Here is a 57282-nt window from a genome sequence, read left to right as displayed (position 1 = left end):
AATGGCGCGCGATCGCATCGATCGTCACATCGCGCTGCACGCGCAGTTGCTCGCGAAACCGGTGCAGGTGGCGATCGAACGCGCCCGAGCCGACGAATTCGGCCGCAGCAACGTCACCCAGCTACCGCCCCTTCCGCGCGCGCTCGATCCACTCGAACAACGCCATCCCGATCAGCATCGCGACGACGAACGCGATGCCCTTGGCCGACCCGAGTCCGATCGACACGATCGCCGGCCCCGGGCAGAACCCGGCAAGCCCCCAGCCGATGCCGAACACGGCACTCCCTGCGACGAGGCGCACGGTAATCGTCCGCACGGCCGGCCACTGGATCGGCAGGCCGAGCAACGACCGCGTCCGACGCCTCGCCCAGGCGAACGCGAACACGGCAACGCCGATCGCGCCGGCCATCACGAACGCGAGCGACGGGTCCCAGCGGCCTGCCAGGTCGAGAAAGCCGAGCACCTTCTGCGGGTTGGCCATCCCCGACACGATGAGGCCGGCGCCGAACAGCAGCCCCGCCAGAAACGCGAATCCTGCCTGCATGTCAGCCTCCGATCACGTGCCGTCGCACGAATACGGTCGCAAATCCCGCGACCATGAACACCGTCGTCGCGACGATCGATCGCGCCGCACCGCGCGACAGCCCGCAAACGCCGTGACCGCTCGTGCATCCGCCCGCATAGCGCGTACCGATCCCGACCAGCAGGCCGGCCGCCAGCAACTCGCCCCAGCCCGCATCGACCTGCGGCGCCGCAGCGACACCGGCGATACGCATCATCAGCGGCGCGGCAATCAGCCCGGCGACGAATGCGGCGCGCCAGTCGCGCTCGGCGGCACCAGCCGTGAACAAGCCGCCGACGATGCCGCTGATCCCGGCGAGCCGCCCGTTGAACGCAACGAGCCACGCGGCCGCGAGCCCGATCAGCACACCGCCTGCCAGCGACAGCCACGGCGTGAAATGAAGCACATCAAGCTGCATGGCGGGTCCCCTTTGCGGCCGTGCCGCAGAACTGTTCGTACAGCACGCCCATCACCGCGATCACGGCCGGGCTGTCGAGCGAATAGTGGATGTTCTTGCCTTCACGGCGCGTGCGGACCAATGCGTTGTCCCGCAACACGCCGAGCTGTTGCGACAGCGTCGGCTGGCGGATGTCCAGCCGCGCCTCGAGATCGCTCACGCAGCGTTCGCCCTGCGACAGCTCGCAGAGCAGCAGCAACCGGTCGGGATTGGACAGCACCTTGAGCAGCGCGCATGCCGATTCGGCGGCGGCGCGCATCTGGTCGGGCTCGGGCAGCCCGGTGGAAGGGTCGGCGTTCATGAGGGGGGACGGCAAACGATTAAGGAATCTACATTATATACATTTATATAATGTAGATTCCTGCTTTCGTTCGGTGCCGTCGGAAGACGGCGCCATCGGCAATGATCGCCCCTGCCTCCGCTACGCCTGCTCGCCGGCAATCGCCTCGGCCGCCACCGCGCGCTTCGCGCCGGCACGCACCGCGCCAAGCACCAGCACCGCGCCCCCGGCAATTACGCACGGCGCCGCGACGAATACGAACGCGGTCGACAACGGCAGCCCCATCGCGAGCATCGCGCCGCCCGCCATCGAGCCGACGACGGACCCGCCGCGGCCGATCCCGTTCGCCCAGCTCACGCCCGTGGTTCGGCATTCGGTCGGATAGAACGCGGCCGACAGCGCGTTCGCGCCGACCTGCGAGCCGGACACGCAGAAGCCGGCCGCGAACACGGCCAGTGCCGCGCCCGTCGGCGACGCGGCCAGCACCCCGATCGCCGCGACGAACACGCCCGCCGCCGCATAGCTGCACGCGAGCACGCGATGCGGATCGAAGCGGTCCATCAGCCAGCCGAGCACGATCGCGCCGAGCGTGCCGCCGACCTGGAACATCGCGGTCACGCGCGCGGCCGTCTGCAGCGTCGCGCCGGTCGTGCGCAACAACGTCGGCAGCCAGCTCGACAGCAGGTAGATGACGAGCAGGCTCATGAAGAACGTCAGCCACAGCAGCAGCGTGCCGCGCAGCAGGTCGGCAGCGAACAGGCGGCCGAGCGGCGACCCGACCGGCTTGCCGCGCGGCGCGACGAACGACGCGTGCGCGAGATCCGGGTCCGGTGCGATACGCGCGAGCATCGCCGCGATCCGCTCGCGCGATGCGCCGGTGTTGACGAGGTAGCGCACCGATTCCGGCAATCGCCACGCCAGCACCGGCAGGAGCAGCAGCGGCGCGGCCCCGCCGACGACGAGCACCGCGCGCCAGCCGTCGCGTTCGATCAGCGACGCGGCCGCGAGCCCGCCGAGCGCCGAGCCGATCGTGAAGCCGCAGAACATCGTCGTGACGAGCAGCGAGCGCCGCCGCGCGGGGCAATACTCGGACGTCAGCGTGATCGCGTTCGGCATCGCGCCGCCGAGCCCGAGGCCCGTCACGAAGCGCCACGCGATCAGTTCGGTCAAGCCGCCCGCAGTCGCCGACGCCGCACTCGCGATGCCGAAGCACGCGACACAGGCGAGCAGCAGGCGCTTGCGGCCGAACCGGTCGCCGAACGGCCCGAACACGAGCGCGCCGGCCATCAGCCCGGCGAGCCCCGCGCCGAATACCGGCGCGAGCTGCGCGGGCGACAGCCCCCATTCCGCGCGAATGACGGGAGCGATGAATCCGATCGATGCCGTGTCGAAACCGTCGATCGCGACGATCAGGAAGCACAGCACGACGATCGCGGCCTGAAACGGCGCAACGCGATGCCGGTCGATCCATGCGCTGACGTCGATGGACAGCGTATCGGCCATGATGATGTCTCCTCCATGAAGGCGGTCGCGCGCGATGTCGTTGGAACGCGCGCCGCCGGATTCGGGCTGAAGCGCGTCAGTCGACGGTCTTCAGGCAATCCTCCGCGCGCCAGCCGTGCAGCCAGTCGAGCGCGTCGTAGAACTGCGCCTGCGTGCGTCCGACCCACAGCGCGTTGCGCACCTGCCGCTCGACGCCCTTCGCGTGATAGATCCGCCCCATCTCGCGCGCCGAATACAGCACGCGCGCGGTGCGCGGAATCCGCACGCGTTCGTACAGCGCGAACGCAGCCTCGAAGTCACCGTCGGTCCGCGCGACGGCCGCGCCGAGCGTCACCGCATCTTCGAGCGCCTGGCACGCGCCCTGCGCGAGGTATTGCGTCATCGGGTGGGCGGCGTCGCCGAGCACCGTCGCGCGGCCCGCGCTCCAGCGCTCGACCGGGTCGCGATCGGCGGTCGCCCAGCGCTTCCACGACGTCGGCCGGTCGAGCATCTGTTTCGGCAGCGGATGAATGCCGTCGAAGTACGACAGCACTTCCTCCTTGCTGCCGTCGCGCACGCCCCAGGTTTCCTGCTCGCGGCTGTGAAACGTGACGACGAGGTTGTATTGCCGTCCGCCGCGCAGCGGATAGTGGACGAGATGGCAATGCGGGCCGGCCCACACGACCGGCGCATTGATCTGCAGGTTCTTCGGCATGTTGTCGACGTCGACGACCGCGCGGTACACGACGTGCCCCGTCACGCGATGCGCATCGCCGATCAGCGCCTGCCGGATCGCCGACTTCACGCCGTCGCAGCCGATTACCGCGTCGGCGCGATAACGTTCGCCGTGCTGATCGATCGCGGTCACGCCGTTGCCGTCCTGCTCGAACCCGCACACTTGCGTGCTGGTCCGGAATTCGATCAGCGGATGATCCTTGACCGCCTCGTAGATCGACAGATGGATGTCCGCGCGATGGATCACCGCATACGGGTTGCCGAAGCGTTCGCGATACGCGGCGCCCGTATCGATGCACGCGACTTCCCGCGCATCGACCGCATCCATCAGCTGCAGCCGGTCGGTGAACACCGCGCGGCCGCGCGCGGCCTCGCCGACGCCCAGCGCGTCGAGCGCATTGAACGCGTTCGCGGCGAGCTGGATGCCCGCGCCGATCTCGCCGATTTGCGCGGCCTGTTCGAGCAGCTTCACGCGAATGCCCTGGCGCGCAAGCGCCAGCGCCGTCGCGAGCCCGCCGATGCCGCCGCCGATCACGAGTACGCGTCGGCCTGTATTGTTTGTCTCGCCCATGTCCGTCTCCTCCTTCGTGTTACGCGACGTAGTCCGGTTGCCGCTGCGGCTGCGCCGCCTCGAACGCCGGCTCGCGTCGCGCGTGTTCATGAATCGCGAGGCTGCGCGGATATGCGCTCAGGTCGCAATCCATCCGCAACGCGTTCGCGACCTGCGGCACGAGGCACACGTCGGCGAGCGTCGGCGCCTCGCCGAAACACCACGGGCCCGTATCCGCGCGCGCGAGCAGACGCTCAACACCGGCCATGCCTTCCGCGATCCAGTGCCGGTACCACGCACTCTTCTGCTGCGGCGTGACCTGCAGTTCGCTGTCGAGGTAGCGCAGCACGCGCAGGTTGTTGACCGGATGGATGTCGCACGCGATCAGCGTCGCGAGTTCCAGCACGCGTGCGCGCTGCCGCGGTTCCAGCGGAATCAGCCGCGGCGCCGGATGAATCTGGTCGAGGTAATCGATGATCGCGAGCGACTGGCCGAGACGGAAATCGCCATCGACCAGCGCCGGCACCGACGCCGACGGATTCACCCGCGCGACGTAGCCGGCCTCGCGGTGTTCGCCCGTGCGGATGTTCACGGGCAGCGTATCGAACGGCAGCCCTTTCAGCGCGAGCGCGATGCGCACCCGATAGGATGTCGAACTGTTGAAGAAGCTATGCAGTTGCACGATGTGACCTTTCGAGGAAATCGAGGAACGCGCGTCAGACCACGCGCACGGCCAGTTCGCCGAGACGCTCGACGCCGACCTTCATCACGTCGCCCTTGACCACCGCGCCGACACCTTCCGGCGTGCCGGTGAAGATCACGTCGCCCGGTTCGAGGCGGAAGAACTTCGACAGGTCGGCCACCGTTTCCGCGACCGACCAGATCAGGTGCGACACGTCGCTCTTCTGCTTCGTCGCGCCGTTGACGGTCAGCCACAGGCCGGCCTGCTCGACATGACCGACCTCGCTCGCCGGATGCACCGGGCCGATCGGCGCGGAACGGTCGAACGCCTTGCCGATTTCCCACGGCCGGCCCATCTCGCGCATCTTCATCTGCAAGTCGCGGCGCGTCATGTCGAGTCCGACGGCATAACCCCACACGTGCTCGAGCGCGCGCTCGAGCGGAATGTCGGAACCGCCCTTGCCGATCACCGCGACGAGTTCGGCTTCGTAGTGATAGTTCTGCGTCTGCGACGGATACGCCAGATCGAGCGTTTCTCCGTAGGCGACCGGCACGATCGAGTCGGCCGGCTTGCAGAAGAAGAACGGCGGTTCGCGATCGGGATCGAAGCCCATCTCGCGCGCATGGGCCGCGTAGTTGCGGCCGACGCAGTACACGCGACGAACCGCAAAGCGGGCGTCGCTGCCGGCGACGGGAAGCGCCACCGGCGCTTCGGGCGGGAAAACGTAAGTCATGAACGGCTCCAGCACAGGCATGAAGGAAGGAACGCGCGCCGCCTCGGCGGCGCACTTGGACGAATCGGGAAAATCGGGCCGACCGGCGGCGTCAGTCGCGCGCTTCGCGCAGCAGGTTCAGCGCGGACAGCACCGGCCGGTCGGAATAGCTGAACAGCACGCTGTCGGTCGACGCCGACAGCCGCACCGACGCCCACGACGGCGCGACGAAGATGTCATGCGGCTCGAACGCGAACGCGTCGCCGCCGATGTGCGCGGTGCCGCTGCCTTCGACGACGCAGTAGATCGTCGCGTCGGTGCTGCGATACGTGCGGCCGTCGAAGCCGGCCGGCAGGAACTGCATGAAGGTGGCGATCGTCGGCATCGGCCAGCCACCCGTCGCGGGATTCACGTAGCGCAGCTTCACGCCGTCCCACGCGTCGAGCTCGCCGTTGCGGTACAGCGCGTCGAGGGCCTCGCGGGTGCGCGCGTACGGATAGCTGAACACCGGCGACGTCGGATCGCTCGCGCGATGGCGCACCGGCACCATGTTGTGGCCGAAGCGCGCGAAGCTGTCGCCTTCCGCGCGGCTGACGGGCTGCTCGGCTTCCGGATAGTTCTCCGCGAAGCCCGCGTCGAGGTACCCGACGAGCGGGATGTCGAGCCCGTCGAGCCACACGACCGGCTCGCCGCCGTCTTCCGCCGACGGGTTGCCGTGGTCGTGCCACGCCCACGACGGCGTGATGATGAAGTCGCCCGGATGCATCGTCGTGCGCTCGCCGTTCACCGCGGTCCACGCACCCTTGCCCTCGACGATGAAGCGCAATGCCGACTGCGTATGCCGATGGCTCGGCGCGATCTCGCCGGGCAGGATCAGTTGCAGGCCCGCGTACAGGCTCGGCGTCATGCTCGACTTGCCGGGCAGCCCCGGGTTCTCCAGCACCAGCACGCGGCGCACGGCTTCTTCCGCGCTGATCACGCCGCCGGCCTGCATCACCAGGTCGCGCACCTGCGCGTACTTCCAGATCGCGGCCTGCGCGGCCGGCTGCGGCGCTTTCGGCACGAGGTTGTGCAGCGATTCCCACAACGGCGCGAGGCGCTGTTCGGCGATCCGTGCGTAGTAGTCGGCGCGCGACGTATCCGGGTGTCGGCTGGTCATGATGTCTCCTTGGGGCGGCCGATCGCGGTCGGCGCTGTGTCGGGTCGGGGACCGCGTGCTTCAGTCCGTTAGCGCATTTATATTCGACGCAGACATACCCGGTAAAATGGCGAAATCATCTAATCCATATGATTTCGGATATACCTTCCGACACGGAGCACGCGATGGACTGGACCTACCGGCTGCGATTGCGGCACCTCCAGGTGCTGCTGAGCCTGGCCAGCACGGGCAACCTGAGCCAGTCCGCGATGGCGCTGGCGACCACCCAGCCCGCGCTGTCGAAGTGGCTGAAGGAACTGGAAGAGGATGTCGGGCTGCCGCTGTTCGAGCGGCACGCGCGCGGCCTGCGGCCGACGGCCTACGGCGATGCGCTGATCGAGCACGCGCGCCGTGTGGAGGCCCAGCTCGACGTCGCGCGCGACGACATGGCCGCGCTGCGCGAAGGCGGCAGCGGCCTGGTCACGATCGGCACGTCGGGCGTCGCGGCGGCCGATACCGTGCCGCTCGCGGTGTCGCAGTTGCTGAAGCGGATGCCGCGCGCACAGGTGCGGCTCACCGAGAGCACGATGAACCAGCTGATGCCGCAACTCGCGCGCGGCGAACTCGACATCGTCGTCGGCCGCTCGGGCTCCGCGTCCGTCGATCCGCACCTGCACGCCGAAGCGCTGTACGTCGATCCTGTGGTGTTCGTCGCGCGGCCCGATCATCCGCTCGTCGGCGCGGCCTCCGTCGGCTGGGACGAGGTGCTGGCCCACTCGTGGATCGTCTGGCCGTCCGGCACACCCGTGCACAATGCGCTGCAGGTCGCATTGACGGCCGCCGGCCACGTGCAGCCGCCGCATTGCGTCGAATCGAATTCGTCGATCCTGAACCTCACGCTGCTGAACAACACCGACCTGCTCGGCGTTGCCTCGCATCGTGCCGCGCGGCGCTTCGAGCAATTGAACGCGATCCGCATCCTGCCGATGCGGCTCGAGGGCCAGGGCGCGGTGTCGATGTACTGGCATCCGGACAGCGCGAATCGCGCGGCCGTGGCCGCCGCGATCGAGTGCCTGCGTGCCTGTGCGGCCCCGCAGGTGGGCGGATGGGAGAAAGTGAAGACGGAATGAACGGCGAGGCGGCCCGCTGCGAACCGGGCCGCCTCGCGCTGGCGCGTCAGGCGCCGTCGCAGGACGCCGTGTCGTCCAGCATCAGCGTGCCGACCCGCGCGGGCACGAGCGGCGTGCGCGGCACCGGCGGCGTCCAGCCGAACAGCGCCTGCGCGGCCGCACCGCACACGCGGCCCTGGCATGCCCCCATCCCGCAGCGCGTCTGCAGCTTCGCGGCCGTCCAGCCGGGCGCCGGCGCGACCGCGTCGACGCGCACGTCCTCACAACGGCACAGCAGCGTATCGGGCCGCGCGAGCCGGCGGATCGGCTCGCGGATCGCGAAGCGTTCGCGCACCGCGTCCGCGAATGCCTGCCAGCGCGCGCGCTGCGCAATCAGCCCGGCCAGCGGCGCCGTCTGCCCGGTGGCCGCGCAGCCGGCAATCTCGCCTTCGACCATCGCCAGTTCGCTGCCGCCGACACCCGTGCACTCGCCCGCCGCGAAACAGCCCTCGCGGCTCGTGCGCTGATGCGCGTCGACCACGACCGCGCCGTTCTCGATCCGGCAGCCGAGATGGCTCGGCAGCACGGTGTTCGGCACGAGGCCGAAGCCGCATGCGAGCCGGTCGCAGTCGACCTCGAATTCACGCTCGCCCTGCCGGATCCGCACGCGTTCGAGCCGCTTGTCGCCGAACGCTTCGACGACGTGTGCGCCGGGCCGATAAGCGGCCGTGACGAGCTTCGCGGCCTGCGCGAGTTTCGACGGCCAGCGCCACAGCCCCGCGCCGAAACCGGCAACATCGCTCCACGCGGCCTGTTCGAGCACGTGCGACACTTGCGCGCCGGCCTGCCGGGCCGTCGCCGCGCTCGCGAGCAGCAGCGGGCCGCTGCCGGCGATCACGGTGCGCTGCCCGCGCACGTCGAGACCGTACTTGATCAGCGCCTGCAGGCCGCCCGCGCCGGTGACGCCCGGCAGCGTCCAGCCGGGAAACGGCAGCAGCAGCTCGCGCGCGCCGCAGCACACGATCAGCGTGCGGAATTCCAGCAGGAACCCGCGCTCGTCGTCCTCCAGCAGCAACGTGCCCGGCTGCGTCTCGGCGACGATGCGCGTGGCCGCCAGATGCGTGACGTTCGGCCGACGCAGCACGGCAAGGCGTTCCGCCGCGGCCGGCACCGGCGTCGCGGCCGCCGCCTGGCGCCAGATCTGCCCACCCGCGCGCGGGTTGTCGTCGACGATCGCGATCGTCGCGCCGCTTCGTGCGGCGGCCCGCGCGGCCGACAATCCGGCCGGGCCCGCGCCGACGATGGCGACGTCGACGCTCAGTCGTTCCTGTTTCATCGCGTGCGCTCCACCCGCATCCCGTCGCGGCACAGCGTCTGGCAAGCCAGACGACGGCGGCCGTCGATCGTCATCCTGCACTCCTGGCAGATGCCCATACCGCAAAACGGCGCGCGCGCCGCACCCGTGCACGACACGCGCGTCGTGTCGTCGCCGCTCGCCGCGACGGCGGCCGCGACGGTCGCGCCGTCGGCCACCGTCAGCGCGCGGCCGTCCAGATGAATGATCATGTCAGCGCTCCGGCTACGGGGGACGTCGTCAGAAAACGTCCCGGCAAATACGGTTCGATGTCGATGGGCGGCCGTTCGCCGGTCATCAGCGCGGCGAGGAGCCGCGCGCTGCCCGGCGCAGTCGTCACGCCGAGCCCTTCGTGCCCGACCGCGAGCCATACGCCCGGCCGCGCCGGATGCTCGCCGAGCAGCGGCAGACCGTCGGGGCTCGCGGAACGGAAGCCCGTCCATGCGCGAATTCCGTTCAGGTCGGCCAGATCCGGCAGGTAGCCGGCCGCGCGGCGCAGCATGCGCGCGAGGACCGGCGGCTCGACGCGCGCGTCCTCGGTATCGAACTGGCGCGACGAGCCGATCAGCAGCTGGCCGGTGGGCCGCGGCTGCACGTTGAACGCGACCGACGTGCCGTCGCTCGCGTGCGCGCTCGCCGCATAGCCGAGCTCGACGAGCTGGTGCGACACCTGGCCCGGGTAACGATCGGTGATCAGCAGATGGCCCTTCTTCGGGCGCAATGGCAATTCAGGCAACAGCGTGCGCGCGGCGACGCCGTTCGCGACGACCACGCGCGCCGCACGCAGCGTGTCGCCGCTCGCGAGCGTCACGCTCGGACCGTCGACCGCCACCGCGCGATCGCGCCGCAACGTGATGCCCGGCGCGCGCTGCAACAGCCAGCTCGCGGCGACGGGCGCATAGAGAATCGCGTCGCCGGGGATCTTCAGCGCGCCGCCGAGGCCCGCGCGCAGCATCGGCTCCAGCCGCGCGAGCGTCGCCGCGTCGATCAGCTCGCCCGCCACGCCGTGCGCGGCGAGCGTCGCCTGCTTGGTGCGCGCGAGGTCCATTTCGTGCGCGTCGGCCGCGAGCCACAGCGTGCCGCAGTTGCGGTACGCGCAGCCGTCCGGCATCTCGCCGGCGAGCGCGCGCCACAATTCGATCGAGTAATGGCTCAGCGCGAGCTCCGCCGCGTTGTCGTCCATCGCGACGAGGTGCCCCATGCCGGCGCCGGTCGCGCCGCCGCTCGCGTCGTCGACGACGAGCACGCGCAGCCCGCGCTGCGCGAGTTCATGCGCGCACGCCGCGCCGACGATGCCGGCGCCGATCACGACGACGTCGGTCCGGGTCTCGCTCACGACACGATGCCCCAGCCGAACGGGTCGTCTTCCTCGATCAGCAGCGTCGCTTCCGCGCTCAGGTGCGCGCTGCCGCGAATCGTCGGCACGATGCCGCCGTCGGCCTGCGCGAAGCTCGCCTGGAACACGCTGCCGATCACGCTCGCCTGACGCCACACGACGCCCGGTTCGAGCTTGCCGTCGGCCGCGAGGCACGCGAGCTTCGCGCTCGTGCCGGTGCCGCACGGGGAACGGTCGTACGCATGGCCCGGGCACAGCACGAAGCTGCGGCTGTCGTGCTCGGGATCGTCCGCGAACAGTTCGATATGGTCGATCTCGCCGCCGTTCGCGCCGGTGATGCCCGCGCGTTCGAGCCCGGCACGCACCGCGGACGCGTAGGCGGTCAGCGCCGCCACGTTGTCGCCGGCCACGCGCTGGCCGTGATCGCTGATCAGGAAGAACCAGTTGCCGCCCCACGCGATGTCGCCCTTCACGGGGCCGTAACCGGGCACATCGACGTCGACGGCCTTCGCATGGCGGTACGCGAGCACGTTGCGCACGCTGACCGACAGGTCGTCGTGCAGCGTCGCCTCGACGGTCCCGACCGGCGTTTCGATCCGGTGCACGCCCGGCTCGATGCGGCCCATGTGATGCAGCGTGCGCACCACGCCGATCGTGCCGTGCCCGCACATGCCGAGGTAACCGCTGTTGTTGAAGAAGATCACGCCGGCCGCCGCCTCCGGCGACACGGGTTCGCACAGCAGCGCGCCGACCAGCACGTCGCTGCCGCGCGGCTCGAGAATGCACGCGGTGCGATAGCGATCGTGCTCGCGCGCGAGCACGTCGCGGCGCTCGGCCATCGTGCCGTTGCCGAGCGAGGGGAAACCCGACACGACGAGCCGCGTGGGTTCGCCGCCCGTGTGCGAATCGATGATCTGGATGCGCTTCATCATGAGCCGTTCGAAGTGGGGAAAGGAGCATAGCTTCCTCCGTCGCGCGTCCGTCCGCTTGTGGCTTTTCGATGAGGACGGCGACGAAATCGGCATAGTGCGGAACGCGTTTCGCGGCCCTTGCGGCCACTGTGCCGATTTCGTCATTTTGCTCCGCGATACGGCTCAAGCGTGATGGGTGTTTGCACGGCGATACTGGTTGCACGTCGACGCGCCTGTCGTCGACCGATACGAAGCAGGAGATTGCAGTGAGCCGAAACGCCATCCAGCGGACCGGAGTTTTCCCCGCCCTCAGCCACCGGTTCGTACCGGACGCTTCCATCGCTTTCGACGCCGCGCACCGCGCCGAACGGAACCGCGCGAACCGCTGACCGGTTTCCCCCCGGCGGTGCGGCGGCCTCCCCCCGTCGCATCGCCACTTCCGTGTCCGGCATGGCCGGCACGGGCCCGTTCGCCGTGGCGCCTGCCCGCGCCGCACTCGAGCGGGCCCCGGCCCTCGCGGTCGTTCGAACCGGTCGCACGCCGGCCGGCAGGTGTTGCGCCGCTGCTCCGTCGGAGCGCGGCGCAGGCCGCACCTGCCCCGATATTTCCCAGGAGACAAACCTATGCCAGGTCAAGGCAACACACACCCGTCCGTCCCGCTTTCCCGTTCCGTGCCCGCCGACGGCGGTCACGGCAAGTTCAAGAAGCAGCTGTCGCTGACCGACCTGACGTTCATCGGCCTCGGTGCGATCTTCGGTTCGGGGTGGCTGTTCGCCGCGAGTCACGTGTCGACGATCGCCGGCCCGGCCGGCATCTTCTCGTGGCTGCTCGGCGGCTTCGCGGTGCTGCTGCTCGGCATCGTCTACTGCGAGCTCGGCGCCGCGCTGCCGCGCGCGGGCGGCGTGGTCCGCTACCCGGTGTTCTCGCACGGCCCGTTGCTCGGCTACCTGATGGGCTTCATCACGCTGATCGCGTTCTCGAGCCTGATCGCGATCGAAGTGGTCGCCGCGCGCCAGTACGCGGCCGCATGGTTTCCCGGTCTCACCAAGGCCGGATCGAGCGACCCGACGACGATCGGCTGGCTCGTGCAGGCCGCGCTGCTGTGCTTCTTCTTTTACCTGAACTATTCGAGCGTGAAGACGTTCGCGAAGGCGAACAACATCATCAGCATCTTCAAGTTCATCGTGCCGCTGTCGGTGATCGCGGTGCTGTTCACGTTCTTCAAGCCCGCCAACCTCACCGCGCACGGTTTCGCGCCGTTCGGCATGCCGGGCATCGAGATGGCCGTGTCGGCCGGCGGCATCATCTTCGCGTATCTCGGCCTCACGCCGATCGTGTCGGTCGCGAGCGAAGTGCGCAATCCGCAGCGCACGATCCCGATCGCGCTGATCCTGTCGATCCTGCTGTCCACGTTGATCTACGTGCTGCTGCAGCTCGCGTTCATCGGCAGCATCCCGACCGACATGCTGGCCGCCGGCTGGCACGACGTGAGCAAGGCCTTCTCGCTGCCGTACCGCGACATCGCGCTCGCGCTCGGCGTGGGCTGGCTCGCGGTGATGGTGGTCGCCGACGCGATGATCTCCCCGAGCGGCTGCGGCAACATCTACATGAACGCGACGCCGCGCGTCGTCTACGGCTGGGCGAAGACGGGCACGTTCTTCAAGGTGTTCACGCGCGTCGACGAGGCATCGGGCATCCCGCGCGCGGGCCTGTGGCTCACGTTCGGCCTCGCGATCTTCTGGACCATGCCGTTCCCGTCGTGGGAGGCGCTGATCAACATCGTGTCGGCCGCGCTGGTGCTGAGCTATGCGGTCGCGCCCGTGTCGGTCGCCGCGCTGCGCCGCACCGCGCCCGACCTGCCGCGGCCGTTCCGCGCGGTGGCGTTCGGCATCACCGGCCCCGCGTCGTTCGTGATCGCCGCGCTGATCGTCTACTGGTCGGGCTGGGGCACGGTGTCCTGGCTGCTCGGCCTGCAGATCGTCATGTTCGTGATCTATCTCGCGTGCCGCCGCTGGGTGCCGACCGCGCACCTGAGCCTCGCCGAGCAGGTGCGTTCGTCCGCGTGGCTGATCGCGTTCTACGCGGCCATGATCGTGCTGTCCTACTTCGGCGGCTTCGGCGGCACGGGCCAGCTCGCGCATCCGTACGACACGGTCGTCGTCGCGGCCGTCGCGCTCGTCATCTACTACTGGGGCGCCAATACCGGCATCCGTTCCGACAAGCTGCAACTCGACGACGACGAAGACTGACACACCCGCTTTCCCCTTTTCACTCCGGCCGGGCGCCTCACGCCCGGCCCCGCATTTTCCGAGGAAAACCCATGCAACTCACAGGTCAGCTCCTGATCGGCCAGTCGGCCATCGCCGGACAGAACGGCACCCTTCACGCGATCGCCGCCGCGACCGGCGAACCGCTCGAGCCCGCATTCGGCGGCGCGAGCCTGCACGACCTGGAGACGGCCTGTGCGCTCGCCGACGAAGCCTTCGACACGTATCGCGAGACGAGCCCCGAGCAACGTGCGGCGTTTCTCGATGCGATCGGCCGCAACATCCTGGCGCTCGGCGACGACCTGATCGAGCGCTGCGTCACCGAAACGGGCCTGCCGCGCGCACGCATCGAAGGCGAACGCGGCCGCACGGTCGGCCAGCTCGCGCTGTTCGCGTCGCTCGTGCGCGACGGCGGTTACGTCGATGCGCGCATCGATCCGGCCCGCCCGGACCGCAAGCCGCTGCCGCGCGTCGACCTGCGCCTGCGCAACGTCGCGATCGGGCCGGTCGCCGTATTCGGCGCGTCGAACTTCCCGCTCGCGTTCTCGGTCGCGGGCGGCGATACCGCGTCGGCACTCGCCGCCGGCTGCCCGGTGATCGTCAAGGCGCACTCCGCGCATCCGGGCACGTCCGAGCTCGTCGGCCGCGCGATCCAGCAGGCCGTGCGCGAATGCGGGCTGCCGGCCGGCGTGTTCTCGCTGCTGTTCGACGCGTCGCGCGAAATCGGCCAGGCGCTCGTCGCCGATCCGCGCATCAAGGCCGTCGGCTTCACCGGCTCGCGCCGCGGCGGCGTCGCGCTGATGAACATCGCGGCCGCGCGCCACGAGCCGATTCCGGTCTATGCGGAAATGAGCTCGATCAACCCGGTGCTGCTGTTCCCGGCCGCGCTCGACGCGCGCCACGATGCGATCGCGCCGCAGTTCGTCGCATCGCTCGCCCTCGGCGCCGGCCAGTTCTGCACCAACCCGGGCCTCGTGCTCGCCGTCGACGGCCCCGCGCTGCGCGCGTTCGAAGCCGCGGCGGCCACCGCCGTGCAGGCGACCGCCGCGCAGACGATGCTGACGCCGCACATCCACGCGAGCTATGCGCAAGGCGTGGCCACCCTGCGCGCGCACGACGCGGTCGAACTGCTGGCGCAAGGCGTGGAAGGCGGTCGCTTCCAGGCGCGCGCGGCGCTGTTCGCGACCTCGGCCGACGCATTCATCGCCCATCCCGAACTGCGTGACGAAGTGTTCGGTCCGGCATCGCTGATCGTGCGCTGCCCGGATGCCGACACGCTGCACCGCGTGCTGAAGTCGCTCGAAGGCCAATTGACGATCGCCGCGCATCTCGCCGACGGCGACGCCGCGCTGTTCGCCGCGCTGCGCCCGACGCTCGAGCGCAAGGCCGGCCGCATTCTCGTCAACGGCTTCGGCACGGGCGTCGAGGTCGGTCATGCGATGGTGCACGGCGGTCCGTTCCCGGCCACGTCCGACACGCGCACGACGTCGGTCGGCGCACGCGCGATCGAGCGTTTCCTGCGCCCCGTGTCGTACCAGGACGTGCCGGACGCGCTGCTGCCCGACGCCATCCGCAACGGCAACCCGCTGAACGTGCCGCAACGCATCGACGGCGTGCCGGCGCCCCGGGACGCGCGCGATGTCTGAGCCGCTCGCCGAAGTCGTCCTGTCGCTCGATGAGGTCCATGCGCTCGCGCTGCGGGTGCTGACGCACCACGGGCTGTCCGATGCGCACGCGCGGGCGATCGCGGGCGTGATCACGCAGGGCCAGCGCGACGAGTGCCACTCGCACGGCGTGTATCGGCTGCTCGTGTGCGTGCGCTCGCTGAAGAAGGGCAAGGTCGACCCGCAAGCCGTGCCGACGCTGCGCCGGCTGTCGTCGTCGATCGTCGCGGTCGACGCCCATCGCGGCTTCTCGCTGCTGAGCTTCGAGACCGGCCTGCCGGTGCTCGTCGAGATGGCGAAGCAGCACGGGATCGCCGCGATGGCGATCAACCACTGCTACCACTTTTCGGCGCTGTGGCCCGAGGTCGAGGCGATCGCCGCCGAGGGGCTGGTCGGCATCGCGATGAATCCGAGCCACAGCTGGGTCGCGCCGGAAGGCGGCCGCGAGCCGGTGTTCGGCACGAACCCGATCGCGTTCGCGTGGCCGCGCCCGGACGGCGTGCCGTTCGTGTTCGATTTCGCGACCAGCGCGATCGCGCGCGGCGACATCGAGCTGCACGCGAAACAGGGAAAGGCGATTCCGCCGCACTGGGCGATCGACGCCGACGGCCAGCCGACCACCGATCCGAAGGCCGCGCTGCAGGGCGCGATGCGCACGTTCGGCGGGCACAAGGGCTCGGCGCTCGCGGCGATGGTCGAACTGCTCGGCGGCGCGCTGATCGGCGACATGACGAGCCAGGAGTCGATGGACTTCGACGAAGGCGTCGGCGCGACGCCGTGCCACGGCGAGCTCGTGATCGCATTCGACCCGAAGGTGTTCCTCGGCGACGATCTCGACGCGGGCCTCGCGCGCGGCGAGCGGATGTTCGCGTCGATCACCGGGCAAGGCGCGCGGCTGCCGTCGCAGCGGCGCTTCGACGCTCGTGCGCGCAGCATTGCGCACGGCGTGCGGATTCCGAAGGCGCTGTACGACGAAATCCTGACGCTGCTCAACTGACGCGCGATCGCCGGGCGCGGCTTCATCGCCGGCAGGACGGGCGATGAAGCCGCCGTCCGGTTCGACCGGCGTGTCCCGCGCCTGCATCCAGGCGTCCAATCCGGCGCCCGCTCGCCCGCGCCCGCCGGCGGCCGCATGCCCGGCGGCTGTGGGATAATCGACGGGTTTGCCCAGGGCGCAGCTCAAGAGGTTGTTCGCACGGGCGCGCGAGAGGCCTCCATTCCCGTGCCTCCACCCTTTTTCGCGATAATTCTTCAGCCATCACCATGCCCACATACCGTTCCAAAACCTCCACCGCCGGCCGCAACATGGCAGGTGCGCGCTCGCTGTGGCGCGCCACCGGCATGAAAGACGACGATTTCTCGAAGCCGATCATCGCGGTCGTCAACTCGTTCACGCAGTTCGTGCCCGGGCACGTGCACCTGAAGGATCTCGGCCAGCTCGTCGCGCGCGAGATCGAGGCCGCCGGCGGCGTCGCGAAGGAATTCAACACGATCGCGGTCGACGACGGCATCGCGATGGGCCATGACGGCATGCTCTATTCGCTGCCGAGCCGCGACATCATCGCCGACTCGGTGGAGTACATGGTGAACGCGCACTGCGCGGACGCGATGGTGTGCATCTCGAACTGCGACAAGATCACGCCGGGGATGCTGATGGCCGCGATGCGCCTCAACATTCCGGTGATCTTCGTGTCGGGCGGCCCGATGGAAGCCGGCAAGACGCGCCTTGCGAACCCGGTCACCAAGACCGTCGAACTGAAGAAGCTCGACCTCGTCGACGCGATGGTGATCGCGGCCGACCAGTCGTATTCGGATGCCGACGTCGCCGAAGTCGAGCGCTCGGCCTGCCCGACCTGCGGTTCGTGCTCGGGCATGTTCACCGCGAACTCGATGAACTGCCTGACCGAGGCGCTCGGCCTGTCGCTGCCCGGCAACGGCACGGTCGTCGCGACGCACGCGGATCGCGAGCAGCTGTTCAAGCGCGCCGGCCGCCGCATCGTCGAGCTGACCCGCCAGCACTACGAGCAGGACGACATGCGCGTGCTGCCGCGCTCGGTCGGCTTCAAGGCGTTCGAAAACGCGATGACGCTCGACATCGCGATGGGCGGTTCGACCAACACGATCCTGCACCTGCTGGCGATCGCGCAGGAAGCCGGCATCGACTTCACGATGAAGGACATCGATCGCCTGTCGCGCATCGTGCCGCAGCTGTGCAAGGTCGCGCCGAACACGAACAAGTACCACATCGAGGACGTGCACCGCGCGGGCGGCATCATGGCGATCCTCGGCGAGCTGGACCGCGCCGGCAAGCTGCACACCGACGTGCCGACCGTGCACGCGCCGACGCTGAAGGATGCGCTCGACCAGTGGGACATCGTCCGCACGGAAGACGAAGCGGTCCGCACGTTCTACCTGGCCGGCCCGGCCGGGATCCCGACGCAGGTCGCGTTCAGCCAGGACACGCGCTGGCCGAGCCTCGACCTCGACCGCGCCGAAGGCTGCATCCGCTCGTACGAGCATGCATTCTCGAAGGAAGGCGGCCTGGCCGTGCTGACCGGCAACATCGCGCTCGACGGCTGCGTGGTGAAGACGGCCGGCGTCGACGAAAGCATCCTCGTGTTCGAGGGCTCGGCGCACGTGACCGAATCGCAGGACGAAGCGGTCGAGAACATCCTGAACGACAAGGTCAAGGCCGGCGACGTGGTGATCGTGCGCTACGAAGGCCCGAAGGGCGGCCCCGGCATGCAGGAAATGCTGTACCCGACGAGCTACATCAAGTCGAAGGGCCTCGGCAAGGCATGCGCGCTGCTGACGGACGGCCGCTTCTCGGGCGGCACGTCGGGCCTGTCGATCGGTCACTGCTCGCCGGAAGCGGCAGCGGGCGGCGCGATCGGCCTCGTGCGCGACGGCGACCGGATCCGCATCGACATCCCGAACCGCACGATCGACGTGCTGGTGTCGGACGAGGAACTCGCGCGTCGCCGCGAAGAGCAGAACGCGAAGGGCTGGAAGCCGGCGCAACCGCGCCCGCGCAAGGTGTCCGCGGCGCTGAAGGCCTATGCGAAGCTGGTGATGTCGGCCGACAAGGGCGCCGTGCGCGATCTGTCGCTGCTCGACGACTGACACCGGGCGACGGGCCGCGCGAACGGCCCGCCTGCGTGATTCGGAAGCCGCTCCTCGGAGCGGCTTTTTTTCGTCCGGCGCCGGCCCGAAGCCGCGGCACCGGCGCCGTCAGTCGATCAATGACGGAACTCGTCGGTGCCCCATCCGCCTCCACCGCCGCCGTGGTTCCCACCACCGCGGTTCCCGCCGCTGTTTCCACCGCCTTGCGGCCGTGCGCCGTAACCGCCGCCGCCCTGATACGTCGGCGGCGCCATCATCCGGGCCGCGCCACCGTTAGGTGCGGGCTGCTGCGCCGGCTGCTGCGGCTGCGGCTGCGGCTGCGGCTGCGGCTGCGGCTGACGGCCGGGCATCGGCGCAGGCGCGGGTGCGGCCTGTTGTGGCGCCGGCGCGCGGTTCGGGCCGTTCCAGCCACCGCGCGTGGCCGACGGCCGTGCATCATGCCGCTCGGGCGCCCCGCCGCCCGGCGCGCGCTGGTTCGGGCCGCCCGGCTGCGGGTGTCCGTAAGCGGGCGGCATCCCGCCGGGGCCGATGCGCGGCTCGGCACGCCGCTCCCAGCGGTCGCGATCGTGAAACCACGGCCGATGGCGGTAGTAGCGGTCCCAGTACGCGCCGATCGCGAAGCCGGTCACCGGCACGCCGATGATCGCGCCGTATTCGAGCAACGGCACGTAATTGCCTTGATACGGATAGTCGAGCTGCTCCGCGTCGATCCAGCCGCGCACGCCCGGCAGCGCGACGTCGCACCACGAGTAGTCGCTCAGGCAGCCGAACACGTCCAGCGCGGTGCCGGGCGGAACCTGCGCGACGACCGGATAATCGGGCGCCGGCCCCGCATAGATTTCGGCCGGCGAGTTCGTGTAGGCGCTGCTTTGCGCGTCGGCGATGCCCGGCACCGCGGCGATGCCGAACAGGACGACGCACAAACTTCGGATGATCGTGTTGCTCATGATGCTCTCCCGCGCGGTGCCACCGCGCGTCGGTCAGTGTCGATGGCCCCCGCCCCCATGCCCGCCTCCCCAGTGACCGCCGCCCCATGGACGGTGCCAGTATCCGCCCCGGTAGCCGCCGCCCCAATGCCCCCAGAAACCGAGGCCGATCGTGACGGGCGGCCCATACCAGCCCGGGTAGTACGCGGGATAGTAGGCCGGGTAAGGCACATAAGCCGGCGCGACATATACCGGGGCCGGTACGTAGACGTAATCGTCTGCCGGCGGCGGCACCGCGGGCGTCGACGGCGCGACCGGTGCGGCGGTTGCCGGCGCCACCGGGATCTCTCGCTGCGACACCGTGGCAGGCACGGGTGCGTAATACGGCGCATAGCCGTATGGGCTGGTGTAATAACAGCCGCTCAGCGCGAACATGGCCAGCGCCATGACGGCAGGCCGCGCGGCGGGAATCGGGTTCATTCGAGGCTCCGCAGGGAATCGGTGCGTCGCCGCGTGGCGCGCGCCTGACTCTAGCTTACGTCCCCCGCATATTTCTGCGGGTTTGATCCGTTACTTTTTGTTTCGCGGCAACAAGAACGGGGCGCGACCGCGCGGGCATGCCGCATGCTCGCGCGTCAGCCACGCCGGCGTTGAAGTTGGCGCAAATGCCCTCAAGTTGAATATCGAATCAGGCTGGCCGGCGCGGACGGGTGTTCGCGGCCCCCGGGAGCCTGAAACCCGCGGACTTCGGCCCGCCCAGACAGGAGCGCGGCTCGCGCCGCCATCGACATGACTACGCCACGCCCCACGCTTCGGGCGGACACGCCCCTCGATCCGATCATCCAGCTGCTGGCGCTCGCCGGCGAACAGGGTTATCTGACGCACGCCGACCTCGTCGACGCGCTGCCGCCGGAAAGCGACAGCCCCGACGCGCTGGACGTCGTGCGCGCCGCGCTCGCGGACATCGGCATCGCCGTGCTCGACGAGCCCGTCGCGCCGGCGCCGTTCACGGGCGCGGCACCGGTCGACGTCGATCGCGACGCCCTCGACGAGGGCCGCGCGCTGCTAGGCGATCTCGCGCGCGGCACCGGTGCATCGACCGATCCGCTCGCCCTCTACATGCGGCGCATCCACGCGGTGCCGCTGCTCAAGCGCGAGGACGAAATCGTGCTTGCCCGCGAGATCGAAACGGGCCGCCATCAGATCCTGCACGCGCTCGCCGGCTGTCCGGCGGCCGTCGAGGCGCTGCTCGCGCGCCATGCCGCAACGCGTGCAACCGCCGCGGCCACCGACGAAGGCGACGACGGCGATGACGCACCGGCGCCTGCGCGCTACGACACGCTTCAAGGCGCGGTTGCGGCCGTGCGCGACGCATTGCACGCGCAGGGCTGCCGCTCGGCCGAGTATCGCGACGCGCGCAACCGCCTGGCCGCGCTGCTCGGTTCGCTCGCATGGGTTGCACCGGCCGTCGACGAAGCGAGCCGCGTCGTGCGCGCGCTCGCCACTGCCCCGGTCGATGCCGGAGCGGGCACCACCGCGGGCGCCGATGCCGCGTGCTTCGATCCGGTCGCGCGGCGCGCGCTCGGCGCCGCGCTGAGCGACGGCCAGCAAAAAGTGCGCGACGGTACGCGCGCGATGCTCGAGGCGAACCTGCGCCTCGTGCTGTCGATCGCGCGCAAGTACATGAACCGCGGCGTCGACCTGCCCGATCTCGTGCAGGACGGCTGCCTCGGCCTGATGCGCGCGATCGAGAAGTTCGAATACCGGCGCGGCTTCAAGTTCTCGACCTACGCGACCTGGTGGATCCGGCAGGCGGTCGCGCGCGCGGTGGCCGACCGCTCGCGCACGATCCGCGTGCCCGTGCACGTCGGCGACCAGTACCAGCGCGTGCAGCGCCATGCGCTGCGCTTTCGCCAGCGCACGGGCCGCCGCGCGACGCCGGCCGAACTCGCGGCCGAGACCGGGCTCGCCGAGGACAAGCTGCGCGCGGTGCTCGCGCTGCCTGCCGAGCCGCTGTCGCTCGACACGCCGCTGCCCGACGCGGATACCGGCCTCGTCGACCTGCTCGAGGACCAGGCATCGGCGAGCCCGTTCGAGCGTCTGGCCGACACGCGCATGCGCGAATGCGTGACGTCGCTGCTGCGCTCGGTCACGCCGGCCGAGGCCGACGTGCTGCGCCGGCGGTTCGGCCTCGGCGGCGCCGAGCCCGACACCTACGATGCGATCGCGCAGGACGCGGGGATGTCACGCGAACGCGTGCGGCAGATCGAGAAGCGCGCGCTCGCCACGCTGCGCATGGCCGCGGAGGCCGAGGGCGCGCAGTCGTTCCTCGACGCGTAACGGGTCGCGCGCTCGTGCTGCACGCCGGCACGAACGCGCGCGGGACCGGTCCCGCCCGTGCAACGTTTGCCGTTGACGCACATCAATTTTTGCTCGTCGCTTGCCGTGACAATGTGCTGAAATAAGAGGTGGGCCGGGGCGTTGCGCGCCGTGTCCATTCCGTTTGCACATCTCCAGGTTCCGCACATGCAAACGACCATCGGCCAAACACACGAGGAAAACCGGCAGATCGCGGCCTGCCTGCGCGAGGCCGCGCAGTTGCTTGCCGACCAGGGCGCGAATCCTTATCGGGTTGCCGCCTACCGTGCATCGGCCGATACGATCGAGTCGCTCGAAGACGGTATCCGCACGCGGTTCGACGCGGGCGGCGTCGATGCGCTCGACGCACTGCCCGAGGTCGGCACGGGCGTCGCAGAGGCGATCGCCGAACTGCTGGTGACCGGACGCTGGCGGCTGCTCGATCGGCTGCGCGGCGACGCGGAGCGCGCGTCCGCATTCGAAGCCGTGCCGGGCATCGGCCATGCGCTCGCGCTGCGGATTCACGACCAATTGCACATCGATACGCTCGAGGATCTCGAACGCGCGGCCCGCAGCGGCCAGCTCGAAGCGATTCCGGGCGTCGGCCCGCGGCGCGCGGCCGGCATCCGCGCGGCGCTCGACGACGTGCTGAGCCGGCGCCGCCGCTGGCAAGGCCACGCGCGCGACGCCAGCCTCGGCACCGAGCCGCCCGTCGAACTGCTGCTGTACATCGACCGCCTGTACCGCAGCAAGGCCGCCGCCGGCATCCTGCCCACGCTCGTGTCGCGCCGGCTGAACGCGGATGTGAGCATTCAGCCGCCCGTGATGCACATGACGAAAGGCGGCTGGCATTTCACCGCGCTGTGCCCGTATCCCGTGCGCCCGCAAGAGTCGGGGCGCACCGCGGACTGGGTCGCGCTCTACTTCTATGATGCGTTGCAATGCGAGAGCCAGCGGACCGTCGTCACCGAAACGCTCGGCTCGCTCGTCGGCAAGCGCATCGTGCGCGGACGCGAGATGGAATGCCGCGTGTATTACGCGGGATGAGGCGCTCGGGACGCCAGCCGTGGCGATGCGGCCGCCCCGTGGCACGCTCGAGCGCCCACGCTCCGGCAAACCGGACCGCCTGACCGCTTACGCGCCTTCCGTCTTCGTGCGGCGCGCCGGATGCCGATGCGCCGCGATGCGCAGCAGCTTGCGGAACGACGGACACTCGAGATGACTCGGCGCCGGGCAGACGGCCGCGTGCCGCAACGCGTCGCGCACCGCGCCGAGACGGCGGATCGTCCGGTCGAGCTCGTCGGCCTTGTCGTCGAGCTTCGCGCGATCGATCGCGGGCCGGCCGTCCGCGCCGAACATCGCGAGGATGTCGTCCAGCGAAAAGCCGGCCTCACGGCCGAGCGCGATCAGCGCAAGACGCTCCAGCACCGACTCGTCGTACTGACGCCGCAGCCCGTGACGGCCGTTCGGCACGATCAATCCCTTTTCCTCGTAGTAGCGCAGCGTCGACGCGGGCAAGCCCGAGCGGCGCGCGACTTCGGCGATGTCCAGACGGCTCATGCTCGATCTCAAGTGAACTTGAAGTCGCAAGATAGCCGCTCGACTCCTTCGATACAAGCCTGGACCGCCATGAACCGCCGGCGCCGGGTCGTCGGGCGCCGCGCACCGCGTTCATTCGCCGCCGCTGTCGATCAGGTTGTGGCGCACGCGCCCGAGCAGACGCACGAGCGTGTCGCGCTCGTCGCGCGTGAAGCCGCGCAACCCGTCGTCGGTGACCGTGTCGCCCACCTCCAGCATCTGCGGAAAGATGGTCAGGCCTTCATCGTCCCGGTGCGCACGTAACGCTCGTGCCACGACAGCGCCTCGGCGAGCAGGTGCGGCGTGTGCTTGCCGAAGCTCTCGCGCGACGCGCGCTCGAAGTAGTCCTCGAGCATCGGCCGGTAGTCGGGATGCGCGCAGGTCGCGATGATCTTACGCGCGCGCTGCTTCGGCGACAGGCCGCGCAGGTCGGCGAGCCCCTGCTCGGTGACGACCACCGCGACGTCGTGCTCGGTATGGTCGACGTGGCTCGCCATCGGCACGATCCGCGAGATCGCGCCGCCCTTCGCGGTGCTGGCCGACATGAAGCACGACAGGTAGCCGTTGCGCGCGAAGTCGCCCGAGCCGCCGATGCCGTTCTGGATCTTCGTGCCCATCACGTGCGTCGAGTTCACGTTGCCGTAGATGTCGGCCTCGATCATCCCGTTCATCGCGATGCAGCCGAGGCGGCGCACGAGTTCCGGGTGGTTGCTGATCTCCTGCGGGCGCAGCAGGATCTTTTCGCGGAACGTCGCGATCTCGTCGGCGAAACGCTGCACGGCGGCCGGGCTCAGCGACAGCGCCGTGGCCGACGCGAAGCTCAGCGTGCCGTCGTCGAGCAGGTCGAGCATGCCGTCCTGGATCACTTCGGTGTAAGCAGTCAGGTTCGAGAAGCCGGCCGAGCTCAGTTCCGCGAGCACCGCGTTCGTGATGTTGCCGACGCCCGACTGCAGCGGCAGCAGGTTTTCCGGCAGGCGGCCGCGCTTCACTTCATGGCGCAGGAAGTCGATCAGTTGCAGCGCGATCTGCTTCGACGTGGCGTCCGGCGCGGAGAACGCGTTGCTGCGATCCGGCGCGTCGGTCTCGACGATCGCGACGATCTTCTCCGCCGGGCAGCGCAGGTACGGCTCGCCGATCCGGTCGTCGCTTTTCGTCAGCGGAATCGGCTTGCGGTGCGGCGGCAGCGCGGTGCCGTAATAGACGTCGTGCATCCCGTCGAGACCAAGCGGCTGGCGCGCGTTGACTTCGAGGATCACGTGCTTCGCCTGCTCAAGCCACGTCTTGTTGTTGCCGATCGACGCGGACGGAATCAGCAGCCCGTCCTCGCGGATGCCCGCGACTTCGACGATCGCGACGTCGAGCTCGCCGTACAGCCCGAACCACGCATATTGCGCGACGTGGCTCAGGTGGACGTCCTGGTAGTCGACTTCACCGGCGTTGATCTTGTCGCGCAGCGTCGGGTCGGACTGGTACGGCAGGCGCATCGAGATGCCGTCGGTGCGGGCGAGCGCGCCGTCGAGTTCCGGCGCGGTCGACGCGCCCGTCAGCACGTTGATCCGGAAGTCCTCGCCGCGCGCATGGGCCGCGTCGATGTGGGCGGCGAGCGCGGCGGGCACGGCCTTCGGATAGCCGGATCCGGTGAAGCCGCTCATGGCGACGGTCATGCCGGGGCGGATCAGCGCGGCGGCTTCGTCGGCGGTGCGGACGAGCGAACGCAGGGCGGGAGCGAGGATGCGTGAAGAAGACATGGCTGTATATCTGACGCTTTGGTCTGTCGTTGACGTCGCGGGGGGTGTCTCCTGAGCGACGCGAAGCCCTTGGGGCCGCGAGGGGCGGCCCGGCACCACGGGCACGGTCGGAGTATCGCAGAGGCCATTGCCGCGAAATGTCCGCTGGATGCAAAAGATACTTGCTGAATGCACCGGGTATCGAACGACGGTTCTGTGACAGCCCGCGGCGGCCGCAAGCGCATGTATCCGAAAGGTGCGCGAAAGCGGACCGCCAGTTTTCCGCGCAAAAATTACGAACGGCTGAACGTGAATCGACCGATACCTTTCCGGATTAGTCGCATCGACGCGAAGAATCCGCATGCGATGGCCAATCGGCGATCGCCGCGGCCGATTGTCGCCCGCCGCGGCGGTTGCGGGCCTGATGCACGTCAACGCATCGACGCGCGCGAATCGCCGCCGGGCCCGCGTGCAAGGCCCGTCCACCCTTGACAGCGGCGTGAGGCGAACCACACTGGATCAGACAGGGTCCGCCTGCGCGAACGCCGTTTCGCGCATCCGGTTTGCAATCGGCCAATGCCCGGAATGCGCGGTAACACTCCCGTATGTCAGGACATTGGTCGAAGAAAAAGCAACAAATTACAATTCCGTATATATTTCGCCGATGGACCAAAGAAAAACCGCTACACGCTCCGAACCGCCCCTGCCGCGCACCTGGGATGCTCGGCTCGCGCGCTCGCTCGTCCGACCGCTGATCGACACGCCCGTTACCCCGAATCACCTCACCACCCTTCGTCTGCTGATCGGCCTCGCCGGCGCCTGGTGCCTTGCGCACGGCGGCTTCGGCTGGAGCAACGCGGGCGCATTCCTGATCGTGCTGTCGAACTTCGTCGATCACACCGACGGCGAACTCGCGCGCATCAGCGGCAAGTCCAGCAAGATCGGTCACTTTTACGACCTCGCGGCCGACGCGCTCGTGACGGTCGCGCTGTTCGTCAGCATGGGCGTCGGCATCGTCGCCCAGGGCGGCCAGATGGCCGCGTCGCCGGTGCTGCTCGGCGCGGTGGCCGGCGCGGCCGTCGCGCTGATCTTCTTCCTGCGCATGCGGATCGAATCGATCGCCGGCAAGGCCGGCACCAAGCAGGCGTTCGCCGGCGGCTTCGAGACGGAAGACGTGCTCTACCTGCTGCCGATCGTGACGCTCGTCGACGGCGTCCAGCCGTTCCTGCTCGCGGCGTCGATCGGCGCCCCGCTGTTCGCCGCGTGGGTCGTGATCGACTGGTGGCGCATCGTTCGGCGAAGCGGCGCCCCTCAGAATTCAACCGAAATCCAGGCTTCCAAATGACTCCTAGCACGCGCGACGACTCCGTGCTGAGCCCGGCACGCCCCGCGCCTGCGCGCGCGGCAGCGGCCGATCCCGATCGCACCGTGGCCGACTGCGTCGGCCGTCTCGACCTCGACCGCCTGCGCGGCGACTACACGCGCCAGGGGTCGTTCCTGTACCTCGACGCCTTTCTGCCGGCCGACGCGCACGCGAAGCTCGCGGCCGCCGCGCGCGCGATGCAGGCCGGCCTGAACCGCAATTACCTGCCCGGCCACAAGCAGGGCGGCAGCGTGAGCCGGCACACGATCGACGAACAGGCGCCGTACATCGCCGAGCTGTACCGGTCGAAGGCGCTGATCGGCTTCCTCGAGAAGATCACCGGCGACAAGCTGATGCTGTCGCCGGACGACGATCCGCACGCGTACGCGCTGTACTACTACACGAAGCCGGGCGACCACATCGGCTGGCATTACGACACGTCGTACTACGACGGCCGCCGCTACACGCTGCTGATCGGCGTGATCGACGATTCGTCGTGCCGGCTCGACTACGAGCTGCATACGCGCAATCCGGACGTGCCCGACGCGCCGGGCTCCGTGCAGATCGCCGACGGCGGCATCGTGCTGTTCGACGGCGACAAGCTGCGCCATCGCGTCACGCCGCTCGGCCAGAACGAGACGCGCGTGTCGCTCACTTTCGAATACGTGACCAACCCCGGCATGCGGCCGTGGAAGCGCTTCATCTCGAACATGAAGGACGCGATCGCGTATTTCGGTTTCCGCCAGGTGTTCAAGCAGCTGGCCACGCGACGGTCGACCGGGTCATGACACGCGCCGGCCTGATCCTGCTGTCCCTCGGAACGGCACTCTTCGTCGCCCTGCTCGCGTGGCAGGGCGTCGGCGCGGTCGCGTCGACGTTTCTCGCGGCCGGCTGGGGCCTCGCGCTCGTCGCCGCATTCCACGTCGTCCCGCTCGTGATCGACGCGCTGGCGATCTCGGCGATGTTCCGCCGCGGCCAGCCGGGCGCCGAGCTCGGCAACGCGCTGCGCGCGCGCTGGGTCGGCGAATCGGTGAACAGCCTGCTGCCCGCCGGGCAGATCGGCGGCCCGGTGCTGATGGTGCGCCACCTCGCGCAGCGCGGCACGCGGATGGCCGATGCCGCCGCCGCGGTCACCGTCAGCACGACGATGCAGGCGCTCGCGCAGATGGCGTTCGCGCTGATCGGCATCGCCACGTTCAGCCTGTATGCGACGCACGAGTCCGTCGCTCACCTGCGCACGCCGGCGCTGATCGCCACCGGCGTGCTCGGCGCCCTCGCCGTCGCGTTCTACGTGGCGCAGCGGCGCGGGCTGTTCGGCCGCGGGCTGCGTCTCGCGTCGAAGCTGCTCGGCCCGCGCGACTGGTCGTCGCTGGCGACGCGCGCGGACGCGATCGACGACGCCGTCGGCGCGCTGTACCGCGATCGCGCGAAGGTCGCGAAGACTTTCGCGTTGAGCCTCGCCGGCTGGATCGTCGGCACCGCCGAAGTGTGGCTCGCGCTGCACTTCCTCGGGCACCCGGTCAGCTGGCTCGACGCGCTGCTGCTCGAGAGCGTCGGCCAGGCGATTCGCGGTGCGGCATTCGCGATCCCGGGTTCGCTCGGCGCACAGGAAGGCGGTTACCTGCTGCTCGCCCCGCTGGTCGGCCTGCCGCCCGACGCGGCGCTCGCGCTGTCGCTCGCGAAGCGCGCGCGCGAACTCGCGCTCGGCCTGCCCGGCCTGCTCTATCTGCATTTCAGTGAAAGAAACTGGCAGCGGCGCCGCGCGCCGCAGCCCATCGCCGACTGATCGTTCAGATCCGCCGGCTTTTTGGTTGGAGAACCCATGCGAGCCATCATTCTTGCGGCAGGCCTCGGCTTGCGCCTGCAACAACCGCCCGAGGCGCAATTCCCGAAGTGCCTGCTGCGCTTCGACGACGTGTCGCTGCTCGAGCGCCATCTGCGCGTGCTCGACGCCGCCGGCGTCGATGAAATCGTGCTCGGGCTCGGCTTCCAGGCCGGGAAGGTCGAGCAGGAACTCGAGCGCCTCGGCCGCAGCGCCGAGATCGTGGTGAACGAGCGCTACGACCTCGGCAGCGTGCTGACCGTGCACACCGTCGCCGATGCGATGACGCGCGGCGGCGACGTGCTGCTGATGGACGCGGACGTGCTGTACGACGAAAACATCCTGCACGCGCTGGTCGCCGATCCGGACAAGTCGGTGGACCGCCTGCTGATCGATCGCGACTTCGAGGCCGGCGACGAGCCCGTCAAGCTGTGCCTGAAAAACGGCGTGCCGGTCGAGCTGCGCAAGCAGCTCGCGGTCGACCTCGAATACGACACGATCGGCGAGTCGGTCGGCTTCTTCCGCTTCACCGAAGGCACCGCGCGCCGCCTCGCGACGATCGTCGCGGGCTACGTCGACAGCGGCCGCGCAAACATGCCGCACGAGGAAGCCGTGCGCGACCTGCTGCTCGAAGGCGGCCATTCGTTCGACGTCGCCGACGTCACGGGCTCGCCGTGGATCGAGATCGACTTCCCGAACGACGTCGCACGCGCCACGCAAGAAATTCTTCCCCTGATTCAACGCACGACTGCAGGAGCCGCACGATGAACGCACGCGAACCCAACTTCTCCGAATCGCGCAGCGCACGCCTGCGCCGCATGCTCGTCAGCAGCGACCTCGAATTCCTGATGGAAGCGCACAACGGCCTGTCGGCACGGATCGTCCGCGAAGCCGGCTTCAAGGGCATCTGGGCATCGGGCCTCGCGATCTCCGCGCAGTTCGGCGTGCGCGACAACAACGAAGCGAGCTGGACCCAGGTTGTCGACGTGCTCGAGTTCATGGCCGACGCGAGCGACCTGCCGATCCTGCTCGACGGCGACACCGGCTACGGCAACTTCAACAACGTGCGCCGCCTCGTGAAGAAGCTCGAGCAGCGCGGCATCGCCGGCGTGTGCATCGAGGACAAGCAGTTCCCGAAGACGAACAGCTTCATCGACGGCGAGCGCCAGCCGCTCGCCGAGATCGACGAGTTCTGCGGCAAGATCAAGGCCGGCAAGGATTCGCAGAGCGATCCCGACTTCTCGATCGTCGCGCGCGTCGAGGCGCTGATCGCGGGCTGGGGGATGGACGAGGCGCTGCGCCGCGCGAACGCGTATGCGGAAGCCGGCGCCGACGCGATCCTGATTCACAGCAAGCTGTCGCGCCCGGACGAGATCCTGCAGTTCGCGCGCGAATGGAGCGGCCGCGCGCCGCTCGTGATCGTGCCGACCAAGTACTACAGCACGCCGACCGACGTGTTCCGCCAGGCCGGCATCAGCACCGTGATCTGGGCGAACCACCTGATCCGTGCGTCGGCATCGGCGATGCAGTCCGTCGCACGCGAGATCCACGAAAACCAGACGCTGATCAACGTCGAGGACCGCGTCGCGTCGGTCAACGAAATCTTCCGCCTGCAGGACGCCGACGAATACTCGGCGGCCGAGCGCATCTACCTGTCGTCGTCGTCGCGCGCGTCGAACGCCGCGATCGTGCTCGCCGCGAGCCGCGGCAAGGGGCTGGAGGCCGTCACCGAAGACAAGCCCAAGGTCATGCTGCCGGTCGCCGGCAAGCCGCTCTTGCGCTGGCTCGTCGACGGCTTCAAGAAGCATGGCGTGAACGACATCACCGTGGTCGGCGGCTATCGCGCCGACGCGATCGACACGTCGGGCATCAAGCTCGTCGTCAACGAGCGCCATGCGCAGACGGGCGAACTCACGTCGCTCGCATGCGCGGCCGAACGCCTGACCGGCGACACCGTGATCTCGTACGGCGACCTGCTGTTCCGCAGCTACATCCTGCGCGACCTGGCGGAGAGCGAGGCCGAGTTCAGCGTCGTCGTCGATTCGTCGCTCACGGAAACCAACCAAAGCGTGCGCGACTTCGCGCTCTGCTCGGCCGCGGACGATCGCGGCCTGTTCGGCCAGAAGACGTATCTGCAACGTGTATCGAGCGACGTCGCCGCCGCCGGCACGCCGCACGGCCGCTGGATCGGTCTGCTGAACGTGCGCGGCGCCGGCGTCGATCGCCTGAAGGCGATGCTCGCGACGCTGCAGGCGCGCCCCGATTTCGACACGCTCGACATCCCGTCCCTGCTCAACGAACTGATCGCCGCCGGCGAGAAGATCGAGGTGCAGTACGTGCACGGCCACTGGCGCGGCGTCAACGATCTCGAAGACTTCCGCCGCGCGGGCGACTTCGCGCACGGCCAGACGCCGCTGTCGGAGCCGGGCGCCGGCAACGGGGGCGCGCAATGATCGAAGCGGCCCAGTTCGTCGAGGCCGCGCGCGAACGCGGCTTCGACTGGTACGCGGGCGTACCCTGCTCGTACCTCACGCCGTTCATCAACTACGTGCTGCAGGACCCGACGCTGCATTACCTGTCGGCCGCGAACGAAGGCGACGCGGTCGCGCTGATCGCCGGCGCCACGCTCGGCGGCAAGCGCGGGATCGCGATGATGCAGAACTCGGGGCTCGGCAACGCGGTGAGCCCACTCACGTCGCTGACCTGGACGTTCCGGCTGCCGCAGCTGCTGATCGTCACGTGGCGCGGCCAGCCGGGCGTGGCCGACGAACCGCAGCATGCGCTGATGGGGCCGATCACGCCCGCGATGCTCGACACGATGGAGATCCCGTGGGAGACGTTCCCGACCGACCCCGAACAGGTCGGCCCGGCACTCGACCGCGCGATCGCGCACATGGACGCAACGGGCCGCCCGTACGCACTCGTGATGCAGAAAGGCAGCGTCGCGCCGTATGAACTGAAGGCGAACCCGGCGGCGGCGCCGCGCGCGCACGTCGCCGCGCAGTCGGCGGCACGTGCCGAAGCGCCCGCCGCGTGGCCGACCCGCCACGACGCGCTGCAGCGCGTGATCGCGCACACGCCGGTCGATTCGACCGTCGTGCTCGCGTCGACCGGCTTCTGCGGCCGCGAACTCTATGCCATCGACGACCGCCCGAACCAGCTGTACATGGTCGGCTCGATGGGCTGCGTGACGCCGCTCGCGCTGGGTCTCGCGCTCGCGCGCCCCGACCTGCGCGTGGTGGCCGTCGACGGCGACGGCGCCGCGCTGATGCGGATGGGCGTGTTCGCGACACTCGGCACCTACGGTCCGTCCAACCTCACGCACGTGCTGCTCGACAACGGCGCGCACGAATCGACCGGCGGTCAGGCAACCGTGTCGCGGCACGTGTCGTTCGCGGGCGTCGCGGCCGCATGCGGCTACGCATCGGCCGTCGAAGGCGATACGCTCGACGTGCTCGATGCGACGCTCGCGACGCAAGCCGACGGTGCGCAATTCGTGCGCGTGGCGATCCGCACGGGCGTGCCCGACGGCCTGCCCCGCCCGACCGTCACGCCGGTCGAGGTCAAGACCCGCCTGATGCGGCATATCGGCGCCGCACAGGCTGAAGCCCATGCCGAAGGAGCTCATTGATGCTGCTGCTGAATCCCGGCCCGGTAACGCTGACCGAACGCGTGCGCCGCAGCCTGCTGCAACCCGACCTGTGCCATCGCGAAAGCGAATTCTTCGATCTGCAGGATGAAGCGCGTGCGCGCCTCGTCGCTGCGTACGAACTCGATCCGGCCGAATGGGCCGCCGTGCTGATGACGGGCTCGGGCACCGCCGCCGTCGAAAGCATGATCGCGGCGCTCGTGCCGCAGGACGGCAAGCTGCTCGTGATCGAGAACGGCGTGTATGGCGAGCGCATCACGCAGATCGCGACGCAGTACGGCATCGCGCACGACGTGCTGAAGCACGAATGGATGCAGGCGCCCGATCTCGCGCAGATCGCCGCGAGTCTCGACGCGGGCGGTTATTCGCACGTCGCGGTGATTCATCACGAAACGACGACCGGCCGGCTGAACGACCTCGGCGCGATCGCCGACGTGTGCCGCGCGCGCGGCGTGAAAATGCTCGTCGACGGCGTCAGCAGCTTCGGCGCCGAAGCGATCGACTTCGCCGGCGGCGTGATCGACGCGGTCGCCGCGACCGCGAACAAGTGCCTGCACGGCGTGCCGGGCGCGGCGTTCGTGATCGTGCGCCGCGGCGCGCTTGCGAAGGCCGCGAGCCGCACGTATTACCTCGATCTCGGCCGTCTCGCGAAGCTGCAGGATCAGCGCAATACGCCGTTCACGCCGTCCGTGCACGCGTATTACGCGCTCGTCGAAGCGCTGCGCGAGTTCGACGAAGCCGGTGGCTGGCGTGCGCGCCATGCGCACTACAAGGCGCTCGCGGATCAGGCGCAGGCCGGCCTCGCCGCGCGCGGGATGCCGCTCGTGCTGCCCGAAGGCGCATCGTCGGTCGTGCTGCGCGCGTACCGGCTGCCGCAGGGCGTCACGTACGAGACGCTGCACGACGGCCTGAAGGCGCGCGGCTTCGTGATCTATGCGGGGCAAGGCGGGTTGTCGAAGGAACTGTTCCGCATCTCGACGATGGGCGCTATCGCTGCGGCTGATGTCGATCGACTGCTGGAGGAGTTCACGGCGCTGACGCGTTAAGCGTCGGCCTCGCTCTCCAACCCAAGGCCCGCGAGGGCCTTTTTTGTTCCTCGCAGATTTTTACGCGTATCGCTTATCGACGCCCGCGCGCAGCGAAACAAACGACGGATGCCATCGAATGCTACGCCGCCGTCAACCTGGCGGTCTCCTGCGACGTTTCGCGTGCCAGCAACCATGCCATCAGCTCTACGACCGGCATGGCCTTCGCGAAGTACCAGCCTTGTCCGTACTGCACGCCCTTGCCTCGAAGATATTCGACCTGTGTGTCCGATTCGACACCCTCGGCAACGACTTCCAGACCCAGCTCGTGAGCCATCGAGATGATGTGCGGTGCGACGATGCTCGATGCAGTGTCCCTTGCGACCGTGTCGATGAACGACTTGTCGATCTTGAGAATATCGACCTGGAAAGTCTGCAGGTAGGAAAGACTCGAATAGCCCGTGCCGAAATCGTCGATATAGACGGGGTGTCCGGCCGCCCTGAATGCCGCGATGACGTCGCGGGTTTCGTCCGCATTCATGAAGCTGCGCTCGGTGGCTTCGATCCGTATCTGGGACGGGTCAATGCCGGTGCCGTCGAGCACGCGCGCGAGAACCTTGAGGAACCGATCGCTTCGCAAGTCGTCGCTGCTCACGTTGATCGACACATAAAATGCCGGGTGTGTGCGCAGCAGGGGCGCCATGTCGGCAATGATCTTGTCGAGCACGAGATCGGTCAACGGCTGGATCAGATGATTTTCCTCGGCAACCGCCACGAAGATCTCCGGCGACACGGCTCGCCCATTCAATTCCCATCTGACGAGCGCCTCGACCCCGGCGCAACGGCCGTCTACAAGATTGACGATCGGCTGGTAGACGACTTGCATCTTCTTGCGACTGATCGCCCACTCCAGGGTTGCCGGAAAGGAGAGCTGGCGCGACACGCGTTTGAACGCCAGCCATCCGATCGCAGCGCCCAGCGCAACGCCGATGGAAAGCCACGTCGCAAGCAGTTTCGGCCAGTCGCCGACAAGACTGCTCTTCGGCGATTTGACGACCATCGCGAGCGGGCCGGTCGCGGACTTCGCGACGGCGTAATACCATCGGTCGTTCTCGAGCTTGCCGCCGAGCTTCCATGCGTTGAGCATTTCATCCTTGTCGGCGCCATAGGAGAGCGCGAACAGCGTGCCGGTGTCGGTATTGACCGCCGCGATCGGGCGCCTCGCCGGATCGATCAGATCGACGTATGACTTTGGATCGATCAAGACGTAATGGCCGTTGCGAGCCAACTGGATGTCCTCGCGCACGTCGCTCAGCGGGCTCTTGCGCCTGAACCAGACCGAATATCCGTCCGCACTGCGCCAATCGGCCGGCGGCAACGTCAAATGCAGCGCGCGCACATCGCCCATCAAGGGCGAGCAGAGATATTGTCCGTCGGCGTAGGTGCCCGCATCCTGCACATAGCCGTAATTGAAAATCACGCGCGCCGCGTGCGACAGGTTGGCGGCGGAACAGGATGCCCCCGGAACACGCTCCAGGTCCGCAAGGGCAGTAACGGCCTGATACGTGACCAACTCCGCGCGCAAGAGCGCCTTGGCTGCGAAGTCGCGCAGATCGTTCTGATCCCGTCGCTCGACGTCCTCATCGGCAACGTAAATGCTCGTCAGCACGGGGGCGATGGTCGCAACGCAGCCCAATACGATCGAGGCAGATACAAGCGTAAGCCGTTTGATCATCCATCAGCTCCGATGATCGATTGTCACCACGGTCGCAAAGCCGGTCAGGCAGAGGCTACATCGTCAGAGCATTACCGCATATCAACCGAACAATAGAATCTTGTCCGATTTTATTCAAATGGATAAATGAGTCGCTAGCGTTCAGGCGACGCCGGAACCCGGCAGATGCTTGCAAGCGGATGCCGGAGCACGTCGAATGGCCGCGGCGGACGTGAGGTCGAATGGCGGTTCGTAGCCGAACAGCGACGGTCTGCCTCGCGTTTCCGGGAAGTTCGCAACGTCGCCATTTCGCGTCGCGACGGCAAGTCCGACGGAATCGGCCCGCGCGTCCTGTGTTTTCCCGAGGCGCTGAAGCGTTTCAGCCTGGTAGACAGGCGGGGCCCGTCACGCGTGCCCTACTCCACCACCTTCGGCCCGATCGCATCGGTCGGCACCGGCATCCGCAGCGCATCGTCGCGCATGCGTCGCGCCTCGCGCGCGGCGTAGCGATCCTTCAATCGCAGGAACGGCTTCTCGACGAGGAAATAGCTCGCCGTCGCGGCCAGCAGCGCCCACACGATCCCGAGCGGGAACGCGTGCGGAACCGCCAGCTCAGGATTCGCGAACGGCTGCTGCCACAGATACAGGCTGAACGAGATCGTGCCGACGAACACGACCGGCGCGGCACGCAGCCACCGCGCGCACCAGAACTCGCTGCGGAAATTCAGCACGACGATCAAGATCGCGATCAGCGCCGCCTCGAGCGTCACGCCGTAGGTTGCATTCCAGAAGCCACCGAGCCGATGCTCGGCAACGGGCATCCCGAACAGCACGATGACGACGAGCGCCGTCACGATGCGCGTCTCGCCGCGCCACGAGCGGATCCATGCTTCGAGCCGTTCGCGGTTGAGCGCCGCGTAGCAGCCGATCAGGATCGGATCGACGCCCGTATGCAGCATCATCCCGAGTTGCCCGCGCAGCGCCGGCGCGACGAAATACGTGAGCGCGCGCACCAGCGGCACGGCCAGGATCAGCGCGGCCAGCCAGCGCGTGCCGCGATGGCGGGCGCCGTACACGAACAGCAGCGGCCAGAACCAGTAGAACTGCTCCTCGAGCGCGAGCGACCAGAAATGGCCGAGATACCACGCGCCGGCCGGATGCAACGTGTTGTCGCCGGTCAGCCCGAACCACGCCGAGTAGTTCCACAGATGCAGCGCCGCATACAGCCACTGCCGGCGATCGACGTCGAGCCAGCCGGCGATGGCGAGCACGCCGACGGTCGCGAGATATACGTAGCAGGCCGGCCAGATCCGCAACGCGCGGCGCACGTAGAACGACGTCAGTGCGATCCCGCCGGTGCGCGCGAATTCCGCGCGCAGCACGTTGGTGATCAGGAAGCCGCTGAGGACGAAGAAGATCAGCACGCCGAGCCGGCCGTCTGCGATCAACCGCAGCGGCGCGAACCAGCCCGTGTAGCCGCCCGGCAGCACGTGCTCCGCATGGCCGACGACGACCATCGTGACCGCGACGGCGCGCAACCCGGTCAGCTGCTTGACGCGATGGTTCATCGGCTCGTTTCCCGTTGGCACGGTGGAGGAACGGTATGAAGGCCGGCGCCCGCGACCGGCTCGCCGATATGTCGCCGGGATTTTGTCTGAAAAATATCGGAACGAAATTGCTTCAAAAAATTTCGGTGCGCCTGTCGGCCGAAATGGCCGCGCCGCACGCCCGATGCCGACCGCCGCACGGCGGGCGGAATGAATGGGCATAATGACAAGCCTTGCCCGGCGGCGGCCGGTCCGATGCAGACACAACGAATTTTGCGGCGCCGCAATATCCGCGATATCGGCGCCGCGGCATTCCGATCGCACACCGGCCCGTGCCTCGTCCGCCCTCCTGCCGACCCTCACCCCGGAGCCTGCCTGTGTACCCACCGATCGAACCCTACGCCCATGGCCACCTCGACACCGGCGACGGCCACCGCATCTACTGGGAGCGCTGCGGCAACCCGTCCGGCAAGCCGGCGGTGTTCCTGCACGGCGGCCCGGGTGCGGGCTGCAGCCCCGACCATCGCCGCCTGTTCGATCCCGAGCGCTACGACATCCTGCTGTTCGACCAGCGCGGCTGCGGGCGTTCGACGCCGCACGCGAGCCTCGACAACAACACGACCTGGGATCTGGTGGCCGACATCGAGCGGCTGCGCGAGATGGTGGGCGCGGAACAATGGCTCGTGTTCGGCGGCTCGTGGGGCAGCGCGCTCGGCCTCGCCTACGCGGAAACGCACCCGCGGCGCGTGAGCGCGCTCGTCGTGCGCGGCATCTTCACGATGCGCCGCGCGGAGTTGCTGTGGTACTACCAGGAAGGCGCGTCGTGGCTGTTCCCGGACCTGTGGGAGGAATTCCTCGCGCCGATCCCGGAAGCCGAGCGCGGCGACCTGATGGCCGCATACCATCGCCGGCTGACGGGCGACGACGAAGCCGCGAAGCTCGAAGCCGCGCGCGCATGGAGCATCTGGGAAGGCCGCACGATCACGCTGCTGCCCGATCCGGCGCTGGCCGCGCACTTCGCGGACGGCCACTACGCGCTCGCGTTCGCGCGCATCGAAAACCACTACTTCGTAAACCGCGGTTTCGTCGACGAAGGTCAGTTGCTGCGCGACGCGCATCGCCTCGCCGGCATTCCGGGCGTGATCGTGCAAGGCCGCTACGACATCGCGACGCCCGCGCGCACCGCGTGGGACCTCGCGAAGGCATGGCCCGACGCGACGTTCGAGATCGTGCCGGACGCCGGGCATGCCTACAACGAACCGGGGATCCTGAAGGCACTGCTCGCCGCGACGGACCGGTTCGCCGCGTAAGCCGCAACGCCAGGCGGCGCGTTGCAGCCGGCCATGCCGGCCTGCACGCGCCGCCCGCTCAAAGCGCGGCTTCGACGATCGTCCGGCCGCTGATCGCGCGCTCGACGAGCTGTTCGTCGCCGACCTTGCGGATCGCATCGTCGAGCAATCCTTCCGGCTGCTCGGTCGCGACCTTCAGCAAGCCCGACAGGCCGCGTGCATCGAGCACCACGAGCGTCTCCATCGAATCCGCGCGGCTCACGAGCACGCGACGGAATGCGGGGCCCGCGCCGAAGCTCGCGCAGAGCGCGATCGTCTCGTTGCCGAGCGGGTAGTCGAAGTTCTTGATCATGTCTGCCGCCGTTGCAATGAAATGGCCACGCGCGACGGCGCGGCGCCGTGACGTCGACGCACCCGTGCGTGCCGCCGGCGCCGGACCCGGGTCCGGTCCGTTCGTCGGCATCACCATGCTAGGCGGGCAGAATTAACGAAGACTTAAACGGCCGACGCGCGCGGCGCCGGCGCGATCATGCCGCGTGGCTTACGGCGTATCGAGCGGCTCGACCGTCACGCCGACCTTCAGCTCCTGATCCGCGCCGCCGCCGCGGATCACGCCGCGCAGCGGCGTCACGTCCGCATAGTCGCGGCCGATCGACAGCATCACGTAGTCGTCGCCCGGTGCGCGGTCGTTGGTCGGATCGAGCTGCAGCCAGCCGCCGTCTTCGGGCCACGCCGGGTCGTAGACGTCGACCCATGCATGCGACGCATCCGCGCCGATCAGCCGCGGCTGTCCGGGCGGCGGCTGCGTCAGCAGATAACCGCTCACGTAGCGCGCGGCGAGCCCGAGCGAGCGCAGCGCGCCGATCATCACGTGCGCGAAATCCTGGCAAACGCCCTTGCGCAATCGCAACGCATCGAGCGCCGTCGTCGTGATGTCGGTGCTGTTCGGCGTGTACGCGAAGTCGGCGTGAATCCGCCGCATCAGGTCCCACGCGGCCTGCACGAGCGGCCGCCGCGGCGTGAAGCTGGCGGCCGCATACGCGGCCAGTTCGGGATCGCACGCCACGTGCGGCGACGCGAACACGAACTCGCTCGCCGCGTCGTACGGCTGCCCGGCGCGAAACCGCAAGCGGTCGCGCACGGCTTCCCATGCCGTTGCATGTTCGGCGTCGGGATGCGCGATCGCGGGCGGCGGCGCGCCGCGTGCGCCCTGCGACCACACGGGCGGGCTCACGCGCACCGTGCTGCGGCTGCGCACGAGCAGCGCGTCGTGAGGCTGGTTCAGCGCGAACGATGCGCGCGCATTGCCGAATGCGTCGATCTCGGTGCAGACCGCTTCCGGCGCGGGCTCGATGTCGAGCGCGAACGACAGCACCTGCTGGCGCGGCGTCGCGAGCGGTTGGAGCCGCGCCTGGTGCTGGGCGGATTCGACGCGGGCGGCGTAGCGATATTCGGTGTCGTGCGTGACGCGCAGCACGCGGCCGGCCGCGACGGCCGTCGGCGTTGCGGGTGCGGCGGGCGTGGCAGGCGTGGCAGCCTCCTTCGCGCTACCGGAACCGGCCGCGGGCGGCGTCTTCGCCGCGTGTTTCGTCGTCACCATAGCGTCCTGCCCGCCTCGCGCACGTGGCTGAAATAGCGCTCGCCGATCCGGTTCGACAGCTCCCACACGGCCTTCACGGTCGTGTCGAGCGCATCGAGCAGCGTGTCGTGCCGGCCGTCGTCGCCGGTTTCGCACAGCTCGTGCAGCGACCACGCGGGCACGTCCGGAATCGTCTCGGCCAGCTCGGACAGCGCATAGCCCTCGCTGCGCTCGACCTTCGTCAGCCGGCCGCGCAACGCCTGCACGACCCAGCCGAGCGAGCGCGGATTGTCGGTGTCGAGCACGACGAGCGACAGCAGCGGCGCGACGTCGAAGCCGCGCTGAAACCGCGAGCGGAACGTGATCGTGCTGTCGAACAGTTCCAGCACGAGTTCGAAGCCGTCCTGCCGATGCACGGCGCCATCGTCGAACGCGAACTTCAGCACGCTGCACAGGAAGTCCAGCCGGTCGATCTGCCGGCCGATCGACAGCAGTCGCCAGCCGTCGTCGCGCGTCATGTTGTCGGTCTGCGCGCCGGTGATCGCGCCGAGCAGCAGCCCCAGCCGCTCGAGCAGCTGCAGCGCCTCGTTGCCGATCTGCTCCTCGGCTTCCGGATGATCGGCGCTGTCGGCGAACAGTTGCGTCGCGTCGTCGATCAGCCGCCACTGATCGCTCGACAGCCGCTCGCGGATCGCGGCGGCGGCCGCGCGCATCCCGAACAGGCACGACGCGATGCCCGACGTACGGTCCGCGCCGCGCGTCAGCGACGTCGCGAGCGCGTGCTGGAACGCGCGCGGCGCATCGACCGCGTTCGGTGCGTCGGGCGCGATCAGCCCGGTGTCGCGGCACAGCGTGTCGATCAATTCCAGATGCGCGGGACTGTCGACGTCGTCCTCGCCGCGCAGCCGCTCCAGCGCGGCGCGCGCGAGACGCATCAGGTTGGTCGCGCGCTCGGTGTAGCGGCCGAGCCAGAACAGGTTCTCGGCCGCGCGGCTCGCGATCGCGCGCGGACGCTCGACCAGATCGTCGGGGCCGAGACGGGTTTGCAGCAGCGTCGTCGAATCGACGATGCCTTCGGTCATCACCCACGTATCGACGGTGCTGCCGCCGCGCGGCATCGGCGCGTTGAACAGCGTATCGCGCGTGCCGACCCGCGACAGCCCGCCCGGCAGGAGCCGCCAGCGTTGCGCGCCATCGGCGAGCGCGAACACGCGCAGCAGCAGCGGCTTCGGCACGATGCGCGCGCCGCCGGAGCCGTCGGGCGCGTCGGGCCCCGGCCAGGTCGGCGCCTGCGACAGCGGCAGGTCGGCCTGCACCGTGTAATGCTCGGGCCGGGCCAGGATTCGCGCACGCCATTCGGCCAGCTGCGCCGGTGTGAGCCGCGCGCCGATCACCGGGTCGAACGCGCCGCCGGCCTGCGCGTCGGGCGGATACGACGGCTTCACGATGCAGCGCGCGAGCTGCGCCAGCGCGTCGTCGCATGCCGCCGCCTCGCCGCACCACCACGAATGCACGGCGGGCAACGTCAGCGTTTCGCCGAGCAGCCCTTCCGCGAGGCGCGGCATGAAACCGAGCATGCCCGGCGATTCGAGGAAGCCGGAGCCCGGCGCATTCGCGAGCAGCACGTTGCCGGCGCGCACGGCCTGCAGCAGCCCCGGCACGCCAAGCAGCGAATCGGGCCGCAGTTCGAGCGGATCGAGCCAGGCGTCGTCGACGCGCCGCAGGATGCCGTGCACGGGTTCGAGCCCACGCAGCGTCTTCAGGAATACACGGTTGTCGCGCGCGGTCAGGTCGCCGCCCTCGACGAGCGTGAGGCCGAGGTAGCGCGCGAGATACGCGTGCTCGAAATACGTCGCGCTGTGCGGCCCCGGCGTCAACAGCACGATCCGCGAGTTCCTGGCGGCCGGGCTGAGCGCCTGCATGCTCTGCAGCAGCGACCGGTACGCGGACGCGAGCCGCTGCACGCGCAGCCCGCGGAAGCCTCGCGGAAAGAGCCGCGACACGATCAGCCGGTTCTCGAGCAGATAGCCGAGCCCGGACGGGCCCTGCGTGTGCTGCGCGACGATCCGCCATTGCCCGTCGGGGCCGCGCGCGAGGTCGAACGCGACGACGTGCAGCCACGTATCGCCCGGCACGCGTGCGCCGCGCATCGCGCGCAGGTAGCCCGGATGCCCGGTCACGAGCGCGGGCGGCAGCAGCCCGCGCTGCAGGATCGTCTGCGGCCCGTACAGGTCGGCCATCGTCGCGTTGAGCAGCCGCACGCGTTGCAGCACGCCGCGCTCGATCGCGACCCAGTCCTCGGGCGTGACGATCAGCGGCAGCAGGTCGAGCGACCACGGGCCGGCCGCGCCGTCGCCCGCGCGTTGTTCGTGGAGCTGGTAGAACAGGCCGTTCTCGCGCATGCGGCGCTGCAGCGCATCGGCGCGGCGGTCGAGGTCGGCCACGCCGTCGCTGCCGATCGACGTGAAGAAGCTGCGCCATGCAGGCGCGAGCAGCGGCGCGGTGAGGCCGGCGGCGCTGCCGCGCAGTTCGTCGTAGCGGCCGGCCGCGGCCGGCGCCGCGAGCGCGGCGGCCAGTTCCGCGGCATCCGGCTGCGCGCCGGTATCGAAGAGCGTGGGCACCGCGTCGGCGTCGGCGAGATCGTCGGGGTGAATGGGCGGCACGGTCGATATCGTTCCGTCGTCAGGGGGCGGACGCACCCGCGCGTCGCCGCACCGACGGCCGGGCACGGCGGACGCGGCGGGCGGCCGCGTTCTGCCCGCATCCTAGCACTCCGGCCGGCGCGCCGGGAGGTCGCGAACCGCGCATCGTCGTCCGTGCTTTCATCCGGGGATCAAGGCCGTCGCAGGTCGAGCGTGAACGGGAATTCGCGGCTCGGCGCGGCGGCCGACACGTCCATCCGCCCCGGCGTGTGCCCCATCGCGACGAAGCGCGCGAGCCGCCGGCTCTCGGCCTCGTACGCGTTGACCGGGAACGTCGCGTAGTTGCGCCCGCCCGGATGCGCGACGTGATACCGGCAGCCGCCGAGCGAGCGTTGCAGCCACGTATCGACGATGTCGAACGTGAGCGGCGCATGCACGCCGATGGTCGGATGCAGCGCCGACGGCGGCGCCCATGCCTTGTAGCGCACGCCCGCGACGTATTCGCCGACGGTGCCGGTCGGCTGCAGCGGCAGCGCGCGGCCGTTGACGGTCACGACGTGCCGGTTGTCGTTCAGCCCGGTCACGCGCACTTCGAGCCGTTCGACCGACGAATCGACGTAGCGCACCGTGCCGCCGGTCGCGCCCTCCTCGCCCATCACGTGCCACGGCTCCAGCGCGCCGCGCAGCGACAGCTGCATCCCGTTCACCGCGATCTGGCCGAACAGCGGGAAGCGGAATTCGAAGTGCGGCGCGAACCACGCCGCGTCGAACGCGAAACCGGCGTCGCGCAGCTCGGCCAGCACGTCGTCGAAATCCATCTTCAGGAACGTGGGCAGCATGAAGCGATCGTGCAGCGCGGTGCCCCAGCGCGTGAGCGGCGTCGTGTACGGCGCGGCCCAGAAACGCGCGACCAGCGCGCGCAGCAGCAGTTGCTGCACGATGCTCATCCGCGCATGCGGCGGCATCTCGAACGCGCGTAGTTCGAGCAAGCCGAGCCGCCCGGTCGACGAATCGGGCGAATACAGCTTGTCGATGCAGAATTCGCTGCGGTGCGTGTTGCCGGTCACGTCGATCAGCAGGTTGCGCAGCACGCGGTCGACGAGCCACGGCGGCATGTCCTGCCCGTACAGCAGCTTGTTGCGCTGGATTTCCGCGAATGCGATGTCGAGCTCGTAGACCTGGTCGTTGCGCGCCTCGTCGACGCGCGGCGCCTGGCTCGTCGGACCGATGAACAGCCCCGAGAACAGGTACGACAGCGACGGATGGTTGTGCCAGTAAGCGATCAGGCTCGCGAGCAGGTCCGGGCGGCGCAGGAACGGGCTGTCGGCCGGCGTCGCGCCGCCGAGCACGAAGTGGTTGCCGCCGCCCGTGCCGACGTGCCGGCCGTCGACCATGAACTTCTCGCTGGACAGGCGCGACTGCCACGCAGCGTCGTACAGGAATTCGGTCTGGCCGACGAGTTCGTCGAAGCTCTTCGCCGGATGGATGTTCACCTCGATCACGCCGGGATCGGGCGTGACCTGCAGCAGCTTGAGCCGTGCGTCGCGCGGCGGCGGATAGCCTTCGAGCACGAGCTTCTCGTCGAGCGCGTGCGCGGTCAGCTCGATCGCGGCGAGCAGGTCGAGATAATCTTCGAGCGCGGCGAGCGGCGGCATGAACAGATACAGGATGCCGTTGCGCACTTCGGCGCACAGCGCAGTACGCGTGATCCATGCGGCCGATTCGAAGCGCTCGGGGCGGCGCTGCGCGTCCGCCGTGCCATGCGCGTGCCGCCCGTCGGCGGCCGTGCCGTCGCCGCGCCATTGCATGACCGTTTGCACGGGTGCTTCGCGATGCGCGCCGGCCAGGTAGCGCGGCGCGTCGGCCGTGCCCGCGTGACGCGCACGGAACGCGGCCGCGTCCGGCAGCGCGTCGCGCGGCGCGAACGGATCGCGTTCGACGAGGTACGGATAGTCGGCGCCGGCCACCCACGGCAGCGAATCGAGCGGCAGCCGATAGCCCATCGGCGAATCGCCGGGCACGAGGTACATCCGCTCGTCGCGGAAGAACCACGGGCCCGTCTGCCAGCGCGGGCCGTCGAGGCCGGGCTGGCCCGCCACGTCGTCCGCGCGCTTGATCGGCAGCACGTAACCGACCACGCTGTCGAGCTGCTGGTCGAACACCTTGCGCAGCCGCGCGCGTTCGAGCTCGTCGTCGAGGCGCGAGTCGAACGGATCGACGTTGACGGGCAGCCGGCGCTCGCGCCACAGGTAGTACCAGACGTCCTCGTAGCCGGGCCGCACGAATTCGTCGGTCAGGCCGAGGCGCGCGGCCAGCGCGTCGATGAAGCGCTTCGCGTCGTCGGTCGTGCACGCGGACGGCTCGCGCTCGTCGGCGAACAACGACGGATCGTGCCACACGGGCTGGCCGTCGGCGCGCCAGAAGATCGACAGCGCCCAGCGCGGCAACTGTTCGCCCGGATACCACTTGCCCTGCCCGAAATGCAGGAAGCCGCCTTCGCCGTATTCGGCGCGCAGCCGCTGCACGAGTTCGGTCGCGTAGCCGCGCTTGGTCGGGCCGAGCGCATCGGTGTTCCACTCCGCGCCGTCGCGATCGTCGATCGACACGAAGGTCGGCTCGCCGCCCTGGGTGAGCCGCACGTCGCCTGCCGTCAGCGCGCCGTCGACCTGCGCGCCGAGCGTGCGCACGGCGTCCCACTGCGACTCGGTATACGGCTTCGTCACGCGCGGCGATTCGTACACGCGCGTCACCGCCATCTCGTGTTCGAACGCGACTTCGCATTCGTCGATCAGCCCTTCGACCGGCGCGGCGCTGGTCGGCTGCGGCGTGCACGCGAGCGGGATGTGCCCTTCTCCGGCGAGCAGGCCCGAGGTCGGATCGAAGCCGATCCAGCCCGCGCCCGGCAGATAGACTTCGCACCACGCGTGCAGGTCGGTGAAGTCGACCGACGTACCGCTCGGGCCGTCGAGCGCCTTCACGTCGGGCGTAAGCTGGATCAGGTAGCCGGACACGAAGCGCGCGGCGATGCCGAGGTGCCGGCACAGCTGCACGAGCAGCCATGCGCTGTCGCGGCACGACCCGGACGCGAGCTCGAGCGTCTGCTCGGGCGTCTGCACGCCCGGCTCCATCCGCACGAGATAGCCGATGTCGTGCTGCAGCTGCTGGTTCAGCGCGACGAGGAAGTTCACGGTGCCGGCCGGCGTGCGGTCGACGCCGTCGAGATACGCGCGGAACAGCGGCGCCGCGCTCGTCTGCGGATCGCACGCGAGGTACGGCGCGAGTTCGGTCTTCAGCGCATCGTCATAGTTGAACGGATATTGCTCCGCGCTCGCTTCCAGAAAGAAGTCGAACGGGTTGTACACCGACATCTCGGCGACCAGGTCGATCGTGATCTCGAAGTGTTCGGTGCGTTCCGGAAACACGAGCCGCGCGAGATAGTTCGAAAACGGGTCCTGCTGCCAGTTGATGAAGTGCTGCGCGGGCTCGACCGTCATCGAATACGCGACGATCGGCGTCCGGCAGTGCGGCGCGGGCCGCAGCCGCACGATCTGCGGGCCGAGGTTGACGGGCCGGTCGTAGCGGTAGCGGGTGGTGTGATGCAGCGCGACGTGGATGGGCATGGGAGAGCCGCTCGGTTCGGGTTGGGCCGGCCGCGCGCGCCGCGTCGCCGTCGCTGCGGCGGCACGGCACGGCGGATTCGGCGAAGGGGTGCGTCAGACCAGTTCCGGCGACTGCACGACGCTGATCTCGATGCCGACGATGCTCGCGCCGAGTCCCGTCACCGGCTGCGCGTCGCGCGCGTCGAGGCCGACGGCGATGCGCACGTAGCGCTCGTCCGGGCAGCGGTTCATGAACGGATCGAAGCCGACCCAGCCGAGCCCTTCGACGTAGGCCTCCGCCCACGCATGACCGGCCGGCTGCTGCATCAGCGCGGCGGCCTGCGGCTGCGCGCCGAGCGCCGCCTGCGGCAAGCCCTGCGACTGCGCCGCGTGAGATACGCCGAGCGCCTGCTGCATGCCGTCGCCGCTCTGCAGCGCGAGCGCCTCCTCTTCCTCGTCGTCCGCCGCGCTCTGCTTCGCGTCGGCGATGCGCTGCATCGCGCTGTCGGCGAGCACGTAGCCGGAGATATAGCGCGCGGGCACCTTCAGCGCGCGCGCGGCCGCGATGAACGCATGCGCATGGTCGCGGCTCGTGCCCTCGCCGCTTTGCAGCGCGGTTTCGGCATCGACCGGCGCGTCGGCCAGGTTCGGCGCGTACGCGATGCGGCCATGCACTTCCGTCATCAGCCAGTGCAGCGCGTCGAGGCTGTGCGGCTCGATCGGCAGCGCCTGCGTGAGTTCGCGCACGGTGTCGCCGGCCTTCGTGAGCGCGGTCTCGCGCTCGAAGATCCACGGCGGCGCATAGCCCTCGGGGTTGCCGAGAATGCCGGCGCGGTCCTGCGTCTCGACGACGCCGGCCGCGACCACGACGATCTCGTTCTTCGCGCCGCGGTCGTGGCGCACGAGGTCGATCCGGTTGCCGAGCCCGTCCGTGTAGGACAGCGCCGGCTCGACGCCTTCGATCGTGACCTGCCACGCGCGCACCGTCTGCCCGGGCCCCGATTGCGGGCGCAGCCGCAGCCGTTGCAACGCGTAGGTGGCTTGATCGTCGAACTGATAACGCGAGATGTGTCGGATGGCGAGTCGCATGGCAAGTCTCAGTCGAAGTTGTAGGCCTGGGCGATATCGATCCCGAGGCTGTTGTTGCGGCCGATGAAGTCGGTCAGGAACTCGTGCAGGCCGCTCTTGAAGATGCGCTCGACCGAGGTGTCGGACAGCATCTGCAGAATCTTCGTGGCCGTGTCGTGACACGGGTGTGTCACGCCGTAATCCTTCGCGAGCATGTTCAGGCTCGACACCACGCGCCCGTAGCAATAGCGCAGCGAACGCGGCATGCGGCCGTTCAGGATCAGGTAATCGGCGATGTTCATCGGCTTGTACTGCACGTCGTACACCCAGCGATACGAGCGGTGTGCGGCCACGCAGCGCAGGATCGTCTCCCACTGGTAGTTGTCGAGGATCGTGCCGACGTGCGACACCGACGGCAGCAGCAGGTGGTATTTCACGTCGATAATCCGCGCGGTGTTGTCGGCGCGCTCGACGAACGCGCCGATCTGCGCGAAATCGAAGATCTCGTTGCGCAGCATCGTGCTGTAGAAGCTGCCGAGGATCAGCGCGGTTTCACGCTTCACTTCGTCGAGCACCGCCGGCAGCCCGCTCTCCGGCACCGGCTGCGCGAGCGCGTGGCGCAGCGCGAGCCACGCGCCGTTCACGCTCTCCCACGCCTCGCGGGTGAGCGCCGTGCGCACCATCCGCGCGTTCGAGCGCGCGTTCTCGATGCACGACAGCACGCTCGACGGGTTGTCGCGGTCGCGCAGCAGATAGTCGGTCACGGTATCGGCGGCATATGCGTCGTACTTCTGACGATAGCCGTCGTCCGCGCCCGAGCTGACCAGCACCGACGACCATTCGGCCGGCGCGTCGGACGTGCGCGTGAGCGCCATCCGCAGCCCGGCATCCACGATGCGCGCGATGTTCTCCGCGCGCTCGATATAGCGGTACATCCAGTAGAGACCGCTCGCAGTTCGTCCCAGAAGCATCTCGTGTCCACTCCGTCTTCGTTCGGTTCGCGCGCCGGCTGCGGCGCGCGCGGTCGTGCCCGGCTCAGTCGGCCAGCACCCAGGTGTCCTTGGTGCCGCCGCCCTGGCTCGAGTTGACGACGAGCGATCCCTCCTGCAGCGCGACGCGCGTGAGCCCGCCCGGCGTGATGCGGATCCGGTCCGACACCAGCACGAACGGCCGCAGGTCGACGTGGCGCGGCGCGAGGCCGGCTTCGGTCAGGATCGGCGTCGTGGACAACGCCAGCGTGGGTTGCGCGATGTAGTTCGCGGGACGCGCGCGCAGCTTCGCGGCGAACGCCTCGAGTTCGGCCTTCGATGCGCACGGGCCGACCAGCATCCCGTAGCCGCCGGAGCCGTGCACTTCCTTCACGACCAGTTCGTCGAGATGGTCGAGCACGTATTTCAGGCTGTCGGCCTCGCCGCAGCGCCAGGTCGGCACGTTCTCCAGCAGCGCCTTGCGGCCCGTGTAGAACTCGACGATCTCCGGCATGTACGAGTAGATCGCCTTGTCGTCGGCGATGCCGGTGCCGGGCGCGTTCGCGATCGTGATGTTGCCGGCGCGGTAGACGTCCATGATCCCGGCCACGCCGAGCACCGAATCGGGGCGGAACGTGAGCGGATCGAGGAACGCGTCGTCGACGCGGCGGTACAGCACGTCGATCGGCCGGAAGCCTTCGGTGGTGCGCATCGCGACGCGGCCGTCGACCACCTGCAGGTCGCTGCCCTCGACGAGGTGCACGCCCATCTGGTCGGCGAGGAACGAATGTTCGTAGTACGCGGAATTGTGGATGCCGGGCGTGAGCACGGCGATGGTCGGGTTGTCGGCGTTGCCGCCCGGCGGGCACACGGCCGCGAGCGACTGCCGCAGCATCTGCGGATAGGTCTCGACCGGGCGCACCTTGACCTGCTGGAACAGCTCGGGGAAGAGCTGCATCATCGTCTCGCGGTTTTCCAGCATGTACGACACGCCCGACGGCGTGCGCGCGTTGTCCTCCAGCACGTAGAACTCGTTCTCGCCGGTGCGCACGATGTCGACGCCGATAATGTGCGTGTAAACGTTCCCGGGCGGCCGGAAATCGATCATCTCCGGGATGAACGCCTCGTTGTGCGCGATCAGATGCTTCGGCACGATGCCGGCGCGCACGATCTCCTGGCGGTGGTAGATGTCGTCGAGGAACGCGTTGAGCGCCATCACGCGCTGCTCGATGCCGAGCGACAGCCGGCTCCATTCCGCGCCCGAGATGATCCGCGGCACGATATCGAACGGAATCAGCCGCTCGGCGGCCTGCGCGTCGCCGTACACGGCGAACGTGATGCCCGTCCTGCGGAACACGCCTTCCGCGTCGTGGGCCTTCTGGGCGAGGCTCGCGGGGTTCTGCGTGTCGAGCCACTGCTTGAGGCGCGCGTAAGGCGCCCTCACCATGTCGCCGGATTGCAGCATTTCATCGAATGGCTTCATCGATCTTTTCTCCATCGATCGTTTTCCCCGGCATTGCGCATGCCGGACCGGCGTACTGACTGCCTTGCAAGGAACGTGCCTTGCGATATTCCCTCAGGTTCCCCCTTTTTGTCGCACGGCCGGCACGCCCCCGCGGCACGCCGCACCACGATGGTGCGATGCGCTCGGCGCAGGACGCGCCAGAGGCGTGCCATGCCCGCGCACGGCCTCTGCTGCACCGCGCCTGTCGAACATAGTTCCCCCGCGTGTCACGACTGTGCAATCTGCACTGCACCAATCCTTCCCCTGGCGGCGCGCCTTCGCGACTCTCGGCGCTGCCGGCCTGCAGCGGCGCCGCGCCTGCGTCGGCGCGGCTTCCCCGTCGCCGTGCGATCGCCCGCGCCCCGCCACCTTCCCGCCCGGCCTTGCCGCATCGCAGCGAACCGCGACGCGGCATCGGCGAGTCATTGCGGCGGCCCGCCCTGCACCGCGACGGGGATTGCGCCACATCCTTCGGTTGCCCGGGCGGAATAGCGGAAAGGCGAGCCGGCGCGCGCGGATGCGCGGCCGGCCCTGGGGGGAAGTACCGTCTGCGGCAAGTCGGGCAGTTCGACGCGGTGAACTAACCGGTTAGCCGGGTCCGGCACCTCAACCGTATGTAGCCGTAATCCCGCCGACAACGCCCATGCATATTTCGACTAACACCAATCGAAAAAAAACATCGGCTCCGATGCGCGAGGCGCGGTACGCTACCAAACCGGTTCAGTGAAACGGCGCCGCCGCCTTCCGGCGCCGACTATAAAAAGCGAAGATCAACATGGAAGCAAAGTGGCTGGAAGATTTCCTGAGCCTTGCGGATACCAAGAGTTTTTCCCGGGCCGCGCGTCATCGGCACCTCACGCAGTCGGCATTCAGCAGACGAATCGCCGCGCTCGAAACATGGATGGACGCGAAGCTGGTCGACCGCAGCATCAACCCGATCGCGCTGACGCCGGCCGGGCAGATGTTCCGCGGGCTGGCCGCGGACATCCTGCGCAGCATGTATGCGGCACGCAACCTCGTGAACGGCTACGACCAGTTCGCGGCAAGCGACCAGGTGGTGCGCTTCGCGGTCGCGCATACGCTCGTGTTCACGCTGTTCCCCGAATGGCTCAAGCAGTTGAACGGCGAAGTCGGCCACGTGACCGCGCGCGTGAACGCGGTGAACGTGCCCGAAGGCGTGCAGCAACTCGTCGAAGGTGAATGCGATCTGCTGCTCGGCTATCACCATCCGCAACTGCCGATCGTGCTCGATCCGAACCACTTCCCGTTCGTCACGCTCGGCGTCGAGCGGATCCTGCCGGTGTCGACGCCCGATGCGCGCGGCAAGCCGGTATTCGAACTGCCCGGCACGCCGGACGCGCCGCTGCCGCTCCTCGCGTATTCGTCGGGCGCGTTCCTCGGGAATGTCGTCGAGATGCTGCTGCTGAACGCGTCCGAATCGTATGCGCTGCATCGGTGCTTCGAGACGCACATGTCCGAGGCGTTGAAAGGAATGGTCGTGGCCGGGCACGGCATCGGCTGGCTGCCCGAAAGCTGCGTGGCGAAAGAACTCGCGGATGGTTCGCTCGTTCGTGCGGGCTCGGCGGACTGGATCACCGAGCTCGAGATTCGCCTGTACCGGTCGGCCCGCAAGCGCGGGCTCGCGGCCGAGCAGTTGTGGACCTACATCATGAACCGCCCGCGCGTCGCGGCCGAGCCGTCGATCGAGCCGGCCGTGCGCATCGCGCGCCGCAGCGCCGGCGGCAGCCGGTAACACCCTCCACCGCCCCTCATCGCCCGATTTACCGGCGCGCCGCGTGGCTGCAATCCGCGCGGCGCTCCGGTATTTCATGTTCGCCGTCGCGAAGCATTTTTCGATCCCGTTTCGTCTTCAATATGCGTTCCGCACGCTCGATCAATTCCACGATACCGCCAAACGTTTGCGAATCCGAATGAATTGCCGACTTGGATAACGGAAATACCCTGTTACACAACATATCAAAAGTTTCGATTTTCATGTAACGACAATCTCGCCAAAAACGTCATACCAGCCCTTTCGATTTAGCTGACCTGTGCTCCAGGATTCATCGTGATGCGCCGATGACAGAGGCAAGTCTTCCTTTTATCAGTCGTTATTTTTCGGCACAAAGTTCGGTACCACTTACGTCGGAAAATTGCGAAATGGTCATCGCTACCGGCGAGCAAATTTCATGTTCGGCAATATCGACTTTGTTCAGCGCTGATCCATTTCGTCGAATGAGTACCAATCCTATTTAAATAAGACATTTAAAGCATGTCCCATTCGGGCCACACGCGATTGTTTGTTCAAAACCCATCGTGTATCAATAGCATGTCGCAAAAAGAACGTCGCTAATTTTCAAATCGGAATAAATGCGCTGTCAGCGATTTCGGATGGAGGTTGCAATGTCTTCCTCGTTTGAACAGCATGCTCGCCCGCTCCTCGGCATCGTCGTATCCGCACTCTGCATCAATGCCGCGGCACAGACCCAGCCCCCGGCACCCTCGTCCGACGCCGAGGCCGGCCGATACATGATTTCGTACATCTGCGGTGATGCCCGAATCGACGGTACGGCACCGCTTCCCCCCGATGGTCGCCCTTACAACCTCGGCGTGTCGTTCGTATCAGGCGCGAACGGGCAACCGCTGTCCAACGTGCAGGTGCGGCTGCGACGGCATGGCCGCGTGCTCGTCGAATTCAAGGCAACGGGGCCGCGCTGTCTGTTCAGCGTGCCCGATGCAAGTTACCGGGTCGAGGGCACCTATCAGGGCTCGACCCAGTTCGCGGTCGTCGAAACGGGCGCACTCACCACGCAGTTGCGGTGGTGAGCGTCGGTTGAATCCGCGTGGCGATGGCACGTGCTCGCGCCGTGCATTGCAATCCGTCGAATCGAGGAGGACTGAATGACTCGTGCAGAACGACCGGACGGCTCGCCCGTCCGTCAGTCGAAGCCCGCCTGGGGCCCCGGAAAGAGTGCGGCACTCAGCATCATTGCGTTTGCCGCGATCTTCGGCGGCTTCGCGTACGTCCAGCGGGACGCGGGAGTCGGCCATGCAACCGTGACGCACGACATCGCCGGCATGATCGGCAGCACCGTCGGAAAGTATCGCAACGCCATTGCGGCCGCGACGGCCGACGCCTCCCGCGCGGCATCGACCGTCGCGCAGGCCGAGCCGGTTACGCCTTCCGTGCCGGGAACGCCGCATGCGTCGGCAACGTCTGCCGTGTCGGCCACGGCGGCGCCGGCCGCGTCGCCACGCACGACTGCCCGCGCCGCCGCGAAACACCCGCACCCCGCGCATGTGCCGCCCACGACGCTCGCGGCCAACGCGCTCGCCGCATCGGCCGGCGATCGCGCGGCGCGGCCCGGCGACACGCACCGCACGTCACGTTCGCAGGCGCTCGCAAGCACGAAAAAACACACCGACCCCGCGCCGCGTCGTCAACCGCAATCGTATCTCGCCGACTCGCCGCACATGGAGGCCACCAGCGTCACGCGCGACGAACTGGAAGGCGCGCGCGCACTGGCCCGGGCGCGCTGGTGCGCACGGATCGACGAATGGAATTGCGTGGAGCAGAACGCGAGCCGCGCGCTCGCCATCGACCCGAAAAACAGCGAATCGCGCGCGCTGCTTGGACAAGCGATCCGCAACCGCCTGTGAAGCGGCCGGATGCCGCCGGGCCTCGCTGCCGGCGGCACGACGACCGGCGACGCGCGTCGTCGGGCGTGCAACCGATGTGATCGTTTCAGAGTGAGGAGACATCGTGGCTAACAATCGTAGGCAACAATGCACCACCGCCGCTCCGCCCAACCGGCGGATCCTCCTGCATGCGCCATTGCTGTTGCTGCTCATCGCGTCCGGCTCCTGTCTTGCCGCCGAAGGCGACGCGGCCCCGGGCGGCGCGAGCGAAATCGCCGGGACGCGCGGCGCGACGGGTGCGCTGCCGCCCGACATGCAACCGACGGCGGCGTCGCTGGGAATCGCCCAGGGTCGGAACGCCGTGCCCCCGCAGGCGCCGACGCCGATCGCGCAGGCATCGGATGCGTCGATGCAGCTCGCGCAGGCGTCGGACCCGCCACAGCAAGCGATGCCGATCACCGTCGTGGTGGACCCCAACGTCGCCCAGCCGAGCGAACCGGCGGCACCGGGCGCGCCGATCCAGATCGCCCAGGCGACCGATACCGCACCGCCGAGTACGCCGCCACCGATCGAGCCGACGTCGAGCGCCCCGATGCAGCCGGCCCAGGCATCCGACACCGCTCCGTCAAACACGCCGGCACCCGTCGCGCAGGCATCGGACGCGCCGATCGGCGTCGCCCAGGCCGCGAACCCGCAGCCGCCCGACACGCCGGCGCAAACTACCGCGACAACGTCCGGCACACCTGCGTCCAGTTCGCCCGCGCCGGTCGCGCAAACACCGGAGCCGCCGCCTCAACCCGCGCAGGCCGCAACCCCCGCGCCCTCGACCGCGCCGACGCAAACCGCGCAGGCCTCCGGCACCCCGATGCCGGGCTCGCCCGCGCCCGTCACCCAGACACCGGGCTCGCCGCCCCCGTCCTCCGTGACGCCGAATTCACAGACGCCCGGCGCCCAGCTGCCCGGCGAGCAGACGCAACGATCGCAAGGCCCCGACGTCGAAGCGCCGAATGCCCAGATGCCGAATCTGCGTACCGCCGACGTCGCGACGGTGCGCAACGACGTGTTCGGCCTCGCGGCGAGCGGCGGCGCGATCCAGGCGCTCGAGGAAGCGAAGGCACGGCCCGATGCGTTCTCCGCCGTCGACGTCGCGCAGCTGGAGGAACTGGCGATTCGCCAGCAGGTGCGCGGCGGACGCGACAAGTCGCGCTCGATGACGAGTTCCGACCGCTTCGACGGCCTCGACAGCGCGCTGCACGCCGCGGACGACCTCGACAAGCGGATGCCGGCCACGCCCGAATATTCGCCGGTCAGGACGGCGCTCGCGGGCGACCGCACCGTCGCCTACGCGGCGCGCGGCGACATGACGAAGGCCGTCGCGACGTTCGAGACGATTCCGTCCGACGCGGAGATCTCGATCGACGCGCTGGCAGCCGTCGGCGACGCGTACCTCTACCTGAGCGAACCGGCCAAGGCGAACGGCGTGTACCAGCGCGCGCTGAAGCAGGCGACCGCCGCGCCGACGGACCGCGCAACCCGCGGCTTCCAGTACGGTGCACGCACGCGTGCGATCGAACTGCGCGAAGGGCTGTTCTGGTCGTACGTCGACCAGGGACGCGCGGCGGACGCGAAGCAGGTGCTCGACGACATCGGCAAGTCGCTGCCGCCGGCCAAGGATGTGCGCAACTACGGTCCGGAAGAAAGCGACTTTCTGCGTTACTACCGGCTGCGCGCGCAATACCTGATTTATACGGGCCGCGTCGACGAAGGGATCGCCGCGCTCGAGCAGCTCGAGCAACAGGTGCCGTTCAATGCGGAGGTCCGTGCCGCGCATGCCGACGCGGTGTCGGGCCAGGCGCATCCGCGCCAGGCGATCGCGATGTATCGCGCTTCGCTGACCGACCACCCGGACAGCGTCGAGATGCTCGCGGGCCTCGGCCGCGCGGCGCTCATGGCGGACGACTACGCGACCGCGAAGTACGTCGACCAGACCGTGGACAACGTATTTCCGGACAGCGGCGCCGTGCGCGGTTTCAAACGCGACTACAAGGCATACCGCAGCCCCGTGTTCACGACCGACCTGAGTTTCGAGCACGGCAACAGCGCGCTGGCCGACAACAGCTTCACGTCGGACAGTTATGTGTACTCCCAACCATTCGGCGACAACTGGCGCGTCTTCTCGCACACGTTCTTCGGCCATGCGCAGACCGACTCCGGCAGCGTCAGCCGCACGCGCACGGGTGTCGGCGGCGACTACCGGCACGGGCCGCTCACCGTGCAGGGCGAAGTCACGCGCTCGTTCGGCGCGGACGGCCGGACCGGCGGCCGCGGATCGATCGCATACGCGCTGAACGACTACTGGACGGTCAGCGCCGGGCTCGATACCAACGACAACTCGCTGCCGTGGAAGGCGTATGCCGCGCACATCTGGGGCCGCTCCGCGAACGTCTCGGTCGTGTATCGGCAGAACGATCGTCGCGAGGTCAAGCTGAACTACGGCGTGAGCCGGTACAGCGATTCGAACCTGCACCAGGAAATCACGGCAATCGCCACGCAGCGCGTGTACACGTCCGCCAATCAGCTCGTCAACGTATCGCTGGACCTCGGCACCGACAGCAACACGCGCCACGACGCGCCCTACTTCAGCCCGAGCCGCGATTACGCGGCCGCGGCGACCGTCATGCACCAGCTGACGCTGTGGAAGAAGGGCGACATGTCGCTGCAGCAGCGCGTATCGGTGTCGGGCGGCGTGTACAACGAGCGCGGCTTCGGCACCAGCCCGCTGTGGAGCGCGCGCCTCGAGCACGCGTGGACGTTCAAGCACGACATCACGCTGAGCTATGGCGTCGAGGTCAGCAGCCACGCGTACGACGGCCAGCGCGAGCGCTCCGAAACCGGCTTCCTGTCGGTCAACCTGCCGTTCTAGCAAGGAGATCGCGCAATGCAAACCAGACGGACCTTCATGTGCGGATGCCTCGGCACGTTCGCCGCCTGTTCGCTGTTCCCGGGCGTGTCGAACGCCCGGATGATCGACCTGCTGCCGCCGTCCGATCCGGCCGACGGCAAGACGTTCCGCGTGATCTGCCTGCACGACGTGCGCGACAACCTGATGGCGTCGTTCTCCTCCCCGTCGGCGATGGTCGACCCGTTCGCGGTCGATACCGGCACGCTGACCGCGATCTTCTCGTGGCTTCAGACCAACAACTACCACACCATCACGGTCAAGCAGATCGAGGAATCGCGGCACGGCGGCAAGCCGCTGCCGCCGCGCGCGGTGCTCCTCACGTTCGACGACGGCTACCGCAGCCACTACACGAAGGTGCTGCCGCTGCTCGAGCGCTTCAAGTATCCGGCCGTGATGGGCATCGTCACGGCGTGGATCGATGCGCCGCCGAATGCGCCGATCCGCATCAGCGACAAGATCCAGGTGCCGCGCGACTACTTCATGTCGTGGGAGGAGGTGCAGAAGGTCGGTCAATCTCACCTCGTCGAGCTCGGCTGCCACACCCACAACCTCCATCACGGCGCGGTCGCGAATCCGCAAGGCAACGAATTGCCGGCGACCACGTCGCACCTCTACCTGCAGAACGAGAAGCGCTATGAAACCGACGCCGAATTCGAAGCGCGCGTGCACGACGACCTTCAGACATGCGTGCGGCAGATCCGCGAACGCACCGGCATCGTCGCACGCTCGATGGTGTGGCCATACGGCGCGGAAAACCAGCCCGTGCGCAAGATATCGACGTCGCTCGGCATGGACATCCAGTTCAGCCTCGATGCCGGCCCGAATACGCCGGACGTGCCGCTGGACCGGCTGAGGCGGATCCTGATGATGTACGACGTCGACATCGGCGGGTTCGAGCGCTCGATGCGCGAGCCGGCATCCAACCGTGGCGACGTCGACGTGCCCGAGCGCATCGTGCAGGTCGATCTCGATCAGGTCTACGATCCCGATCCCGCGCGGCAGGAAGCGAATCTCGGCAAGCTGATCGAGCGCATCTACCGGATGCAGCCGAAATCGGTGTACCTGCAGGCCTATGCCGATCCGAAAGGCACGGGCGTGGCCGAAGCCGTGTATTTCCCGAACCGGCACCTGCCGATGCGCGCCGACCTGTTCTCGCGCGCCGCGTGGCAGCTCAACACGCGCTCCAACGTGCAGGTCTACGCATGGATGCCGGTGCTCGCGTTCCGGCCGCCGCCGGACAAGCATCAGGGGCTCGAGGCCGTCAGTGCATACGGCGGCGCGCCGGCCCGCGAGAACGGCACGCGCGTGTTCCGGCTGAGCCCGTTCGATCCGGAAGCGCGGCTGATGATCCAGCAGGTCTACGAGGATCTCAGCAAGCACGCGTCGTTCAGCGGCATCCTGTTCAGCGACGACGCCGTGCTCGACGACTACGAGGATGCGGGCCGACATGCGCTACGAACCTATTCGCAGTGGGGGCTGCCGGCCGACGTCGGCAAGATCCGCGAGAACCCCGACCTGATGAAGCGCTGGACGCGCCAGAAGTCGCGCTACCTGATCGACCTGACCCGCCAGCTCGAGCAGATCGTGCTCGCGCACCAGAACGTGGGCGACGTGCTGACCGCGCGGAACATCTTCGCGATGCCGGTGCTCAAGCCCGAGTCGGAAGCGTGGTACGCGCAGAACTACGACGATTTCCTTGCCACCTACGACTACGTCGCGCTGATGGCGATGCCGTACATGGAACAGGCGAAGGACCCCGAGGGCTGGCTCGACCAGCTCGTGCGCACCGTCCGTACGAAGCAGCGCGGGCTGCAGCGCACCGTGTTCGAACTGCAGTCGTACGACTGGCACGCGCACAAGGACGTGCCGGCCCGCACGCTGCTCGCTCAGATGCGGCGGCTGCGCAGCGAGGGCGCGGTGAATTTCGGCTATTACCCGGACAACTTCCTGAACGGCCAGCC

The 57282-nt window shown here is 68.6% G+C and carries 47 protein-coding genes and 1 pseudogene (1 of these 48 cut by a window edge); 21 read left to right on the top strand and 27 right to left on the bottom strand.

What is annotated here, in order from left to right; genetic code table 11:
- Nucleotides 1-121 precede the first annotated feature (121 nt).
- From WS49_RS05075 to gtdA, 8 genes are all read right to left on the bottom strand, one after another.
- Nucleotides 122-544: a DUF6691 family protein gene (locus WS49_RS05075; protein ID WP_059525041.1), complete on the bottom strand. Its 423-nt coding sequence runs from the start codon at nucleotides 542-544 to the stop codon at nucleotides 122-124.
- A gap of 1 nt (nucleotide 545) precedes the next feature.
- A complete protein-coding gene (locus WS49_RS05070; protein WP_059525039.1) occupies nucleotides 546-980 on the bottom strand; it encodes a YeeE/YedE family protein in 435 nt (144 codons plus the stop codon).
- Nucleotides 970-1320: an ArsR/SmtB family transcription factor gene (locus tag WS49_RS05065; protein ID WP_059525037.1), complete on the bottom strand. Its 351-nt coding sequence runs from the start codon at nucleotides 1318-1320 to the stop codon at nucleotides 970-972. Before WS49_RS05065 ends, WS49_RS05070 begins: the two co-directional genes overlap by 11 nt.
- Before the next feature lie 120 nt (nucleotides 1321-1440).
- Entirely contained in the window at nucleotides 1441-2802 is a 1362-nt protein-coding gene (locus WS49_RS05060) for an MFS transporter (RefSeq protein ID WP_059525035.1), read from the bottom strand.
- 76 nt (nucleotides 2803-2878) lie between these two features.
- Nucleotides 2879-4087 (bottom strand): 3-hydroxybenzoate 6-monooxygenase, encoded by a 1209-nt coding sequence (locus WS49_RS05055; protein WP_059525033.1) that lies wholly within the window; start codon nucleotides 4085-4087, stop codon nucleotides 2879-2881.
- A gap of 19 nt (nucleotides 4088-4106) precedes the next feature.
- Entirely contained in the window at nucleotides 4107-4748 is a 642-nt protein-coding gene (maiA, locus tag WS49_RS05050) for a maleylacetoacetate isomerase (protein ID WP_059525031.1), read from the bottom strand.
- 34 nt (nucleotides 4749-4782) lie between these two features.
- Nucleotides 4783-5481 (bottom strand): fumarylacetoacetate hydrolase family protein, encoded by a 699-nt coding sequence (locus WS49_RS05045; protein ID WP_059525029.1) that lies wholly within the window; start codon nucleotides 5479-5481, stop codon nucleotides 4783-4785.
- A 91-nt stretch (nucleotides 5482-5572) separates the two neighbouring features.
- A complete protein-coding gene (gtdA, locus tag WS49_RS05040) occupies nucleotides 5573-6619 on the bottom strand; it encodes a gentisate 1,2-dioxygenase (RefSeq protein ID WP_059525028.1) in 1047 nt (348 codons plus the stop codon).
- Nucleotides 6620-6783: 164 nt separating this feature from the next.
- Between gtdA and WS49_RS05035 the strand changes: the two genes are divergently transcribed.
- On the top strand, nucleotides 6784-7728 hold the full coding sequence (locus WS49_RS05035) for a LysR substrate-binding domain-containing protein (protein ID WP_059525026.1): 945 nt from the start codon (nucleotides 6784-6786) through the stop codon (nucleotides 7726-7728).
- A gap of 46 nt (nucleotides 7729-7774) precedes the next feature.
- Here WS49_RS05035 and WS49_RS05030 read toward each other — a convergent pair whose 3' ends face one another.
- From WS49_RS05030 to WS49_RS05015, 4 genes are read right to left on the bottom strand one after another with little or no spacing between them, the layout of a single operon-like run.
- On the bottom strand, nucleotides 7775-9043 hold the full coding sequence (locus WS49_RS05030) for an NAD(P)/FAD-dependent oxidoreductase (protein ID WP_059525024.1): 1269 nt from the start codon (nucleotides 9041-9043) through the stop codon (nucleotides 7775-7777).
- Nucleotides 9040-9273 (bottom strand): 2Fe-2S iron-sulfur cluster-binding protein, encoded by a 234-nt coding sequence (locus tag WS49_RS05025; RefSeq protein WP_011658575.1) that lies wholly within the window; start codon nucleotides 9271-9273, stop codon nucleotides 9040-9042. The genes WS49_RS05030 and WS49_RS05025 overlap by 4 nt, the downstream gene beginning before the upstream one ends.
- A complete protein-coding gene (locus WS49_RS05020) occupies nucleotides 9270-10397 on the bottom strand; it encodes an NAD(P)/FAD-dependent oxidoreductase (RefSeq protein ID WP_059525022.1) in 1128 nt (375 codons plus the stop codon). The genes WS49_RS05025 and WS49_RS05020 overlap by 4 nt, the downstream gene beginning before the upstream one ends.
- Nucleotides 10394-11326, bottom strand: a complete 933-nt coding sequence (locus tag WS49_RS05015; RefSeq protein WP_059525019.1) for a 4-hydroxyproline epimerase — start codon at nucleotides 11324-11326, stop codon at nucleotides 10394-10396. The genes WS49_RS05020 and WS49_RS05015 overlap by 4 nt, the downstream gene beginning before the upstream one ends.
- Nucleotides 11327-11931: 605 nt before the next feature.
- On the opposite strand from WS49_RS05015, the gene WS49_RS05005 reads away from it, so the two are divergent.
- The 4 genes from WS49_RS05005 to ilvD all read left to right on the top strand — a co-directional run bounded on the left by WS49_RS05005 (nucleotide 11932) and on the right by ilvD (nucleotide 18362).
- On the top strand, nucleotides 11932-13557 hold the full coding sequence (locus tag WS49_RS05005; RefSeq protein WP_059525015.1) for an APC family permease: 1626 nt from the start codon (nucleotides 11932-11934) through the stop codon (nucleotides 13555-13557).
- 71 nt (nucleotides 13558-13628) lie between these two features.
- Nucleotides 13629-15221: an aldehyde dehydrogenase (NADP(+)) gene (locus tag WS49_RS05000; RefSeq protein ID WP_059525013.1), complete on the top strand. Its 1593-nt coding sequence runs from the start codon at nucleotides 13629-13631 to the stop codon at nucleotides 15219-15221.
- Entirely contained in the window at nucleotides 15214-16236 is a 1023-nt protein-coding gene (locus WS49_RS04995) for an Ldh family oxidoreductase (RefSeq protein ID WP_059525011.1), read from the top strand. Before WS49_RS05000 ends, WS49_RS04995 begins: the two co-directional genes overlap by 8 nt.
- Before the next feature lie 266 nt (nucleotides 16237-16502).
- Nucleotides 16503-18362: a dihydroxy-acid dehydratase gene (gene ilvD / locus WS49_RS04990; protein WP_059525009.1), complete on the top strand. Its 1860-nt coding sequence runs from the start codon at nucleotides 16503-16505 to the stop codon at nucleotides 18360-18362.
- 116 nt (nucleotides 18363-18478) lie between these two features.
- Here the strand turns inward: ilvD and WS49_RS04985 are convergent, their stop codons facing one another.
- The gene (locus WS49_RS04985) at nucleotides 18479-19309 is read right to left on the bottom strand and encodes an SH3 domain-containing protein (protein WP_059525007.1); all 831 of its coding nucleotides are present in this window, start codon (nucleotides 19307-19309) and stop codon (nucleotides 18479-18481) included.
- Between the two features lie 33 nt (nucleotides 19310-19342).
- Entirely contained in the window at nucleotides 19343-19768 is a 426-nt protein-coding gene (locus tag WS49_RS33175; protein ID WP_059596238.1) for a hypothetical protein, read from the bottom strand.
- Between the two features lie 309 nt (nucleotides 19769-20077).
- On the opposite strand from WS49_RS33175, the gene WS49_RS04980 reads away from it, so the two are divergent.
- Nucleotides 20078-21628 (top strand): sigma-70 family RNA polymerase sigma factor, encoded by a 1551-nt coding sequence (locus tag WS49_RS04980; protein ID WP_059525005.1) that lies wholly within the window; start codon nucleotides 20078-20080, stop codon nucleotides 21626-21628.
- 186 nt (nucleotides 21629-21814) lie between these two features.
- The gene (locus tag WS49_RS04975) at nucleotides 21815-22693 is read left to right on the top strand and encodes a helix-hairpin-helix domain-containing protein (RefSeq protein ID WP_059525003.1); all 879 of its coding nucleotides are present in this window, start codon (nucleotides 21815-21817) and stop codon (nucleotides 22691-22693) included.
- 87 nt (nucleotides 22694-22780) lie between these two features.
- Here WS49_RS04975 and WS49_RS04970 read toward each other — a convergent pair whose 3' ends face one another.
- From WS49_RS04970 to WS49_RS04960, 3 genes and pseudogenes are all read right to left on the bottom strand, one after another.
- Complete coding sequence (locus WS49_RS04970; protein ID WP_059525001.1) at nucleotides 22781-23206, bottom strand: helix-turn-helix domain-containing protein; 426 nt, start codon at nucleotides 23204-23206, stop codon at nucleotides 22781-22783.
- Between the two features lie 111 nt (nucleotides 23207-23317).
- Nucleotides 23318-23461: pseudogene (locus WS49_RS04965) on the bottom strand (MarR family transcriptional regulator); the annotation flags it as partial.
- Nucleotides 23458-24972 (bottom strand): acetyl-CoA hydrolase/transferase family protein, encoded by a 1515-nt coding sequence (locus tag WS49_RS04960; RefSeq protein ID WP_059524999.1) that lies wholly within the window; start codon nucleotides 24970-24972, stop codon nucleotides 23458-23460. The gene WS49_RS04960 and the pseudogene WS49_RS04965, both read right to left, overlap by 4 nt.
- Before the next feature lie 643 nt (nucleotides 24973-25615).
- Between WS49_RS04960 and WS49_RS04955 the strand changes: the two genes are divergently transcribed.
- From WS49_RS04955 to WS49_RS04925, 7 genes are read left to right on the top strand one after another with little or no spacing between them, the layout of a single operon-like run.
- Nucleotides 25616-26296 (top strand): CDP-alcohol phosphatidyltransferase family protein, encoded by a 681-nt coding sequence (locus WS49_RS04955; RefSeq protein ID WP_059524997.1) that lies wholly within the window; start codon nucleotides 25616-25618, stop codon nucleotides 26294-26296.
- Nucleotides 26293-27102, top strand: coding sequence for a HalD/BesD family halogenase (locus tag WS49_RS04950; protein ID WP_059524995.1), 810 nt, complete (start codon nucleotides 26293-26295; stop codon nucleotides 27100-27102). Before WS49_RS04955 ends, WS49_RS04950 begins: the two co-directional genes overlap by 4 nt.
- Nucleotides 27099-28100, top strand: a complete 1002-nt coding sequence (locus tag WS49_RS04945) for an HpnL family protein (RefSeq protein ID WP_059524993.1) — start codon at nucleotides 27099-27101, stop codon at nucleotides 28098-28100. Before WS49_RS04950 ends, WS49_RS04945 begins: the two co-directional genes overlap by 4 nt.
- A 36-nt stretch (nucleotides 28101-28136) precedes the next feature.
- Nucleotides 28137-28904 carry a phosphocholine cytidylyltransferase family protein gene (locus tag WS49_RS04940; protein ID WP_059524991.1) on the top strand — a complete coding sequence of 256 codons (768 nt, stop codon included), beginning with the start codon at nucleotides 28137-28139 and terminating at the stop codon, nucleotides 28902-28904.
- Nucleotides 28901-30589: a phosphoenolpyruvate mutase gene (gene aepX, locus WS49_RS04935; protein WP_059524989.1), complete on the top strand. Its 1689-nt coding sequence runs from the start codon at nucleotides 28901-28903 to the stop codon at nucleotides 30587-30589. Before WS49_RS04940 ends, aepX begins: the two co-directional genes overlap by 4 nt.
- The gene (gene aepY, locus WS49_RS04930) at nucleotides 30586-31767 is read left to right on the top strand and encodes a phosphonopyruvate decarboxylase (protein WP_059524987.1); all 1182 of its coding nucleotides are present in this window, start codon (nucleotides 30586-30588) and stop codon (nucleotides 31765-31767) included. Before aepX ends, aepY begins: the two co-directional genes overlap by 4 nt.
- A complete protein-coding gene (locus tag WS49_RS04925) occupies nucleotides 31767-32831 on the top strand; it encodes a 2-aminoethylphosphonate aminotransferase (protein ID WP_059524985.1) in 1065 nt (354 codons plus the stop codon). Before aepY ends, WS49_RS04925 begins: the two co-directional genes overlap by 1 nt.
- A gap of 121 nt (nucleotides 32832-32952) precedes the next feature.
- Here WS49_RS04925 and WS49_RS04920 read toward each other — a convergent pair whose 3' ends face one another.
- Complete coding sequence (locus WS49_RS04920; protein WP_059524984.1) at nucleotides 32953-34545, bottom strand: EAL domain-containing protein; 1593 nt, start codon at nucleotides 34543-34545, stop codon at nucleotides 32953-32955.
- Nucleotides 34546-34940: 395 nt separating this feature from the next.
- Entirely contained in the window at nucleotides 34941-36092 is a 1152-nt protein-coding gene (locus WS49_RS04915; RefSeq protein WP_059524982.1) for an acyltransferase family protein, read from the bottom strand.
- Nucleotides 36093-36127: 35 nt separating this feature from the next.
- On the opposite strand from WS49_RS04915, the gene WS49_RS34830 reads away from it, so the two are divergent.
- Together WS49_RS34830 and pip are read left to right on the top strand one after the other, a co-directional pair.
- Nucleotides 36128-36295, top strand: coding sequence for a hypothetical protein (locus WS49_RS34830; RefSeq protein WP_156437134.1), 168 nt, complete (start codon nucleotides 36128-36130; stop codon nucleotides 36293-36295).
- 153 nt (nucleotides 36296-36448) lie between these two features.
- Complete coding sequence (gene pip / locus WS49_RS04910) at nucleotides 36449-37381, top strand: prolyl aminopeptidase (RefSeq protein ID WP_059524980.1); 933 nt, start codon at nucleotides 36449-36451, stop codon at nucleotides 37379-37381.
- A gap of 58 nt (nucleotides 37382-37439) precedes the next feature.
- Here pip and WS49_RS04905 read toward each other — a convergent pair whose 3' ends face one another.
- The 7 genes from WS49_RS04905 to WS49_RS04875 form a co-directional block, all read right to left on the bottom strand.
- The gene (locus tag WS49_RS04905) at nucleotides 37440-37712 is read right to left on the bottom strand and encodes a hypothetical protein (protein ID WP_059525674.1); all 273 of its coding nucleotides are present in this window, start codon (nucleotides 37710-37712) and stop codon (nucleotides 37440-37442) included.
- A gap of 189 nt (nucleotides 37713-37901) precedes the next feature.
- Nucleotides 37902-38960 carry a transglutaminase family protein gene (locus WS49_RS04900; protein ID WP_059524978.1) on the bottom strand — a complete coding sequence of 353 codons (1059 nt, stop codon included), beginning with the start codon at nucleotides 38958-38960 and terminating at the stop codon, nucleotides 37902-37904.
- Nucleotides 38954-41602, bottom strand: a complete 2649-nt coding sequence (locus tag WS49_RS04895; RefSeq protein ID WP_059524976.1) for a circularly permuted type 2 ATP-grasp protein — start codon at nucleotides 41600-41602, stop codon at nucleotides 38954-38956. The genes WS49_RS04900 and WS49_RS04895 overlap by 7 nt, the downstream gene beginning before the upstream one ends.
- 170 nt (nucleotides 41603-41772) lie before the next feature.
- Nucleotides 41773-45201, bottom strand: a complete 3429-nt coding sequence (locus tag WS49_RS04890; RefSeq protein ID WP_059524974.1) for a transglutaminase family protein — start codon at nucleotides 45199-45201, stop codon at nucleotides 41773-41775.
- 93 nt (nucleotides 45202-45294) lie between these two features.
- Nucleotides 45295-46269, bottom strand: coding sequence for a transglutaminase family protein (locus tag WS49_RS04885; RefSeq protein WP_059524972.1), 975 nt, complete (start codon nucleotides 46267-46269; stop codon nucleotides 45295-45297).
- An 8-nt stretch (nucleotides 46270-46277) separates the two neighbouring features.
- On the bottom strand, nucleotides 46278-47219 hold the full coding sequence (locus tag WS49_RS04880; RefSeq protein ID WP_059524971.1) for an alpha-E domain-containing protein: 942 nt from the start codon (nucleotides 47217-47219) through the stop codon (nucleotides 46278-46280).
- A gap of 64 nt (nucleotides 47220-47283) precedes the next feature.
- Nucleotides 47284-48699, bottom strand: a complete 1416-nt coding sequence (locus tag WS49_RS04875; protein ID WP_059450610.1) for a circularly permuted type 2 ATP-grasp protein — start codon at nucleotides 48697-48699, stop codon at nucleotides 47284-47286.
- Between the two features lie 796 nt (nucleotides 48700-49495).
- Here WS49_RS04875 and WS49_RS04870 point away from each other — a divergent pair.
- Nucleotides 49496-50473: a LysR substrate-binding domain-containing protein gene (locus WS49_RS04870; RefSeq protein ID WP_059524969.1), complete on the top strand. Its 978-nt coding sequence runs from the start codon at nucleotides 49496-49498 to the stop codon at nucleotides 50471-50473.
- Nucleotides 50474-50501: 28 nt separating this feature from the next.
- Here the strand turns inward: WS49_RS04870 and WS49_RS34825 are convergent, their stop codons facing one another.
- Nucleotides 50502-50717 (bottom strand): hypothetical protein, encoded by a 216-nt coding sequence (locus WS49_RS34825; RefSeq protein WP_156441345.1) that lies wholly within the window; start codon nucleotides 50715-50717, stop codon nucleotides 50502-50504.
- Between the two features lie 406 nt (nucleotides 50718-51123).
- Between WS49_RS34825 and WS49_RS04865 the strand changes: the two genes are divergently transcribed.
- The 4 genes from WS49_RS04865 to pgaB form a co-directional block, all read left to right on the top strand.
- Nucleotides 51124-51546 (top strand): hypothetical protein, encoded by a 423-nt coding sequence (locus tag WS49_RS04865; RefSeq protein WP_059525671.1) that lies wholly within the window; start codon nucleotides 51124-51126, stop codon nucleotides 51544-51546.
- 75 nt (nucleotides 51547-51621) lie between these two features.
- A complete protein-coding gene (locus WS49_RS04860; RefSeq protein WP_059524967.1) occupies nucleotides 51622-52380 on the top strand; it encodes a hypothetical protein in 759 nt (252 codons plus the stop codon).
- A 103-nt stretch (nucleotides 52381-52483) separates the two neighbouring features.
- Nucleotides 52484-55282: a poly-beta-1,6 N-acetyl-D-glucosamine export porin PgaA gene (gene pgaA / locus WS49_RS04855; protein WP_059524965.1), complete on the top strand. Its 2799-nt coding sequence runs from the start codon at nucleotides 52484-52486 to the stop codon at nucleotides 55280-55282.
- A 15-nt stretch (nucleotides 55283-55297) separates the two neighbouring features.
- Nucleotides 55298-57282: the 5' portion of a poly-beta-1,6-N-acetyl-D-glucosamine N-deacetylase PgaB gene (pgaB, locus tag WS49_RS04850; protein ID WP_059524962.1), read on the top strand. Its footprint extends 109 nt past the window's final position; 1985 of the gene's 2094 nt are visible here — the first part of the coding sequence; it begins with the start codon at nucleotides 55298-55300; its stop codon lies beyond the right edge, outside the window.

Origin of the sequence: Burkholderia sp. RF7-non_BP4 (genome assembly GCF_001521935.1) — a bacterium.
In the GTDB taxonomy this organism is placed as follows: domain Bacteria; phylum Pseudomonadota; class Gammaproteobacteria; order Burkholderiales; family Burkholderiaceae; genus Burkholderia; species Burkholderia diffusa.
The sequence above is the reverse complement of the archived record's forward strand: the minus strand, read 5'-3'. Positions and strand labels throughout refer to the sequence as shown.

What these genes read in the sequence shown, in the direction of transcription:
- WS49_RS04980 (WP_059525005.1), top strand. Translation starts at nt 20,078, where the DNA reads ATGACTACGCCACGCCCCACGCTTCGGGCGGACACGCCCCTCGATCCG.
- gtdA (WP_059525028.1), bottom strand. Translation starts at nt 6,619, where the DNA reads ATGACCAGCCGACACCCGGATACGTCGCGCGCCGACTACTACGCACGG.
- WS49_RS34830 (WP_156437134.1), top strand. Translation starts at nt 36,128, where the DNA reads ATGAAGGCCGGCGCCCGCGACCGGCTCGCCGATATGTCGCCGGGATTT.
- WS49_RS04960 (WP_059524999.1), bottom strand. Translation starts at nt 24,972, where the DNA reads ATGTCTTCTTCACGCATCCTCGCTCCCGCCCTGCGTTCGCTCGTCCGC.
- WS49_RS04955 (WP_059524997.1), top strand. Translation starts at nt 25,616, where the DNA reads ATGGACCAAAGAAAAACCGCTACACGCTCCGAACCGCCCCTGCCGCGC.
- aepY (WP_059524987.1), top strand. Translation starts at nt 30,586, where the DNA reads ATGATCGAAGCGGCCCAGTTCGTCGAGGCCGCGCGCGAACGCGGCTTC.
- WS49_RS04880 (WP_059524971.1), bottom strand. Translation starts at nt 47,219, where the DNA reads ATGCTTCTGGGACGAACTGCGAGCGGTCTCTACTGGATGTACCGCTAT.
- WS49_RS04860 (WP_059524967.1), top strand. Translation starts at nt 51,622, where the DNA reads ATGACTCGTGCAGAACGACCGGACGGCTCGCCCGTCCGTCAGTCGAAG.
- WS49_RS04890 (WP_059524974.1), bottom strand. Translation starts at nt 45,201, where the DNA reads ATGCCCATCCACGTCGCGCTGCATCACACCACCCGCTACCGCTACGAC.
- WS49_RS05075 (WP_059525041.1), bottom strand. Translation starts at nt 544, where the DNA reads ATGCAGGCAGGATTCGCGTTTCTGGCGGGGCTGCTGTTCGGCGCCGGC.
- WS49_RS04995 (WP_059525011.1), top strand. Translation starts at nt 15,214, where the DNA reads ATGTCTGAGCCGCTCGCCGAAGTCGTCCTGTCGCTCGATGAGGTCCAT.
- WS49_RS04940 (WP_059524991.1), top strand. Translation starts at nt 28,137, where the DNA reads ATGCGAGCCATCATTCTTGCGGCAGGCCTCGGCTTGCGCCTGCAACAA.
- WS49_RS04905 (WP_059525674.1), bottom strand. Translation starts at nt 37,712, where the DNA reads ATGATCAAGAACTTCGACTACCCGCTCGGCAACGAGACGATCGCGCTC.
- WS49_RS04925 (WP_059524985.1), top strand. Translation starts at nt 31,767, where the DNA reads ATGCTGCTGCTGAATCCCGGCCCGGTAACGCTGACCGAACGCGTGCGC.
- WS49_RS05015 (WP_059525019.1), bottom strand. Translation starts at nt 11,326, where the DNA reads ATGAAGCGCATCCAGATCATCGATTCGCACACGGGCGGCGAACCCACG.
- WS49_RS04975 (WP_059525003.1), top strand. Translation starts at nt 21,815, where the DNA reads ATGCAAACGACCATCGGCCAAACACACGAGGAAAACCGGCAGATCGCG.
- WS49_RS05055 (WP_059525033.1), bottom strand. Translation starts at nt 4,087, where the DNA reads ATGGGCGAGACAAACAATACAGGCCGACGCGTACTCGTGATCGGCGGC.
- WS49_RS04920 (WP_059524984.1), bottom strand. Translation starts at nt 34,545, where the DNA reads ATGATCAAACGGCTTACGCTTGTATCTGCCTCGATCGTATTGGGCTGC.
- WS49_RS05070 (WP_059525039.1), bottom strand. Translation starts at nt 980, where the DNA reads ATGCAGCTTGATGTGCTTCATTTCACGCCGTGGCTGTCGCTGGCAGGC.
- WS49_RS33175 (WP_059596238.1), bottom strand. Translation starts at nt 19,768, where the DNA reads ATGAACCCGATTCCCGCCGCGCGGCCTGCCGTCATGGCGCTGGCCATG.
- WS49_RS05060 (WP_059525035.1), bottom strand. Translation starts at nt 2,802, where the DNA reads ATGGCCGATACGCTGTCCATCGACGTCAGCGCATGGATCGACCGGCAT.
- WS49_RS34825 (WP_156441345.1), bottom strand. Translation starts at nt 50,717, where the DNA reads ATGAAAATCGAAACTTTTGATATGTTGTGTAACAGGGTATTTCCGTTA.
- WS49_RS05005 (WP_059525015.1), top strand. Translation starts at nt 11,932, where the DNA reads ATGCCAGGTCAAGGCAACACACACCCGTCCGTCCCGCTTTCCCGTTCC.
- WS49_RS04885 (WP_059524972.1), bottom strand. Translation starts at nt 46,269, where the DNA reads ATGCGACTCGCCATCCGACACATCTCGCGTTATCAGTTCGACGATCAA.
- WS49_RS05030 (WP_059525024.1), bottom strand. Translation starts at nt 9,043, where the DNA reads ATGAAACAGGAACGACTGAGCGTCGACGTCGCCATCGTCGGCGCGGGC.
- WS49_RS05025 (WP_011658575.1), bottom strand. Translation starts at nt 9,273, where the DNA reads ATGATCATTCATCTGGACGGCCGCGCGCTGACGGTGGCCGACGGCGCG.
- WS49_RS04865 (WP_059525671.1), top strand. Translation starts at nt 51,124, where the DNA reads ATGTCTTCCTCGTTTGAACAGCATGCTCGCCCGCTCCTCGGCATCGTC.
- WS49_RS04970 (WP_059525001.1), bottom strand. Translation starts at nt 23,206, where the DNA reads ATGAGCCGTCTGGACATCGCCGAAGTCGCGCGCCGCTCGGGCTTGCCC.
- WS49_RS04875 (WP_059450610.1), bottom strand. Translation starts at nt 48,699, where the DNA reads ATGAAGCCATTCGATGAAATGCTGCAATCCGGCGACATGGTGAGGGCG.
- WS49_RS05045 (WP_059525029.1), bottom strand. Translation starts at nt 5,481, where the DNA reads ATGACTTACGTTTTCCCGCCCGAAGCGCCGGTGGCGCTTCCCGTCGCC.
- WS49_RS04945 (WP_059524993.1), top strand. Translation starts at nt 27,099, where the DNA reads ATGACACGCGCCGGCCTGATCCTGCTGTCCCTCGGAACGGCACTCTTC.
- aepX (WP_059524989.1), top strand. Translation starts at nt 28,901, where the DNA reads ATGAACGCACGCGAACCCAACTTCTCCGAATCGCGCAGCGCACGCCTG.
- ilvD (WP_059525009.1), top strand. Translation starts at nt 16,503, where the DNA reads ATGCCCACATACCGTTCCAAAACCTCCACCGCCGGCCGCAACATGGCA.
- WS49_RS04985 (WP_059525007.1), bottom strand. Translation starts at nt 19,309, where the DNA reads ATGAGCAACACGATCATCCGAAGTTTGTGCGTCGTCCTGTTCGGCATC.
- WS49_RS04915 (WP_059524982.1), bottom strand. Translation starts at nt 36,092, where the DNA reads ATGAACCATCGCGTCAAGCAGCTGACCGGGTTGCGCGCCGTCGCGGTC.
- WS49_RS04870 (WP_059524969.1), top strand. Translation starts at nt 49,496, where the DNA reads ATGGAAGCAAAGTGGCTGGAAGATTTCCTGAGCCTTGCGGATACCAAG.
- WS49_RS04900 (WP_059524978.1), bottom strand. Translation starts at nt 38,960, where the DNA reads ATGGTGACGACGAAACACGCGGCGAAGACGCCGCCCGCGGCCGGTTCC.
- WS49_RS05035 (WP_059525026.1), top strand. Translation starts at nt 6,784, where the DNA reads ATGGACTGGACCTACCGGCTGCGATTGCGGCACCTCCAGGTGCTGCTG.
- WS49_RS05000 (WP_059525013.1), top strand. Translation starts at nt 13,629, where the DNA reads ATGCAACTCACAGGTCAGCTCCTGATCGGCCAGTCGGCCATCGCCGGA.
- WS49_RS04950 (WP_059524995.1), top strand. Translation starts at nt 26,293, where the DNA reads ATGACTCCTAGCACGCGCGACGACTCCGTGCTGAGCCCGGCACGCCCC.
- WS49_RS05065 (WP_059525037.1), bottom strand. Translation starts at nt 1,320, where the DNA reads ATGAACGCCGACCCTTCCACCGGGCTGCCCGAGCCCGACCAGATGCGC.